The sequence below is a fragment of the Arthrobacter sp. 05T444 genome (assembly GCF_056395905.1).
In genome coordinates this window covers 1-57,343 of sequence record NZ_JBFTKK010000023.1, presented here as the reverse complement: position 1 = coordinate 57,343, position 57,343 = coordinate 1, and the positions used below count along the sequence as shown (strand labels likewise).

General features: G+C 65.7%; 48 protein-coding genes, 3 tRNA genes and 2 pseudogenes (1 of these 53 cut by a window edge). 29 read left to right on the top strand and 24 right to left on the bottom strand.

Annotated elements, in window-relative coordinates:
• Positions 1-2,022, top strand: the 3' portion of a protein-coding gene (locus tag AC1DD3_RS18530; RefSeq protein ID WP_230119955.1) for a RecQ family ATP-dependent DNA helicase. The gene continues 180 nt to the left of window position 1, outside the view; 2,022 of the gene's 2,202 nt are visible here — the last part of the coding sequence; its start codon lies beyond the left edge, outside the window; the stop codon is at positions 2,020-2,022.
• Here the strand turns inward: AC1DD3_RS18530 and AC1DD3_RS18525 are convergent.
• From AC1DD3_RS18525 to AC1DD3_RS18510, 4 genes are all read right to left on the bottom strand, one after another.
• A complete protein-coding gene (locus AC1DD3_RS18525; RefSeq protein WP_476882234.1) occupies positions 1,967-3,526 on the bottom strand; it encodes an MFS transporter in 1,560 nt (519 codons plus the stop codon). The two genes, AC1DD3_RS18530 and AC1DD3_RS18525, sit on opposite strands and share 56 nt — an antisense overlap.
• Complete coding sequence (locus AC1DD3_RS18520; protein ID WP_476882233.1) at positions 3,523-5,151, bottom strand: phytoene desaturase family protein; 1,629 nt, start codon at positions 5,149-5,151, stop codon at positions 3,523-3,525. The genes AC1DD3_RS18525 and AC1DD3_RS18520 overlap by 4 nt, the downstream gene beginning before the upstream one ends.
• A 137-nt stretch (positions 5,152-5,288) precedes the next feature.
• Positions 5,289-5,376, bottom strand: a tRNA-Ser gene (locus AC1DD3_RS18515).
• Between the two features lie 104 nt (positions 5,377-5,480).
• Positions 5,481-7,763 carry a prolyl oligopeptidase family serine peptidase gene (locus AC1DD3_RS18510; RefSeq protein WP_476882232.1) on the bottom strand — a complete coding sequence of 761 codons (2,283 nt, stop codon included), beginning with the start codon at positions 7,761-7,763 and terminating at the stop codon, positions 5,481-5,483.
• A 61-nt stretch (positions 7,764-7,824) separates the two neighbouring features.
• Between AC1DD3_RS18510 and AC1DD3_RS18505 the strand changes: the two genes are divergently transcribed.
• On the top strand, positions 7,825-9,804 hold the full coding sequence (locus AC1DD3_RS18505) for an FAD/NAD(P)-binding protein (RefSeq protein WP_230119951.1): 1,980 nt from the start codon (positions 7,825-7,827) through the stop codon (positions 9,802-9,804).
• Position 9,805: 1 nt separating this feature from the next.
• On the opposite strand, the pseudogene AC1DD3_RS18500 reads toward AC1DD3_RS18505, so the two are convergent.
• The 4 genes and pseudogenes from AC1DD3_RS18500 to AC1DD3_RS18485 form a co-directional block, all read right to left on the bottom strand.
• Positions 9,806-11,755 (bottom strand): annotated as a pseudogene (locus AC1DD3_RS18500) (bifunctional metallophosphatase/5'-nucleotidase); the annotation flags it as partial.
• Positions 11,756-11,838: 83 nt separating this feature from the next.
• Entirely contained in the window at positions 11,839-12,660 is an 822-nt protein-coding gene (locus AC1DD3_RS18495; RefSeq protein ID WP_230119950.1) for a VOC family protein, read from the bottom strand.
• A gap of 105 nt (positions 12,661-12,765) precedes the next feature.
• Positions 12,766-12,966, bottom strand: coding sequence for a hypothetical protein (locus tag AC1DD3_RS18490; RefSeq protein WP_230119949.1), 201 nt, complete (start codon positions 12,964-12,966; stop codon positions 12,766-12,768).
• A gap of 197 nt (positions 12,967-13,163) precedes the next feature.
• A tRNA-Ser gene (locus AC1DD3_RS18485) sits at positions 13,164-13,251 on the bottom strand.
• A gap of 114 nt (positions 13,252-13,365) precedes the next feature.
• Here AC1DD3_RS18485 and AC1DD3_RS18480 point away from each other — a divergent pair.
• From AC1DD3_RS18480 to AC1DD3_RS18445, 8 genes and pseudogenes are all read left to right on the top strand, one after another.
• Positions 13,366-14,349 (top strand): NAD(P)H-quinone oxidoreductase, encoded by a 984-nt coding sequence (locus AC1DD3_RS18480; RefSeq protein WP_230119948.1) that lies wholly within the window; start codon positions 13,366-13,368, stop codon positions 14,347-14,349.
• Between the two features lie 150 nt (positions 14,350-14,499).
• Positions 14,500-15,114 (top strand): PadR family transcriptional regulator, encoded by a 615-nt coding sequence (locus tag AC1DD3_RS18475; protein ID WP_230119947.1) that lies wholly within the window; start codon positions 14,500-14,502, stop codon positions 15,112-15,114.
• Positions 15,111-15,335: pseudogene (locus AC1DD3_RS18470) on the top strand (ATP-binding cassette domain-containing protein); the annotation flags it as partial. The gene AC1DD3_RS18475 and the pseudogene AC1DD3_RS18470, both read left to right, overlap by 4 nt.
• Before the next feature lie 187 nt (positions 15,336-15,522).
• On the top strand, positions 15,523-17,823 hold the full coding sequence (locus AC1DD3_RS18465; RefSeq protein WP_230119946.1) for a carbon starvation CstA family protein: 2,301 nt from the start codon (positions 15,523-15,525) through the stop codon (positions 17,821-17,823).
• Complete coding sequence (locus AC1DD3_RS18460) at positions 17,823-18,074, top strand: YbdD/YjiX family protein (RefSeq protein WP_230119945.1); 252 nt, start codon at positions 17,823-17,825, stop codon at positions 18,072-18,074. Before AC1DD3_RS18465 ends, AC1DD3_RS18460 begins: the two co-directional genes overlap by 1 nt.
• A 146-nt stretch (positions 18,075-18,220) precedes the next feature.
• Positions 18,221-18,898, top strand: coding sequence for a bacterial proteasome activator family protein (locus AC1DD3_RS18455; protein ID WP_230119944.1), 678 nt, complete (start codon positions 18,221-18,223; stop codon positions 18,896-18,898).
• A 7-nt stretch (positions 18,899-18,905) separates the two neighbouring features.
• Positions 18,906-19,349: a hypothetical protein gene (locus AC1DD3_RS18450; RefSeq protein ID WP_230119943.1), complete on the top strand. Its 444-nt coding sequence runs from the start codon at positions 18,906-18,908 to the stop codon at positions 19,347-19,349.
• A gap of 139 nt (positions 19,350-19,488) precedes the next feature.
• A complete protein-coding gene (locus AC1DD3_RS18445; protein WP_476882231.1) occupies positions 19,489-20,334 on the top strand; it encodes an aldo/keto reductase in 846 nt (281 codons plus the stop codon).
• Between the two features lie 105 nt (positions 20,335-20,439).
• On the opposite strand, the gene AC1DD3_RS18440 is transcribed toward AC1DD3_RS18445, so the two are convergent.
• From AC1DD3_RS18440 to AC1DD3_RS18410, 7 genes are all read right to left on the bottom strand, one after another.
• Entirely contained in the window at positions 20,440-20,619 is a 180-nt protein-coding gene (locus AC1DD3_RS18440; RefSeq protein ID WP_476882230.1) for a hypothetical protein, read from the bottom strand.
• Between the two features lie 39 nt (positions 20,620-20,658).
• Positions 20,659-21,624 carry a hypothetical protein gene (locus tag AC1DD3_RS18435; RefSeq protein WP_476882229.1) on the bottom strand — a complete coding sequence of 322 codons (966 nt, stop codon included), beginning with the start codon at positions 21,622-21,624 and terminating at the stop codon, positions 20,659-20,661.
• 42 nt (positions 21,625-21,666) lie between these two features.
• Positions 21,667-22,059: an Hpt domain-containing protein gene (locus AC1DD3_RS18430; protein ID WP_230119939.1), complete on the bottom strand. Its 393-nt coding sequence runs from the start codon at positions 22,057-22,059 to the stop codon at positions 21,667-21,669.
• Positions 22,060-22,219: 160 nt separating this feature from the next.
• The gene (locus tag AC1DD3_RS18425; RefSeq protein WP_230119938.1) at positions 22,220-22,474 is read right to left on the bottom strand and encodes a hypothetical protein; all 255 of its coding nucleotides are present in this window, start codon (positions 22,472-22,474) and stop codon (positions 22,220-22,222) included.
• Between the two features lie 583 nt (positions 22,475-23,057).
• A complete protein-coding gene (locus AC1DD3_RS18420) occupies positions 23,058-23,396 on the bottom strand; it encodes a hypothetical protein (RefSeq protein WP_230119937.1) in 339 nt (112 codons plus the stop codon).
• A gap of 123 nt (positions 23,397-23,519) precedes the next feature.
• Entirely contained in the window at positions 23,520-23,693 is a 174-nt protein-coding gene (locus AC1DD3_RS18415) for a CsbD family protein (protein ID WP_230119936.1), read from the bottom strand.
• Positions 23,694-24,364: 671 nt separating this feature from the next.
• Positions 24,365-24,736 (bottom strand): hypothetical protein, encoded by a 372-nt coding sequence (locus AC1DD3_RS18410; protein ID WP_230119935.1) that lies wholly within the window; start codon positions 24,734-24,736, stop codon positions 24,365-24,367.
• A 40-nt stretch (positions 24,737-24,776) separates the two neighbouring features.
• On the opposite strand from AC1DD3_RS18410, the gene AC1DD3_RS18405 reads away from it, so the two are divergent.
• On the top strand, positions 24,777-25,055 hold the full coding sequence (locus tag AC1DD3_RS18405; RefSeq protein ID WP_230119934.1) for a hypothetical protein: 279 nt from the start codon (positions 24,777-24,779) through the stop codon (positions 25,053-25,055).
• Between the two features lie 136 nt (positions 25,056-25,191).
• Positions 25,192-26,265, top strand: coding sequence for a DNA polymerase IV (locus AC1DD3_RS18400; protein WP_476882228.1), 1,074 nt, complete (start codon positions 25,192-25,194; stop codon positions 26,263-26,265).
• A gap of 96 nt (positions 26,266-26,361) precedes the next feature.
• On the opposite strand, the gene AC1DD3_RS18395 is transcribed toward AC1DD3_RS18400, so the two are convergent.
• The 4 genes from AC1DD3_RS18395 to tmk form a co-directional block, all read right to left on the bottom strand.
• Positions 26,362-26,434 (bottom strand) — tRNA-Thr (locus AC1DD3_RS18395).
• 139 nt (positions 26,435-26,573) lie between these two features.
• Entirely contained in the window at positions 26,574-28,148 is a 1,575-nt protein-coding gene (locus tag AC1DD3_RS18390) for an alpha/beta hydrolase (protein ID WP_230119963.1), read from the bottom strand.
• 63 nt (positions 28,149-28,211) lie between these two features.
• Positions 28,212-29,354 (bottom strand): DNA polymerase III subunit delta', encoded by a 1,143-nt coding sequence (locus AC1DD3_RS18385; protein WP_230119933.1) that lies wholly within the window; start codon positions 29,352-29,354, stop codon positions 28,212-28,214.
• Positions 29,351-30,007 carry a dTMP kinase gene (tmk, locus tag AC1DD3_RS18380; RefSeq protein ID WP_230119932.1) on the bottom strand — a complete coding sequence of 219 codons (657 nt, stop codon included), beginning with the start codon at positions 30,005-30,007 and terminating at the stop codon, positions 29,351-29,353. Before tmk ends, AC1DD3_RS18385 begins: the two co-directional genes overlap by 4 nt.
• A gap of 86 nt (positions 30,008-30,093) precedes the next feature.
• Here tmk and AC1DD3_RS18375 point away from each other — a divergent pair, with 86 nt between their 5' ends.
• Together AC1DD3_RS18375 and AC1DD3_RS18370 are read left to right on the top strand one after the other, a co-directional pair.
• Complete coding sequence (locus tag AC1DD3_RS18375; protein WP_230119931.1) at positions 30,094-31,278, top strand: trans-sulfuration enzyme family protein; 1,185 nt, start codon at positions 30,094-30,096, stop codon at positions 31,276-31,278.
• Between the two features lie 9 nt (positions 31,279-31,287).
• Positions 31,288-31,644, top strand: coding sequence for a DUF2516 family protein (locus AC1DD3_RS18370; protein WP_230119930.1), 357 nt, complete (start codon positions 31,288-31,290; stop codon positions 31,642-31,644).
• Positions 31,645-31,685: 41 nt separating this feature from the next.
• On the opposite strand, the gene AC1DD3_RS18365 is transcribed toward AC1DD3_RS18370, so the two are convergent.
• Entirely contained in the window at positions 31,686-32,528 is an 843-nt protein-coding gene (locus tag AC1DD3_RS18365; RefSeq protein ID WP_476882227.1) for a class I SAM-dependent methyltransferase, read from the bottom strand.
• 78 nt (positions 32,529-32,606) lie between these two features.
• On the opposite strand from AC1DD3_RS18365, the gene AC1DD3_RS18360 reads away from it, so the two are divergent.
• Positions 32,607-33,353, top strand: a complete 747-nt coding sequence (locus AC1DD3_RS18360; protein ID WP_476882226.1) for a phosphoglyceromutase — start codon at positions 32,607-32,609, stop codon at positions 33,351-33,353.
• Between the two features lie 71 nt (positions 33,354-33,424).
• Here the strand turns inward: AC1DD3_RS18360 and phoU are convergent, their stop codons facing one another.
• Positions 33,425-34,090 carry a phosphate signaling complex protein PhoU gene (gene phoU / locus AC1DD3_RS18355; RefSeq protein WP_230120756.1) on the bottom strand — a complete coding sequence of 222 codons (666 nt, stop codon included), beginning with the start codon at positions 34,088-34,090 and terminating at the stop codon, positions 33,425-33,427.
• Between the two features lie 209 nt (positions 34,091-34,299).
• Here phoU and AC1DD3_RS18350 point away from each other — a divergent pair, with 209 nt between their 5' ends.
• Both AC1DD3_RS18350 and AC1DD3_RS18345 read left to right on the top strand, forming a co-directional pair.
• Complete coding sequence (locus tag AC1DD3_RS18350) at positions 34,300-35,481, top strand: sensor histidine kinase (protein WP_230120798.1); 1,182 nt, start codon at positions 34,300-34,302, stop codon at positions 35,479-35,481.
• Positions 35,478-36,158, top strand: coding sequence for a response regulator transcription factor (locus tag AC1DD3_RS18345; protein ID WP_230120758.1), 681 nt, complete (start codon positions 35,478-35,480; stop codon positions 36,156-36,158). Before AC1DD3_RS18350 ends, AC1DD3_RS18345 begins: the two co-directional genes overlap by 4 nt.
• Before the next feature lie 131 nt (positions 36,159-36,289).
• Here the strand turns inward: AC1DD3_RS18345 and AC1DD3_RS18340 are convergent, their stop codons facing one another.
• Positions 36,290-36,865, bottom strand: coding sequence for a hypothetical protein (locus tag AC1DD3_RS18340; RefSeq protein WP_230120799.1), 576 nt, complete (start codon positions 36,863-36,865; stop codon positions 36,290-36,292).
• A 327-nt stretch (positions 36,866-37,192) separates the two neighbouring features.
• Here AC1DD3_RS18340 and AC1DD3_RS18335 point away from each other — a divergent pair, with 327 nt between their 5' ends.
• From AC1DD3_RS18335 to rlmB, 6 genes are all read left to right on the top strand, one after another.
• A complete protein-coding gene (locus AC1DD3_RS18335) occupies positions 37,193-37,675 on the top strand; it encodes a CarD family transcriptional regulator (RefSeq protein ID WP_026266570.1) in 483 nt (160 codons plus the stop codon).
• A gap of 106 nt (positions 37,676-37,781) precedes the next feature.
• On the top strand, positions 37,782-38,564 hold the full coding sequence (gene ispD / locus AC1DD3_RS18330; RefSeq protein ID WP_230120760.1) for a 2-C-methyl-D-erythritol 4-phosphate cytidylyltransferase: 783 nt from the start codon (positions 37,782-37,784) through the stop codon (positions 38,562-38,564).
• Between the two features lie 38 nt (positions 38,565-38,602).
• The gene (gene ispF, locus AC1DD3_RS18325; RefSeq protein WP_476882239.1) at positions 38,603-39,088 is read left to right on the top strand and encodes a 2-C-methyl-D-erythritol 2,4-cyclodiphosphate synthase; all 486 of its coding nucleotides are present in this window, start codon (positions 38,603-38,605) and stop codon (positions 39,086-39,088) included.
• A gap of 99 nt (positions 39,089-39,187) precedes the next feature.
• The gene (locus AC1DD3_RS18320; RefSeq protein ID WP_476882225.1) at positions 39,188-39,514 is read left to right on the top strand and encodes a hypothetical protein; all 327 of its coding nucleotides are present in this window, start codon (positions 39,188-39,190) and stop codon (positions 39,512-39,514) included.
• A 32-nt stretch (positions 39,515-39,546) separates the two neighbouring features.
• Positions 39,547-41,001 (top strand): cysteine--tRNA ligase, encoded by a 1,455-nt coding sequence (gene cysS / locus AC1DD3_RS18315; RefSeq protein ID WP_476882224.1) that lies wholly within the window; start codon positions 39,547-39,549, stop codon positions 40,999-41,001.
• A gap of 92 nt (positions 41,002-41,093) precedes the next feature.
• Entirely contained in the window at positions 41,094-42,086 is a 993-nt protein-coding gene (gene rlmB, locus AC1DD3_RS18310) for a 23S rRNA (guanosine(2251)-2'-O)-methyltransferase RlmB (protein ID WP_230120771.1), read from the top strand.
• Between the two features lie 527 nt (positions 42,087-42,613).
• Here rlmB and AC1DD3_RS18305 read toward each other — a convergent pair.
• A complete protein-coding gene (locus tag AC1DD3_RS18305) occupies positions 42,614-43,423 on the bottom strand; it encodes a carbon-nitrogen hydrolase family protein (protein ID WP_230120773.1) in 810 nt (269 codons plus the stop codon).
• Positions 43,424-43,537: 114 nt separating this feature from the next.
• Here AC1DD3_RS18305 and glgX point away from each other — a divergent pair, with 114 nt between their 5' ends.
• Genes glgX through AC1DD3_RS18290 form a run of 3 tightly spaced genes read left to right on the top strand, consistent with a single transcriptional unit; the run spans position 43,538 to position 46,522 of the window.
• Positions 43,538-45,652 (top strand): glycogen debranching protein GlgX, encoded by a 2,115-nt coding sequence (gene glgX / locus AC1DD3_RS18300; protein WP_230120775.1) that lies wholly within the window; start codon positions 43,538-43,540, stop codon positions 45,650-45,652.
• Positions 45,653-45,678: 26 nt separating this feature from the next.
• Positions 45,679-46,161: a guanyl-specific ribonuclease gene (locus AC1DD3_RS18295; protein WP_230120777.1), complete on the top strand. Its 483-nt coding sequence runs from the start codon at positions 45,679-45,681 to the stop codon at positions 46,159-46,161.
• Between the two features lie 4 nt (positions 46,162-46,165).
• Positions 46,166-46,522: a barstar family protein gene (locus AC1DD3_RS18290; protein WP_230120779.1), complete on the top strand. Its 357-nt coding sequence runs from the start codon at positions 46,166-46,168 to the stop codon at positions 46,520-46,522.
• Between the two features lie 10 nt (positions 46,523-46,532).
• Here AC1DD3_RS18290 and glgP read toward each other — a convergent pair whose 3' ends face one another.
• The gene (gene glgP / locus AC1DD3_RS18285; protein WP_230120780.1) at positions 46,533-49,151 is read right to left on the bottom strand and encodes an alpha-glucan family phosphorylase; all 2,619 of its coding nucleotides are present in this window, start codon (positions 49,149-49,151) and stop codon (positions 46,533-46,535) included.
• 188 nt (positions 49,152-49,339) lie between these two features.
• Here glgP and AC1DD3_RS18280 point away from each other — a divergent pair, with 188 nt between their 5' ends.
• The 3 genes from AC1DD3_RS18280 to AC1DD3_RS18270 are packed head-to-tail and all read left to right on the top strand — an operon-like array spanning position 49,340 to position 56,921.
• A complete protein-coding gene (locus AC1DD3_RS18280; protein WP_230120782.1) occupies positions 49,340-51,355 on the top strand; it encodes an alpha-1,4-glucan--maltose-1-phosphate maltosyltransferase in 2,016 nt (671 codons plus the stop codon).
• Between the two features lie 6 nt (positions 51,356-51,361).
• Positions 51,362-53,158 (top strand): maltose alpha-D-glucosyltransferase, encoded by a 1,797-nt coding sequence (gene treS / locus AC1DD3_RS18275; protein WP_230120795.1) that lies wholly within the window; start codon positions 51,362-51,364, stop codon positions 53,156-53,158.
• A 1-nt stretch (position 53,159) separates the two neighbouring features.
• Entirely contained in the window at positions 53,160-56,921 is a 3,762-nt protein-coding gene (locus AC1DD3_RS18270) for a 1,4-alpha-glucan branching enzyme (RefSeq protein WP_230120797.1), read from the top strand.
• The last annotated feature ends 422 nt before the right edge of the window (positions 56,922-57,343 follow it).

The window sequence follows — 57,343 nt, the reverse complement described above, 5'->3', positions numbered from 1 at the left end:
GGCCGGCGGGCGCTGGTGGTGCAGAGGACGGGCTGGGGAAAATCGGCGGTTTACTTCGTGGCCTCATTGCTGCTCAGGCGGCGCGGGGCAGGGCCCACTCTCATCGTTTCGCCACTTCTGGCGCTGATGAGGGACCAGGTGGCTGCCGCCGCCCGTGCCGGTGTCCGTGCCGTGGCCATCAATTCCGCCAACCAGCTGGAGTGGGACACTGTGCGCGAGCAGCTCGCGGCGGACCAGGTGGACGTCCTGCTGGTTTCGCCTGAGCGGCTCACCAATCCCTCGTTCCGTGAAAACCAGCTGCCCGAGCTGATCCGCCGCACCGGACTCCTGGTCATCGACGAAGCCCACTGCATTTCCGACTGGGGACACGATTTCCGCCCGGACTACCGGCGGATCGCTGACCTCATCACGCAACTGCCGGACACGGTTCCGGTCCTGGCCACGACCGCCACGGCCAACTCCCGCGTGGTCCACGACATCGAAGAGCAGCTGGGCGACGCAGTGCTCACCATCCGCGGCGCCCTGGGAAGGGAATCGCTGCGGCTCGGCGTGCTCACGCTGCCCGACTCCCGTGAACGGCTCGGCTGGCTGCTGACGCACCTGGCGGATCTGCCGGGCAGCGGAATCATCTACACCCTGACGGTGTCGGCGGCGGAGGACACGGCCCGTCTTCTGGCTGAGGCGGGCCACGAGGTGCTGGCATACACGGGCCGCACCGACCCCGCGGACCGCGAACGGGCTGAGCAGCTGCTCAAGGACAATGAAGTCAAGGCGCTCGTGGCCACCTCCGCGCTGGGCATGGGCTTCGACAAGCCGGACCTCGGCTTTGTGGTGCACCTCGGTGCGCCGTCCTCACCGGTGGCGTACTACCAGCAGGTGGGCCGTGCCGGCCGCGGGGCCGCCAACGCCGACGTCCTGCTGCTCCCCGGGGCGGAGGACCGGGACATCTGGCAGTACTTTGCCACGGCCTCCATGCCGTCGGAGGAGAAGGCCGCCGCCGTGCTCACGGCCCTTGCCGAGGCAGGGACGGCGGTGTCCACGGTGGCATTGGAGGCGCGCGTGGACCTGCGGCGGACCCCCTTGGAACTGTTGCTCAAGGTCCTGGCCGTCGACGGCGCAGTGGAGCGTGTGGGTGGCGGCTGGCGGTCAACCGGACTGACCTGGACCTATGACGCCGAACGCTACCGCCGCATCGCGGAAGCCCGGGTGGACGAGCAGGATTCCATGGTCATATACCAGGATACGGCCGGGTGCCGGATGGAATACATCACTTCGGTGCTGGATGATGAGACCGCCCACGCCTGCGGCCGGTGCGACAATTGCGCCGGCCAGTGGTTCCGGGCAGACATCGCAGCCTCGGCCACGGCGGCGGCCGGGCAGACGCTGAGCCGTGCAGGCATGGTGCTGGAGCCGCGGCTGCAATGGCCCAGCGGAATGGACCGGCTGGGCGTGCCGGTCAAAGGAAAGATCAAGCCGGACGAAAGTCTGGCCAACGGCCGCGTGCTTGCCCGTCTGACGGACCTGGGCTGGGGCGGGGCGCTGCGGGAACTCTTCGCCGCCGGTGCCCCGGACCGCGCCGTGGATCCCGGCATGCTGCAGGCCTGCGTCCAGGTGCTGCGCGAATGGGGCGCCGGCGACTCCCGCGTTCCGGGCTGGAGTGGCGCGGGGCGGCCGGCGGCCATCGTCAGCATGCCGTCGCGCGGCAAGCCGGCCCTCGTGGAATCCCTGGCCCGGGGCATCTCCGACATCGGCCGCATCCCGTATCTGGGCCAGCTGGAGATGGAACACGGCGGGCCCACGGGCGGCCGCGGCGGCAACAGCGCCTACCGTCTCGCCGGAGTGTGGGACCGGCTGGTGGTAGGGCCAGAACTGGGAACTGCCGTGGCCGGTCTTGGCGGCCAAAGCGTGATGCTCATTGATGACCTTGTTGACAGCCGCTGGACCGTTACCGTTGCCGGCCGTGCCCTCAGGCGGGCCGGCGCCGGGGCGGTTCTGCCGCTGGCGCTGGCCCAGGCCGGCTGACCTCGGCCCCGGCATGCCGGTGCAGCATCAGGCTGTCGGCCGTGCTGAGGAGCATCAGCAGGGCAATGGACAGGAAGGCCCCGCGGTAGGCGGCCAGGCCGCCGTCGCCCTGCCCCGCACCAAGCACGCCGCCTAATCCGGAGGCCAAAACCGGAGCGGCGTCGAAGACGCGGAGGAGGAGTGCGCCCACGGCGATGCCCGCTCCGGTGGCGAGCTGGACCAGCGTGGCAGATACGGCGTTGGCCGAGGTCAGCTGGCCCGGCACGATGTCTGCGTACTGGACGGAGGCGTAGGCCGAGAACCCGATCGACCGGAACGCCCCGCTGCAAACGAGGAGCACAAATATCAGGGGCTCCGGCGTTCCCGGATTGAGCAGGGCGCAGAGGGCGAAGGTCGACGCCGACGCGAGGGAGGCAAAGACGAGGACGGACTTGAACCCGAAGCGTCTGATCAGCGGTGTGGTGGCGGGTTTGATGCCGATGTTCCCGATGAACACCGCCGCCACCATGATGCCCGCGTGCAGGGGGCTCCAACCGAATCCTTCCTGGAACATCAGCGGAAGGAGGAAGGGCACGGCGCTGATGGTCAGCCGGTAGATGAAGCCGCCGGTGTTAGTTGCCCGGAACGTCCGCGTCGAAAATACGGTCAGGTCGAACAGCGGATTGGCAGCCCGGCGCATCCACAGCGCCGCCGCTGCCAGGGCAACAGCTCCGGCTCCTACACTCAGCAGCGTCCATGGCCCCTCTGGATGGGCGCTGGCGAGCTCCAGGCCAACCACCAGCGCCCCCACTCCGGCTGTGGTGAGGACCAGTCCCAGCCAGTCGAGCCTCCGTGTCCGGTCGCCGGTCACGGGTGGCACGAGGCGGAGGGCGGCCAGGAAAGCCGCGGCGCCCAGGGGGAGGTTGACCAGGAAAATCCAGTGCCAGGACAGGTAAGTCGTCAGCGCGCCGCCCACCAGCGGCGCCAGCACCGGGGCCAGAAGCCCGGGCCACACGAGGTAGGCCGTGGCACGCAGCAGCTCGGCCTTGGGCGTGCCGCGGAGCACCACGAGAGTGCCTACCGGAACCATCATGGCCCCGCCGGCCCCTTGCAGAATGCGGCTGAGGGTCAGCATGGTCAGGTCCTGGCTCGCGGCACAGAGCAGGGAAGCCACGGTGAAGAGAGCAATGGCCAGGCAGAAGATGCGGCGTGCTCCGAGCCGTTCCGCGAGCCAGCCGCTGAGCGGTATCCCCATGGCCACCGTCATCAGGTAGGCGGTCATGGTGATGTTCACGCCCGCGGCCGCCACATTGAAGTCGTCGGCGATGCTGGGAATTGCTGTGGTCAGCACCGTCCCGTCCAGGAACTCCATGAAGAAGGTGGCCGCCACGAGCAGCGCCAGCCGCGGGTTCCACGGATGGGCCGCCGTTGCCTGACCGCCGGCCGGGGCGCCGCCCAGGGCATTCTCTTTCGGCGCCCCGCCTTCCGGCATATCGCGTCCCGGGCCGTTGACCTCGCCGCTCATGAGTCCCGGGCCAGTGCTGAGTTTCGGGCCAGTTCCAGGACAGCCATGGCGGCGTTGTGCCCGCCGATGGCGCTCACGGCCCCGCCGCGGCGCGCACCGGAGCCGCACAGGAGTATGCGTTCGTCGCTGGTGGCCACGCCCCAGCGGCGGGCCGGACTGTCCAGCGGCGTACCGTCCTCGACGAACGGCCAGTCGAGGCCGCCGTGGAAGATGTTGCCGCGCGGCATGCCCACGGCCCGCTGGATGTCCAGAGTGGTCTTGGTTTCGATGCAGCCAGTGCCGTCCGGTGCGTGCATGATGAGGGGTTCAATGGGTTCGCCGAGCACCGAGTTCAGGGACCTGAGTACGGCCGCCTGCAGTTGCGCGCGCCGGGCCCCGTTGTTCTCCCGGGTGATGAGGCGGTCAGGGACGTGGAGGCCGAAAACCGTGAGGGTCTGCGCCCCGGCGGCCTGCAGCTCCGGTGACAGGATGCTGGGGTCCGTCAGCGTGTGGCAGTAGATCTCGCAGGGCAGCGGTTCGGGGATGGCGCCGGACTCCGCTGTCCGGTACGCCTGGTCCAGCTGGTCCCACGTCTCGTTGATGTGGAAGGTTCCGCCGAAGGCGGCCTCCGGGGTGACCCCTTCGTCCAGGAGGCGGGGCAGCCTCCTCAGCAGCAGGTTCACTTTGACCTGGGAGCCTTCGCGGGCGTGGTTCGGGTTCGAAACTCCGGTGCCGGAACCCGCGGGTGGTGTCCGCAGCCGGTCCAGCACGGCCGGGGCAACATTGGCCAGCACCCAGCGGGCCGTCGCCGCACGGTCTTCGGCGGCGCGGCGGTAGCTCACGCATCCGCCGGGGTCGATCGCCGTCACTTCCGCGCCGGTGAGCACGGTGGCCCCTGCCTCGCGGGCGGCACGTTCCAGCTCCGAGGACACCGAGCCCATGCCCCCGATCGGAACATCCCAATCGCCAGTGCCCCCGCCGATCAAGTGGTAGAGGAAGCAAATGTTCTGCTGCAGGTCTTTCCCGCCGGCCTCCGCGAACGTGCCGATCAGGGCATCGGTCAACACGACGCCGCGCACCAGGCCGTGCTGGAGCTGGCCGGCGATGGCCTCGCCGATGGGCCGCTCCATCACGGCATCCCAGGCCTGCGAGGCCCCGGCAGCCGTCGCGACCCGGCGTGCCTCGGACCTCGTCCGCAGCGGGGACATCAGGGTGGGCCACAGCGCTTCGGTGAGCTTGCGGCAGCTGGCGTAGAACCTGGTGAAGGCTTCGGCTTCACCGTCGGGGGCGCCGATGGCTGCGAACGACGCTGCAGTGCACGCGGCGTCGCCGCTGTCGATCAGGAGGCCCCGGCCCGGGTGCGACGGGTCCGGCGTGTAGGACGAATAACGACGGCGGGCCAGCCGGACCCGAAGTCCAAGGTCGTCGATGATCCGCTGCGGCAGGAGGCTGACCAGGTATGAGTAGCGCGAGAGGCGCGCGTCGACGCCGTCGAAGGCTTGGGCCGAGACGGCGGCGCCGCCAGCGTGGTCGAGTTTTTCCAGCACGAGCACGCGGAGCCCGGCCTTGGCCAGGTAGGCGGCCGCCGCCAGTCCGTTGTGTCCGCCGCCCACGACGATGGAGTCATATGCCTCGTTGCCAGTCATGCGATTATCCTGCCACCGGAGCGAGGAGCACCGCGCCACGCGTCCGCGACCCGGACGAAACAACGGCCATGCAAAACCCCGGCCATGCAAAACCCCGGGAACGCAAAAGACCCCGGTCCAGGGACCGGGGCCAAACGCGGAGACGGGGGGATTTGAACCCCCGGTGGAGTTGTGCCCCACACTTCATTAGCAGTGAAGCCCATTCGGCCGCTCTGGCACGTCTCCAATTGCTATTCCTAGCCCACCAAGGATACGCAGAACGGGCCACCCAGTGCAAAACGGCGTCAGAACGCGGCCTAGGAGAGCCGGCGGCGACGTTCCGCCCCGTGTCAGGCGGTCCCGCCCGCGAGGGACCTCCAGAGAAAATGCTGGCTGCGGCTCTGGAGCGCGGCGGCCTGCCTGTTGTCCGAGGCTCCGGCATGCCCGCCTTCAAGCGCCTCGTGGAACCAGACGTTGGGAATGCCCATGGCCTCCATGCGGGCGGCCATCTTGCGGGCCTGCACCGGGCCCACCCGGTCGTCCGATGTCGCGGTCCAGATGAAGGTCTCCGGGTAGTCCACCCCGTCCCTGAGCAGGTGGTACGGCGAGAACGTCCTGATGAATTCCCACTGTTCCGGGACGTCCGGATCACCGTACTCGGCAATCCACGAGTGACCCGCGGAGAGCCTGGTGTACCGGCGCATATCCAGTAGGGGCACGCCGCAGGACACGGCGCCGAACAGTTCCGGGTAGCGCGTCAGCATGTTGCCCACGAGGAGCCCGCCGTTGGAGCCGCCCACACAGCCAAGGCGCTCCCGGCTCGTGACACCCCGCGAGATAAGGTCCTTTGCGACGGCGGCGAAGTCCTCGAACGCGCGGTGCCGGTTCTCCTGCAGCGCAGCCCGGTGCCAGGAAGGACCGTATTCTCCGCCGCCGCGGATGTTGGCCACCACATAGACGCCGCCGCGGCTGTGGGGCGCTGCACCGTCGGCGCCGGCCGATTCCGCGGTCCGCCGCTCCAGCCAGGCCCGGCCCACCGCGCCGCTGTAGGCGGGCGTGCGCGAGACCTCGAAGCCGCCGTACCCGGAGAGCTGGGTGGGGTTCTGCCCGTCGAGCACCAGGTTGCGCGCCGCAATCTGGAAGTACGGCACCCGGGTGCCGTCCTCGGACACGGCAAAGTGCTGCTGCACTTCGTAGCCGGCATCGTTGAAGAACGACGGCGATGCCTTGACCACTGCATGGCTGCTCACCACGCCTGCGTCCTGGGCGTGGTTTTCCCTTGACAGGGTTCCGCGGGTCAGCGTGGTGGGGGTGGTGAAGCCGGTGGCGACGAGCCAGAAATCGTCGCCTGCCCCTCGCGGTCCGCCGGGGGAGCGGTGCCCGCCGTCGGAGCCGCCTTCTGCGTCGTCCTCGTCGTCCACGGCGAAGGCGTTGACGTCGTGCAGGGGAGGGCACGCATCCAGCAGGGAGGAGGCCCAGGCGCCGGCCCGATGGTCAGCATCAGATTCAGCCACTGCCCCCGAAGCAGGCTGCGACGGGTCCAGCACCCGGATTTCCGAGGAGACGTCACGCAGGAGGTTCAGCAGCAGGAAGTTCCGCGTCCAGCTCCAGGACTGCAGCGACGTGCGGGCATCCGGGGTGAAGAGGACCGTCAGCCTGCGCTCGCCGGCAACGTAGCGGTCAAAATCCGCCGCGAGCAGCGAACCCGCCGGATAGCTCGTTCCGTCCACTGTCCACTCGCGCTGCGGCCGGAAGAGCAGCCATTCCCGGTGCGCGCTGAGGTTCACGTCCGTGGGCGCATCGACTGCCGTCCAGGACCCGTCCCGCAGCACAGAGGTTGTCCGGTTGAAGAAGTCGATCCAGTCAACGGCGAAGGTCCGTTCAAACCCCGGCGTGGAGTCGTGGGCCACGATCGCCATCATATGGTCCTCGGGGATCTCGAAGATCCTGGCCGCATCGGCCAGGGACTGGCCGCGGTGCAGTTTCACGCCGGTGCGTGCGTAGGATGAGGCGGTCCGCGGCAGGGCGTCCGCCGTGCTGGCTACCAGCAGCGTATCCGCGTCAAGCCACGAAACGTTGCCCTTCGCCGTCGGAAGGTCAAAGCCGCCGGCGACGGGGTCAACGAAACTGCGGGTCTCGACGTCGAACTCGCGGTAGCGGTTGGCGTCGCCTCCGTCAGGGGAGAGGGCCAGCAGCGCCAGCCGGTAGGGCAGGCCGGGTTCCGGCCGGAGGAAGTTTGCCCCGTGGAAGACCCATTCCTCACCTTCGGCGGCGGCGAGCGCATCCACATCGAGCAGCACGTCCCATTCGGGGGCGTCGGTGCAGTAGCTCTCCCAGGTGGTCCGGCGCCACAGGCCCTTCGGGTTCTGCCGGTCCTTCCAGAAGTTGTAGTACCAGTCGCCACGCTTGCTCACCATGGCGATCTTGTCCGTGGAGTCCAGCACTTCGAGGATCTCGCCCTCGAGGCGGGCATAGTCCGCGTCCTCCAGAAGGTCCTCCGTCCTGGCATTCTGCTCCCGGACCCAGGCCAGCTGTTCCTCGCCGTAGATGTCCTCGAGCCAGATGTTTTCATCGGTGGGCTCGGGCGCGGTTTCGGGGGGAACGGCGGCGGAATCAGCTGCAGTGGTGGTCATGGCCCCAACCAAACAACATCCCGGCTCAGCTAGCAAGTCACATGCCGATACTCTGGATGCCGTGGTCACATCGCAAAGCATCCGGACGGTACTGATAGGCGCCGGGCCGAGGGGTACCAGCGTGCTGGAGCGGCTGCTCGCTAACTGGGCCCCGGCGGCCCCGTCCGGATCTGTTTCATCCGGTTCGTCGTCCGAATCGGCGCCGGTACAGGCGAAAGCCGGCCTGCACATCGACGTGGTCGATCCCTACCCGGCCGGCGCGGGGCATGTGTGGCAGCCCGGACAGTCGCGGCTTTACCTGATGAACACGCAGTCGTTCTACCCCACGCTCATCCCGGAGGACCCGCAGCTTGCCGCCCCGGTTGCCGGCACAACGTTTGACCGCTGGCGGGTCCGGCAGCAGCAGGATCCCCTTCCCGGGCTGACCGAAGAGGAACTCGCGGAACTGGCCGTGCTCGGCTCCGATGACTTCCCCAGCCGTGCCCTGTACGGCCGCTACCTCCGCTCCACGCTTGAGGAACTCCTCGCGCTGGTGCCCGACGGCGTCACGGTGGACTTCCACGAAACGTCGGCCACCGCCGTGCGCCCCTCGCCGGACGGAACGTTCGACGTCGAACTGGCCGGCGGCGGGACGCTTGCCGCCGATTCCGTGGTGTTGGCACTGGGCCACCTGGACTCCAGGCTTAGCCCAGAGCAGCGCCAACTGCAGGCAGCTGCCGCCCAATTCGGACTGCGCTACTTTCCGCCCGCTGTTCCTGCCGACGTCGACTGGTCGACTATTCCAGCCCGCGAACCGGTGCTGGTCCGCGGGATGGGGCTGAACTTCTTTGACGTCATGGGCCAGCTCACCGAGGGCCGGGGCGGGAAGTTCGTGGACGCCGGAGACGCCCTTGAGTACCTGCCCTCAGGCCAGGAACCGCTGATCATCGCCGCGTCCCGGCGCGGCACGCCGTACCGTTCCAAGGCCACCCTTGAGAGCTACTACCCGGCGTCGGTGACCCTGCGGTACTGCACCGGGGCCGCCTTGCGGAGGTTCGCCGCAGCCGGCATCGTTCCGGCCTTCGACCACGACCTCTGGCCGCTCCTGCACCGCGATGCCCTGTGGGCGTACTACTCCACGCTGGTGCGTTCCGAGCCTGCAGCCGTGCAGGATCCGGCCAGGTTCCTGAAGGAACTGGACGAGGCGCTGCACCCACATGCCCACACGACGGCAAAATGGGAAGAGATTGTCAGGGCGGTCATCGAAGGACATGTCCGCCCCGACAGCAGGCTGGATCTGCTGAGCCTCGCGGCGCCGCTGGCGGGACAGCCGTTCGGTTCCCGCGCGGAGCTGGACGCCGCCGTCGTCGACTATCTGCTCGACGACGCCCGCCGCTCTGCCCTCGGCGAGGACGACCCCCTGAAGATGACCATCGGTGCGCTGCACCACGGCCGTGCCGTGCTGAAGTCAGTGGTGGCCGACGGCGGCATCACCGACGAGTCGTGGGTCGCCGGGCTGCGGGGCTGGTTTGAGTCGTTTGTGGAAGGCCTCGCCAGCGGGCCCCCGGCGCTCCGTGCCGAGCAGCTCGCCGCATTGGCCCGCGCAGGCGTGGTCAGTTTCGTGGGACCCGACCCCAAATTCGGGCTGGACCGGAAGGCGGGGTTCTTTACCGCCGCGTCACCGTGGGTGAAGGACGCCGCCGCGAAGGCCCGCACCATGGTTGAGGCCCTGGCACCGGCCAACCGGGTGTCCGTCAACGAGTCTCCGCTGCTGGAACAGCTCCTCGCCGACGGGCTGGTGCGGCCGCGGACGATGATGACGGTTGAAGGAACACCGGTGCAGGCCTCGGGACTGGATGTCAGCCCGCATCCTTACCGGCCGGTGGCAGCCAACGGAGAAGTTGCCAAGCGGGTCTTCGTGCTGGGCCTCCAGCTCTCGGCAACCCAGTGGGGAACGGCGATCGCCGCCGAAGCCGTGCAGCAGGCCGGCCCGGTCTACGCCAGCGGCCAGCGCACCCTGCGCGACGCCGACGAAATCGCCCGCGCCATCCTCAAGCCCTGACGGGGCCGACGGCAGAGACCACGACGGTGACCTTCACCACGGTTCCCGACTCAATGGCGGTGAGGGTCAGCGTTCCGACGCCGGCTGCAGCCTTTGCTGGCACCGCGAGGTTCACTGTGGCTGCCCCGGAGGCCGCGGGAACCGTGCCCAGCGGGGTGGACGTGCCGGCCGCGTCCGTGAAAACCGCAGTCAATGACTTGTTGGCCGGGCTGCCCAGCGAGGCCAGGTCCAGCTTGGAGACTTCGAGCGTCATGGCGTCGCCGCCCTTGACCGCCGCCGCCGTCGTGTTGACGACGGACACGGTGCGCCGGGCAAAGTCAGGGGACGCGGGGTTGTGCTCCTGCAGGTACCTGATCCATGCGTCGCGGTCCACGAGGCCGGAGTCTTTGGTGCCCGTGCCTTCCTTGAAGACCCGGAAGTTGTCGCCGCCCGTTGCCAGGAAGCTGAACATCCCGATCCGGCAGGGCTTGGCCGGATCAAGCGGTTTCCCGTTCACCCGGATCGCGGTAATGTGGTCTCCCGCTGCGCGGGCGGCATCGTAGGTGTAGTTGACGTTCTCGGACAGGCCCAGCTGCTGGTAGGCGCGGCTCGGGACGCTGCCGTCGGGGTTGGTCTGCCACTGCTGTTCCAGGAGCGTCTTGAACTGTGCCCCGCTGAGGGACGTGGTCCACAGGTTGTTCACGAATGGCAGGACGGAATTGGCCTCGGCGTACGTGATAGTTCCGTCGGGTGCGAAGTACAGCTCGTTGCGCAGCCCGCCGGGATTCACGACGCCGATTTCGGCTCCGCCCAGTTCCGGCGCCTTGAGCGCATCCACGAGAGAGTCGGCCACGAGGTTGCCCAGGGTGGACTCGCCCGCGCGGTCGTCCCGCTTCGCCGGAGTGGTGTCCGTGACGGGAGTGAACGCCGTGGTGATATCAGCGGTCACCCTGCCCACCGGCTGGTTTCCGATTTCCGCAGCCTCGGCGATGGCCTTCCTGACGATCACGCCGACGGCGGCGACCCTCGGGTAGACGGCCACAAGGTCCGCGGCGGCATCAGTGGTGCGCTTGACGTTTCCTGCCTTGTAGCCGGTGACAGCCTTCGTCCTGGTGTCCACGGTCAGCTGGATCTGTCCAATGTTCTCGCCGTAGTTGCCGGTCTGCACAATGGGCCGGGTCTTGCCCTCCACCCCGGGAACGGGAGCATCCCACGCGTACTCCTTGTGGGTGTGGCCGTTGAAGATCGCATCCACGTCGGCGGATGTTTCGGAGACCAGCTTGGCGAAGGGGCCGCCGGCGGCCACCTCCTGCTCCAAAGTGGCGCCTTCCGGTGTTCCGGACCCTGCGCCGTCGTGGTTTTCCACGACGATCACGTCTGCCAGGTCCTCCGCCTTGATCCTGGCCGCAACGCGGTTGATGGCGTCGACGGGATCGCCGAACTCAAGCCCAGTGATCCCGGCAGGAGTGACGAGGGAGGGCACTTCCTGGGTCACGGTGCCGATGACGGCCACCTTGATGCCGCTCATCTCGAGGACCGTGAACTCCGGCAGCACGGGCTCCGAGGTGCCCTTCCTGTAGACGTTGGCGCCGAGGTAGGGAAACTTGGCGTTGCTGCCGCCGGCGACGCGGTCGCGCAAATCCGCCCAGCCGCCGTCGAACTCGTGGTTGCCCACCGCGGAGGCCCTCAGCTCCAGTGTGTTGAGGACATCGAGGGTGGGCTGGTCCCTTGCAGCAGAGGACGCGAACAGCGATGCCCCGATGTTGTCCCCCGCGGAGAGGAAAGCACTGGGGCCCGGTGCAGCGGCGCGCAACATCTCCACGGTGCCGGCGAACAGCACCGTGTTGGTGTCGATGCGGCCGTGGAAATCGTTGATGCCCAGGAAGTTCAGGTCAACGGTGGCCGGAGTGGCAGGGCCGGCCGGCAGGTCAAGGCCAGCGAGCACGGGGTCGTGGTCGCTGGCCCTGTACTGGCCGATACCGGCCAGTCGCTTCGCTGGAAGGTCCTGGCCGGTATTTTTCACAGGAATTTACTTGCGGTGGACGGTTTTAGCGATCAGGCCTCCACAGCCTCCGCCTCCGCGGTCTGGGTCTGGGCGCCCTGCCCAGTGTCCTGCACGATCCTGAACCTGGCGCCGGTGGGATCCGCCAAGGTGGCCAGCCGCCCGAAGGGTGTGTCGTCGGGTCCGTCGACGACGGTGGCGCCCAGGCTGACGGCCTTCTCGATGGATGTATCGGCGTCCCCCACGGCGAAATAGACGACCCAGTTCGACGGGACCTCGGCTGGCAGGTCCGCCGCTGCATCGTAGATCCCGGCCTTCGCGTCTCTGCCCGCGCCCAGAGTTGTGTAGCGGAACTCCGGGGTATCGCTCATGACGTCCGTGTTCCAGCCAAAGACGTCCTGGTAGAACTTCACAGCGGTGGCGTAATCCTTGGTGTGAAGCTCGTGCCACGCAGGGGTGCCGGGTTCGGCAACCACTTCATACCCGCGCATTTCGCGGGGCTGCCATACGCCGATGGCAGCGCCGGACGGATCGCCGAAGAACGCCATGTGGCCCTGTTCCGGGACGTCCATGGGCTCCATGTACACCTGGCCGCCGTTGGCCGTGACTGCGGTGGCCGTGGCGGCGGCGTCGTCAGTGCGCAGGTACGTGGACCACATGTCCGGCATGGCCGCCTGGTCCTCCTGCTTCTGCATGATTCCCGCGACCAGTTTGCCGTTCTTGTTGGCGGTGATGTAGCCGCCGTATTTTTCCTGGTCCCCGGTCTGGAAGTCCCAGCCGAACAGTTCGCCATAGAACTGTCGGGAAGTGTCGGTGTTGGAGGTCATCAGGTCAATCCAGCAGGGTGCTCCGGGCGTGATGTCTGGGGTGGGCATTGTCAGCTCCTGTAGTGGGCCGCGAAACAAGTCCGCAGGTCAAAGGGATATGGAGACAGGATCGACACTATGCCCGCGGTATGACAGTTTCAATGGCTCCGGCAGTCAGAGCCGGTCGGAATACGAGGTGGCGGGTTCGTTGTCGTCGTCGGCTTCGACCCACTCGATGAAGTCCTTGAGCGACATGCACCAGTAGTAGTCCGAGTACCTCAGTCTCTGCTTTTCGGCCTTGCTCACGACGGCTACATCTCCCCAATAGCAGCAGGTGCGGAACGGTGCCCTTTCGCGGAATCTGAAGTTGAGCACCGCTGATTCCTTCCAGTGAACGCCAACAGGGCTGTCTTCGCATGAGTGGTGCGTACTCGATTTTTCGGCGGGCAGGTACTCGCCGGTACTTGGTTTAGGGCGCCGAATGCGGGGTCTACCTGCCCATGAAAAAGGCCGGCCGAACCAACCTTGCGATTGGCTCAACCGGCCCCTGACTGTGCGCAGATTGCGCTACGCGGAAGGTAAGAGATTCGAACTCTTGGTACGGGGTTACCGCACACTGGTTTTCAAGACCAGCTCCTTCGGCCGCTCGGACAACCTTCCGTGACTAGTAGTGTTTCATAGGCAGTTGGCTGCAACAAAAACCGAAAGGTGGCCGTTGCTGTCAGTGCACACTATTTTTGGGGCAGGAATGAGCAAGAAAATCGGGAGTTCTCCATGAAAGCCGTCTACATCTCGGAGCCGGGCGGGCCGGAAATGCTGGAAATCCGCGACGTTCCGCCTCCCGTTCCGGGCCAGGGCGAGGTCCTGATCGACGTCGTGGCCGCGGGCCTGAACCGTGCAGACGTGCAGCAGCGGAGGGGCTTCTACCCGCCGCCTCCGGGTGCATCGGAAATTCCGGGGCTCGAGGTTTCCGGCCGCATCGCCGGATTCGGGCCGGGGGTCACCAAGGCGTTTTCCATCGGGGACAAGGTGGTGGCCTTGCTGGCCGGCGGCGGCTACGCCCAGCAGGTCGCGGTCCGCTCGGAGCAGGTTCTGAGGATTCCCGACGGCGTTGACCTGGTCACCGCTGCCGCCCTCCCGGAGGTTGCGGCCACCGTGTACTCGAACCTCATCATGACTGCGCAGCTCCAGCCGGGAGAGACGGTCCTGATCCACGGCGCCACCGGCGGCATCGGCACCATGGCCATTCAGTTCGCCAAGGCATTCGGTGCGACTGTTGCCACCACGGCCGGCACTGACGAGAAAGTCAGCACGGCCAAAGCCTTCCTCGGTGCCGATATTGCGATCAACTATGCCGAGGAGAACTTCCCGGAGAGCCTCCGGGCCCAGAACGGCGGCAAGGGCGCGGACGTGATCCTCGACGTCGTGGGCGCCAAGTACCTGCAGCAGAACATTGACGCCCTGGCCGACTACGGCCGGCTCATCGTCATCGGACTGCAGGGCGGTGCCAAGGGCGAACTGGATCTCGGGCAGCTGCTGCGGAAACGCGCGGCGGTCGTCGCCACGGCGCTCCGGCCCCGTCCGGTCGAAGAGAAGGGCGTGATCATGACCTCCGTCAGGGATGCCGTCTGGCCACTTATCGCCGACGGCCGGATCCACCCCCTCGTGGCCAAGACCTTTCCGCTGGACCAGGTCAGGGCGGCCCATAAATACTTCGACTCGGGCGAGCACGTGGGCAAGATCCTCCTGGTCATGTAGGCCCGCGCAGGCCGCCGGTGCCAGCGGTAGGGACTCCATGCATACCCGGTATTGCCATGTCCGGGCAATGCCGCTAGGCTCGCCATATACGCGGTATGCACTGGTCTTGGGGGCCGGTGCATGCCGCGGCCTTCCCAGCCAAGGAGCACCATGTCCATCCGCCACAGCCTCCTCGCCCTGCTACAGGACCAGCCGCGCTACGGCTACCAGCTCAGGGTCGAATTCGAAGACCGCACCGGGTCCACCTGGCCCCTGAATATCGGGCAGGTCTACACCACACTGGACCGCCTCGAACGCGACGGCCTGGTCAGGAACGATGGCGGCGACGGCGAAGGCCACGTGGTCTACAGCATCACCGCTGCCGGCACTGCCGAGGTCCAGGGCTGGTTCGCCACCCCGGTGGAGCGCAGCAATCCGCCGCGGAATGAGCTCGCCATCAAACTGGCCCTCGCCGTCACGCTACCCGGCGTGGACGTGGCCTCCATCATTCAGGCCCAACGCGTGGCGTCCATGCGGGCACTTCAGGACTACACGAAGTCCCGGCGGGACACGGCCGCCAGCCAGCGCCCGGGTGACACTGCCTGGCTGCTGGTGATCGACTCGCTGATTTTCCAGACCGAAGCGGAGGTCCGCTGGCTGGATCTCTGCGAAGCCCGCATGGTCCAGCTCTCACAGACGGCCGGCACTCACAGCGCAGCACGCAAAACATCCAACGGGGTCACTGTGGAAGAGGCCGCCCCGCTCAACGCGGAGACGCGCCGGTGAGCGTCCTGGGGCCGCGGCAGGTCCTGGAGCTCGCCAAGGTCAGCAGGACTTTCGGCCGGGGCGCGACGGCGGTTGCCGCCCTGCGCGACGTCGACCTCACCGTCAGCGCGGGCGAGTTCGTTGCGGTGATGGGGCCGTCGGGATCCGGCAAATCATCGCTGCTGGCGCTGGCCGGCGGACTGGACCGGCTGACGTCGGGCGGTGTCCTTGTGGAGTCCACAACTAGCCCCGCCGGATTCCCGGCCTGCCGCAGTGACCGAACGGCCGGAGAAACCCGTTCACCGCCTCTGCTGCACCGCTCGGCGCTTCGCCGGGCGGCACCTGGCCGTTGTCGGCTCGATTCTTGGCGCCCGTTGGTAGGGTGCGCCGGAGAGGATTGTCACATTATTTAGATCTCAAGGAGGAGACATGGGCACTATGCCTCATGGCAGCGGCCGGACAGCGGACGGGAATCTGGACTTTGTTCCGGACCCGTCGCTTCCGGCCACGTCCCTGGATGATTCCGTCCGGGAAGCGGAAGACCGCAAATGGACTCCGGCCAAGATTGCCGTCTGGGTTGCCATCGCGCTCCTGGGTGGAGTGGCCTGGTTCATGTTGGCCGTTGTCCGCGGCGAAACGGTCAACGCCATCTGGTTCGTCTTTGCCTCGGTGTGTACGTACCTGATCGGCTACCGCTTCTACTCCAAGTTCATCGAGAAGCATCTGCTCAGGCCCAACGACCGCAGGGCCACGCCGGCCGAGTACAAGGCCGACGGCAAGGATTACGTGCGCACGGACCGGAACGTCCTGTTCGGCCACCACTTCGCCGCCATCGCCGGTGCCGGCCCGCTGGTCGGACCGGTCATTGCGGCCCAGATGGGGTATCTGCCCGGCACCATCTGGATCATCATCGGCGTCGTCCTCGCAGGAGCCGTCCAGGACTATCTGGTCATGTTCTTCTCCATGCGTCGCGGCGGCCGGTCGCTGGGCCAAATGGCCCGCGAGGAACTAGGCGTCATCGGCGGCACCGCCGCCCTCGTGGCCACCCTCCTGATTATGGTGATCATCGTCGCCATCCTGGCGCTCGTCGTCGTGAATGCCCTCGGCGAAAGCCCCTGGGGCGTCTTCTCGGTGGCCATGACCATCCCCATTGCACTGTTCATGGGCGTGTACCTGCGGTTCATCCGGCCCGGCAAGGTCATGGAAGTCTCGATCATCGGCTTCGTGCTGCTCATGGGCGCCATCATTGGGGGCGGGGCAGTTGCCGGCACCGAATGGGGTGCCGCCGTCTTCCACCTGGACAAGGTGACCATCGCATGGGGCCTTATCGTGTACGGCTTCATCGCCGCGATCCTGCCCGTGTGGCTGCTGCTGGCTCCGCGCGACTACCTTTCCACCTTCATGAAGATCGGCGTGATCGTGATGCTGGCCCTGGCCATCATCGTGGTGCGCCCGGAAATCACTGTCCCGGCCTTCAGCGAGTTCGCCGGCCGGGACAACGGACCGGTGTTCCCTGGCGCGCTGTTCCCGTTCCTGTTTGTGACCATTGCCTGTGGAGCCCTGTCCGGCTTCCATGCGCTGATCTCGTCCGGCACCACGCCCAAGCTCATTGAGAAGGAGCGGCAGACGCGCTTCATCGGCTACGGCGGCATGCTCATGGAATCCTTCGTCGCCATCATGGCGCTGGTGGCCGCAATCTCGATCGACCGCGGCATTTACTTCGCCATGAACGCGCCTGCGGCGCTGACCGGCGGCACCGTGGAAACTGCGGCGCAGTGGGTCAACGGCCTCGGCCTGGCCGGCGTCAACATCACTCCCGATCTCCTGGCGCAGACCGCTTCCAATGTGGGGGAGGAGAGCATCATCTCGCGTTCGGGCGGCGCGCCCACCCTGGCAGTAGGCCTCGCCCACATCATGCAGCAGTTCATCGGCGGCACAGCCATGATGGCTTTCTGGTACCACTTCGCCATCATGTTTGAAGCGCTCTTCATCCTGACCGCCGTTGACGCCGGAACCCGCGTTGCGCGGTTCATGCTGCAGGATTCCATCGGCAACTTCGTGCCGAAGTTCAAAGAAGCCTCCTGGCGGCCAGGAGCATGGCTCTGCACGGCGGTCATGGTCGGCGCGTGGGGTGCTGTGCTCCTGATGGGCGTCACGGATCCGCTGGGCGGCATCAACACGCTGTTCCCGCTGTTCGGCATCGCCAACCAGCTGCTGGCGGCCATCGCGCTCGCGGTCTGCATGGCCATCGCGGCCAAACGCGGTGCGTTCAAGTACCTGTGGATCGTCGCGTTGCCGCTGGCGTTTACTGCCGTCGTCACCATCACGGCGAGTTTCCAGAAGATCTTCTCTGACGTGCCGGCCGTGGGTTACTTCGCCAACAACGCCGCCTTCTCGAAGGCCCTCGCTGACGGCAAGACGTCCTTCGGCACGGCGAAGACCGTGACGGCCATGGAAGCCGTGGTCCGCAACACCATGATCCAGGGCTGGCTATCGGTGATTTTCGTGGTGCTGAGCATCGTCGTCATCGTTACCGCGCTGGTGGCCACGGTGAAGGCGTTCCGCAACAGCGCCGCCGGCGTTCCGAATGCCGACCACGAGGACACGCCGCAGCCGTCCCGCGTCTACGCTCCGGCCGGATTGATCCCCACTCCCGCCGAGCGCGAGCTTATGGCCGAGTGGACCAGGCTTCCGGCGGACCAGCGCTTCGAGAGGGCGGGCCATCACTGATGGGCACCGGGCAGGGAACTGCGGCGCCGGGGTCCGCAGGGCACGGCTCCGCCGGACCGCAGAACGCCGTTGCCGCGGGCTTACGCGGCTTCGCCCGGTACTTTCAGGGCGTCATGGGCGCGGACGCGTATGCGAAGTACCTGGAGCATCACTCGGCCGCCGGCCAAGGCACTCCGCCCATGGGCGAGCGGGAATTCTGGCGCGACCGGACCGACCGCCAGGACAGCAACCCGCAGGGGCGGTGCTGTTGAGCAGGCGGGGGCGACCCCGTGGCTGGCCGGCACCCGCCAGGCGTACTGGCGCCGAAAACGGGGTTTCGCTACGGACGAAACGAAATCCAGGTCAAGGAGCTTCATTGACTGGACTCGGCGTTCCGGGCTCGTGAGAGTATGAACGCATGAGCGATCCGAACGACACTCAAACCGCCCGGGCGGCCGCCACCGATGCCGGTTCACAGGCCGGGTCCCGTCCCGGTGAGGACGTCCCCGTGGAGGGCACCACACTTGACCCTGACGCGGTCCCGGCAGGTGGCAACTACGCTTCGGAGCCGTCGAAGCCCAAGGGCAGCAGCCTTCAGGACCTGGTGGATGAGCCCGCCAAGGTGATGCGGATCGGCACGATGATCCGGCAGTTGCTGGACGAGGTGAAGTCGGCGCCCTTGGACGACGCCGCCCGCGGCAGGCTGGCGGAGATTCATGAGCGCTCCATCAAGGAACTCGAGGACGGGCTGGCCCCGGAACTCGTTGCCGAGCTGGAACGCATCAGCCTTCCGTTCCCGGACAATGCCACGCCGTCCGACGCTGAGCTGCGGATTGCCCAGGCCCAGCTGGTCGGCTGGCTGGAAGGCCTGTTCCACGGCATCCAAACCGCCGTTGCTGCCCAGCACGCGGCCCGGGATCATGCCATGGCCCAAGTGCAGCTGCGCCAGCTTCCGCCGGGCACTGTCATCGCTCCCGGCGTGGTTATGGGAGAGAACGGGGAGCCCCAGCGGGCCAAGGCTCCGCAGCCGGGATCCGATCCGCTCAAGCCTGGGCGGCAGGAAGACCCTGACCACGGTCCGGGTCAGTACCTGTAGGTTCGGCTTGGGGTTTTTTACCGCTGCCCGGCAAGGGCGGAAAGACGACGCCGAACTCGGTAAAGGGCTGTGGCGGCGAGCCCACGACCGCTTCCACCGGGGTCTGGACCGCTACCACCAGGTTCTTGAAGGCGTGGAGGACGAGCAGCTCTATGGCGAACTCGTCGAGATCGCGAACCAGCTGGCGGAGCTGTCCGGCCGCGTCCGGCAGGTCTGCGTTGAGGCGCAGCGGCGCTCTCCCAGCGACGGGCTGGACATCCCGCACGCGCTGTCCGGCGTCCACCGCGCGCTGTCGAAGGCGGGAAACTCGCTGGCGGCCACGGCCGAAGCCGCGGCAATGCTCCGCCTCGCCGTTGGTCCCGTTCCCGTGGGCGCGGCATCGGTGTGGCGGCGGGCCGAGACGGTCTTCGAGCAGGTGGCCGACGCGGAGCGGCAGCTCGCCGAAGCCTGACCTGGCCCAAGACCGGGACAGCTGTCGCCCGGTCGCCCGGCGGGCATGCAAAAAATTCCCGGATTCCGGGTGTTAAGCGCCTAGCTTAGCTTCCGGCCATTGCGTGCACCGAAGCGGGAATTGTTGGCAGGATGGACAGATGACTTCTTCACCGACACTGACATTCAATGACGGCAATACCATTCCCCAGCTCGGCTACGGCGTGTGGCAGGTCGAGGACGATGTAGCTGAAAAGGTCGTCTTCCAGGCGTTCCAGGCGGGGTTCCGCCACATCGACACGGCCAAGATCTACGGCAACGAGTCCGGCGTGGGCCGCGCCATCGCGAGCTCCGGGCTGTCGCCCGAGGAAATCTTCATCACCACCAAGCTGTGGAACGCGGACCAGGGCTACGAGTCCACGCTGGCGGCGTTCGAGGAATCCCTGGAGCGCCTGGGCCTCGAATGCCTTGACCTGTACCTGATCCACTGGCTCCAGCCGAAGCAGGACAAATACGTGGACACCTGGAAGGCGCTGATCGAGCTGCAGAAACGCGGCCGGGTCAAGTCCATCGGTGTTTCCAACTTCACCGTTGAGGGCCTGCAGCGCGTCATCGATGAGACCGGAGTGGTGCCGGCCATCAACCAGGTGGAACTGCATCCCTTCTTTAACCAGGCCGAGCTCCGGGAATTCAATGCCTCCAAGGGCATTCTGACCCAGGCGTGGTCCCCGCTGGGCCAAGGCGGTGAGCTCCTTGAGGACGCCACCATCACGGCAATCGCGGACAAGCACGGCGCCACTCCCGCGCAGGTTGTCATCGCCTGGCACCTGGCCATCGGCAACGTGGTCATCCCCAAGTCGGTGACCGAGTCACGCATCCGCGAGAACTACGATGCGCTGAACGTGACGCTTGACGCGTCCGACGTCGAAGCCATCAACGGCCTGGACCGCACGGCGGCGGGAACGGGACGCATCGGGCCGGACCCGGCCGTGTCCGACTTCGCCTGACCTTTAGCCGCGCAGGCCCCGCCCGCTGAGCTGATCCACCGGATCTGCTGCAGTGCAGCTGACCTCAGCCGGGCGGGGCCTTTGCTGTCCAGATGGCAGCGGCGGTTAAGCCGCTGCTTTGGCCTGCTGGGCAGCCACGGCATCAACGACGGCCCAGTCGTGCTCGCCGGAGAGGCAGCGGCTGGCGAACCGTTCGGCGTCGGCTGCGGTATCGAAGACCTCGGTCCGGACCCGCCCGCAGTCGGCTTCAAAGTACGTTACGTGGAATTCCTGGTTCATTTCCATGACTCAATGGTGCAACCGGGGTCTGACATTATTTGTCCTTCAGTCCGGTGTGTTGCGCAACCGGAGCACCCGTTCCTTCGCCAGCATGGCCGTTCGCTTGCTCTTCTCGGCGGCCCTGGCTGACTGCTTCGCCTCGGCAGCTGCCGTTTCAAGGTCCTTCCGGACGGCTTCCAGGGAGTCTTCCGCCTTCCTGAGCCGCTGTCTTGTCTCGCGCACCTCGGCCGTGAGGCGGGTGAACTCCGCTGCCGCGTCCTGCAGGGTTTCGTCACGGGACTCGGCCTCCGTGGCGGCTGCCTGAGCCGCGGCTTCAGCCTCGGCGAGTGCCGCCAAGGCTTTGTCCAGGACCGACGGCGATGAGGGGCGGGGCGTCCGTCGCACCGCCTGCATCCGCGGTTTCTCAGGCCCCTCCGGCGGCTGCCGGCGGCTGACCTTTGGAGGCGGCCCCGCATGCCCGCCGGTGACCCGCGGGGGCTGCTGCAGCGGCCCCAGGGCGGCAGGAACCGCAACTGCGCCGCTGAGATCAACCTGGTCCACGCCGTCGGCCGTGAGAACCCGCAGCAGCAGCCCGCTCTGTACGGCAGCCGCGGCAGCCGTGTCGGCCGTGGCGGCCCGCAGGGTCTCTTCCACCTCCGAGGCCACCGCCCCGCTAATGGAACGGCCCTGCTCCTCTGCTGCGCGCCGGGCGGTATTCACGGCCGCTGCAAGAAGCTTGCGCCGCTCCCGGGACAGCTCCCGCAGGGCGGCGGCGTCGAGCGCGGCCTGGGCCCCCTGCATCGTCTGCCCGAGGTCGCGGAGCTCCCGCACCGCGTCTGGCCGGTGATGCGCCAGCATATTGACAGTCCAGGCTGCGATGGAGGGCTTGGGGAGTGCCTTGATGGCCTGGGCCAGCGGTCCGTTGGACTCTGCTGCCGCAGCCTTCCCGGCAGCAGTGCGGGCAGCCACGAATTCGTCGAAGGGCAGCGCATACAGGCGTCCCGCAACGTCCGCCAGTTCCTGCTCCTCCATGCCAGCCATCTTAGGACGGCATGACAGGAAAAGCCGGGCACCCTAGCCGGCTTCCGGACCTTTAGGCCGCGGTCCGGGGAGGTGGCCTTGGCGGTTAGCTTCGCGGACGAGCAGCCGGATGTTCGCGAACAGCACCGCCTTAGCAGCTTTCGGATCGGGCCAGTGTCCACGGTTCAGTGCGCGTTCAAGGTCCCGACAGTATGCTTCGAGACGAAGTGCTCCTGCCATGGCGGATGTTGCTCTCAGGCTCACCAGTGCCTCGGCGGCTGAGTCCGCGTCGTGGCCCGCTAGACCGCGAAGGATTTTTGCGGCGCGGACGGGCAGCATCTGCAGGTACTCGTCCATGAACGTATGCGCTGCGGCGGGGCCGGCTTCGTCCGCAAGAGACTGCAGGGCGCCGCTGTCCAGCACTGGCACGTCGTTCTCGTCTGTCACAGCAGCCCCCTAAATCCCTAGAAGAGCCGCGACGCTGCTGCACGGCTCTTTGAATAGTCCAGGGAGGACCTCAAGACCGTGGAAGAGTTCCCACAGGATCCGATCAAGAGTGGAAATATCGGCGGCCAGAAGAACTAAGCGCGGATGGGTACGGCAACCGTCAGTGCGGGACAGGCGTTCCGCCCCGGCGCCTGCGGGGTCTGCGGAGCCGGTCGGTCAGTGTCGCTAACGGCCGGATGAGGGTCCTGTGCAGGCCGGAGGCCACGGCATTCAGGAGAAGGAGCGCCAACTGTACAGCCCCGGCCAGAAGCAGGAGGAGGGACAGAATGATGAAGGCGGGCAGAAACATGATGAAGACGGCGATCATGGTCGCGAAGTAGCCAAGACCGTAGCCGACGAGCGTCGCCTGGTCCACCGGGATTCCATTCCAGCTGAGGGAGTTTCCGTGCTGCCGATTCCATCTTGCAGCGTTGGTGATGTGGCCCCCGGCCGCTTCCGCAACCGGGGACCACGTTGCGGGAGGGACAATCCGTGCGCTGTCTGCTGCAGGTGCGCGACAATGCGCCTTGGCGTACTTTAGAAGCCCACCGCCCAAAAAACAGCCTTAGCGTGTTCCGGCATCCCATCCCGGTCCATGAGGCGATCTGATGTAGCTGACCTTCGCATAATCTCCTTTGAAACCTCCCGATAAGGCTGTTCTAGCACCGCTGGGACGGCCTGACAATAAGATTTTTTGGGCTACGGAACCGCCCGCTGGCGGGTCACCCTGCGAAGCCCAGCGTGCAGAACTACGGGAGGCACCTGTGCGTTTCCGGTGCGTGCGCCACAGTTCCGGACCAGGCCGGCCCGCGCGCTCGGGCGCATTAAAAGGGCCGACGGCGGCTGGGGGGACCGCCCTGGTCTCAGACAGGCGGCTCCGCCGCCGGCCCAGCCCCGGTGATCCACTTCTTATTATCGTCCCTGCCTGCAATTCCGGCGAGGGGCACTTCCAAACGTGGCTACGATCGGGTGGTTCGCACGGCTCCTCGAAGCGCGATCCCTGACGCGGCCACCACCGGGACCAGGCTCAGCAGAACAGCGATGGTGTTGGGCCGGAACACGAGGTGGCCGCCGCTGGCGCGGCTGTAAGCTCCAAGCGGGAAGACGAAGCCGCCTCCGCCGCCACCGGATGCACCGCCACGGCCGCCGCCTTCTGCGTTGGTGCCGCCGCCGAACCCGAAGGACACCAGGGCAACGGGGAGCAGCTCTGCGCCGCCGACCTGGACCGGAGGGCCGTACGCCCGGGACACGCCCACGTTCTTGAACGCTTCCAGCAGAGAAGAAAAAGTATCAGCCATGTCATCACTCTAGGCACCGGCGCCGGCCAACTCCATGGTGGCAATCCGAGGCTGATGACCTCTTGATGCACCAGAAGGGTGCAGCCCGCGCTCGAGCTGCACCCTTCTGAATTCTGCAGAGGACTATTCCTTGAAGGCGTCCTTGACCTTTTCGCCGGCCTGCTTCACGTCCGACTTTGCCTGGTCGCCCTGGCCTTCGGCTTTGAGGCTGTCATCGCCCGTGGCCTCGCCGGCAGCTTCCTTGCCCTTGCCGCCAAGCTTTTCGGCAGCGTTTCCGATCTTGTCATCCAAACCCATGGTGTTTCTCCCTACGGTTGGCTCCGCGGCGGGTCCGCCGGCGGCTTACCTTTTTACCCTAGCCCAGATCCTCGTCTAATACTAAGCATGCTGACTGCTCCGGCCGCCACCGGCCCATCCTGCGGCGGCCGCTGCACCTCTGGACTCGGGTGATAAGTAGGCTTACGATTAAATCGCGTAACGGAGCCTTTGGGCTCCGGGGGGCAGCCCAATTTGGGGGAGGCCTCGAACGCCGTCGGCGGCGTGTCTCACCGGCTAGCCCCAGTGCGAACCGCCGCCGACACCACAGCTGCTAGGCCGACTCTCAGTCCTTGCGTCGGGGGAGCACCAAGAGGGCATCCCCGACGGCGCGCTGTCCGGCTGCGCCGGAGGGGGTTGACGACCTTCCCGTCCACGACCATGGTGGTGGGGGAAGTTGCCTACGTAAACCTTGGAGCCGCCCCCTCAATTCTGGGCGGCACTGATGCAACCCTCGGTGCCAGATCCCGCGGTTATCCCATGATGTGCAGGCAAGACTGGTCCTGTCCTGGAATTGAGGGTGCCGCGACCTGACAACCAGAACGGCCGGGTCCGGACGCGCTCCCCCAGCAGCACCGGACCCGGCAACTCCAAGCCAGGCGTGCCAAAGCGACTCCTCTCGTAGGAGGATTCAGGCATGGCAGCTGAGACGCTCAAGCCGGCGCGACGGCAAAGATGACCCAGAGCAAAGCTGCGACGACGGCCGAGGAGATCATCGACCTCCGCGTGACGGGATGGGACGGCAGCTCGATGCCCTCGTCCCGCAGCTGGCGTGTCTCCAGGACGGCGGCCCGCATCAGTGGAACGAAGACGGCAGCCAACACGGCCACCACGAGCAGCTCGCGCCAGGGCTGCACGATGCCCGTTGCCTCCAAGGCGGATCCCAGCAGCGAGCCGAGCAGTAAGAACCAGAAGATCGCCCAACCTGCCAGTCGCCTCCGTTTCGGCGGCATGCCCTCGAGCGAATCCGGCGGCCAGTCCTGCCACTCGTACTTGTTGTCGTCCCTGCCTGTTCCCGCGGCCATGGCCATAGAGTAGCGGTGTTCCGACTGCTACAGTCTGGCCATGGTCAGCTGGTTCAGAAGCAAGGCCCTCAGCCAGGGGGAGCTCAGCTACGCCAGGGCCTCGATGATCGTCCTTGCCATCCTCAACCTCCTCAACGCGGCCCTGACCATCTCGGAGCATGAGGCCGAGAGCCGCGTTCCGCTTAGCGCCTGGGGATCCATCGGGATTTCGGTCTTCTGTGTCATGGCCGCGACCTACTACCAGAAGCGCCTGGATCAGGCACGAGCTATGGCCGGGATCATGCGCGACCCGGATCGGGCTAAGGGACAACTGGGCTGACCTCGGGAAAGCGTCAAACGCCCGGCCTGCGCAGTCGGGTGGCGGCCAGTGGCCGAAGGTCGAGGCCCGTCTGCATTCCTCGGCCGCATCATCGAGAGCCGATGCTTGCCAGGGATGTTTAGGGCAGACTGGTGGCGTGAGCGGAATCCGGTGGGTGTTACACGTCGATCTTGACCAGTTCATCGCGGCGGTCGAAGTGCTCCGGCGGCCGGAGCTTGCGGGCAAGCCGATCATTGTCGGCGGTCGGGGCGACCCCACGGAACGAGCCGTGGTGTCGACCGCATCCTACGAAGCCAGGGCGTTCGGCGTGGGTTCCGGAATGCCCTTACGCATTGCGGCCCGGAAAGTGCCCGACGCTGTGATCCTGCCCGTCGATCAGGAGGCTTACCTCGCGGCGTCTGAAACGGTGATGGCCACCCTGCGCGCGCAGCCCGGGGCCACCGTGCAGGTGCTTGGTTGGGATGAAGCCTTTATAGGCACTGAGACAGAGAATCCAGAATCCTACGCCCGGCAGGTGCAGGCCGCCGTCCTGGAGCGAACACAGCTGCATTGCAGCGTTGGCATCGGCGACACCCTGGTCCGAGCCAAAGTCGCCACCGGTTTCGGCAAACCGGCTGGCGTCTTCCGTCTCACTTCCGGGAACTGGCTCGACGTCATGGGCAGTCGGCCCACCAAGGACCTGTGGGGCGTCGGAACCAAGGTGTCGGGCCGGCTGGCCAAACTCGGCATCAACACAGTCGCGGAGCTCGCCGCGTCCGACCCCCAAGACCTGGTTCCGGAGTTTGGCCCCAGGATGGGTCCTTGGTACGCGGAGCTCGGACGCGGGGACGGCGCCAGCGTTGTGGACGACACCCCGTGGGTTGCCCGCGGGCATAGCCGGGAGACCACCTTCCAGCGGGACCTGACCGAGCCCGCCCAGGTGGACGACGCCGTGAGGGAGCTGACAGCGCATGTCCTTGAGGATGTTGTGGCGGAAGGACGGCCCGTGGTTGGGCTGACCCTCAAGGTTCGGTACGCGCCGTTCTTCACCAAAACCCACGCAAGAAAGATTCCCGAGACATTCGACCGGAACGAAATCCTCGCGCGAGCCTTGGACCTCGCAGCCGGAATCGAAGCGGGCCGTCCGATCCGACTCCTGGGCCTGCGGGCCGAAATGGCAATGCCCGACGATGCCCGAAAGGGACATACGCCCACGCGCGGCGGTTGGTGAAAGTGGGTATGCCCTGTGCCTGCCCAGGCAATTCCCCACAATCAGCAGAAAACCCCGCATCCCCGCTGTATCAGCGGAAATACGGGGTTCTTCTCGAGCTTCCTATCAGAATCGAACTGATGACCTTTTCATTACGAGTGAAACGCTCTACCGACTGAGCTAAGGAAGCACCGCACTAAACAACCAGGAAAACCCGGCCGGTTCATGCAAGAGTCAACTGTAATCGAGTCCCCGCGCCCGGGTCAAAATGACGTGCCGCGAAGGCCGAAATCGGACTGCGCACGGGCCTGCCCGGCTGAACGGCCAAGTCAGCAGACGGTGTTGTCCGCCGGCTTCTTGCCGTCAACGAGGTAGTTGTCCACGGCGTTGCTGATGCAGCTGTTAGACCGGCCGTACGCCGTGTGGCCCTCGCCCTTCCAAGTCAGCAGTGAGGCGTTGCCCAGCTGTTTCCGGAGGGCGCTGGCCCACTCCACGGGCGTGGCGGGGTCACCCGTGGTGCCGACCACCACGATCGGGGAAGAGCCGCTGTACTCGACCGGTGCCGGCGTCCGCAGGTTCTTGTAGGGCCAGCTGGCACAGTTGGCGCCACCATACGCGAAGAAGTACCCCAGGGTGGGGGACACCTGGCGGAGCTGCTGCTCTTCGGCCCGCATGGCCGCCGGATTGCTGTTCGTCGGGTAATCCAGGCAGTTGATCGCGCCGAAGGCCAAGGCTGTGTTGGACGTGTATTTGCCGTTCGGTGCACGGTCCGCGCCCAGATCCGCCAGGCGCAGCATCAGGCTGACGTCGCCCTTCATGGCCGCGTCCAGGGCCTGGGTCAGGGCAGGCCAGCTTTCATTGCCGTACATCGGCACGATCAGACCGCTGACGAACGTGTTGCCGCCTACGGTACGGCCGTCCTTGGCGGTGCGGGGTGTCGCGATTACGGACCGGATGATGTCGTGGATCTGCCGGATACCGTCGTCCACGGTGCCGCTCAGGGGGCAGCCTTCCTCGTTCAGGCAGTGCGCAACGTAGGCGTGCAGCGCTTTGTCGAAGGCCTTTGCCTGGCCTGCAGTCAGCTCTTCAGCGCTGAGCGACGGGTCGAGGGCGCCATCGAGGACCATCCGGCCCACGTTGTCGGGGAACAGCGAAGCGTAGGTTGAACCGAGGAAAGTTCCGTAGGAGAACCCCATGTAGTGGAGCTTGGAGTCATTGACCACGGCACGGAGGACATCGAGGTCCTTGGCCGCGCTGACGGTGTCGATGTGCCCCAGTACGGGGCCGGTCTGCTGGGCACATTTCGCCGCGATGGCCTTGTTGTCGGCGAGGAGAGCGGCCAGGCCGGCGTCAGTTTCAGGAGAGTAGATCTTGGCCCGGGACTCGTCCCGTTCGTTGTCCGTCAGGCAGCTGACGGGCGCCGAACGCTTGACGCCGCGGGGGTCGAAACCGATGAGGTCGTAGTTGGCCCGCACCTTGTCGGAGAAGTGGCTGTTTCCGGCGTCCCTCACGAAGTCGTAGCCGGAGGCACCGGGCCCGCCCGGGTTGACCAGCAGACTGCCCTGCTTGTTGGCTCCGGTGCTGGCGATCTTTAGGGCCGCGATTTCAATCGTTTCGCCGTCCGGCTTCGCATAATCCAGCGGCACCTTGACCTTGGCGCACTGCATCTTGTCCTCGCACGGCCCCCACACCACCTTTTGGGAGTAAAAAGCCTGCAGCCCTTTCGGAGCTGCCGCCGCAATGGAGGGGTCCGCCTGCCCTGTGGAATTCCCCTGCGAGGCACCGTCCTTGGACAGCCCCAAGAAGCTGCACGACGTCAGGAGCACGACCACCGCCATGGCTCCGGCAGCCCGCAGCGCCGTAGCGAAGGAGCGCGATCGCGCGGTCAGGGGAAGTGTGGACATCATGCGGTACTCCTTGGGCAGAGGCGTTAGGCGTCGTCGGGCAGGTGGTCTGTGGACCGGAACCTAAATCAGGCCCGCGGCCATCGCCTCTATGGTCAAAAGCGGTGCAACGTTCGTGGTGGTGATGCGTTTACGCGCCTTGTTGATGGCATCCATCCTGGCGAGGGTGACCTCCGGGCCCGAGCCGGCTGCGAAATCTTCCAGCTCGCTCCTCAACTCAACGTTGACGAGTTCCACGGAGTTTCCCATCTGGATGATCAGCACATCCCGGTAAAAGGACAGGAGATCGGTCAGCGTCCGGTCCAGGGAATCAGTCACGGAGCGCTTCGCACGACGCTTCTGGTCATCTTCCAGCTGTTTCACCTGGCTGCGCATGGCGGGCGGCAGCGTTCCGGACTCGGGGGCACCCAATGTGGCCAGCAGGGAGGCCTTCTCGGCGGCGTCCCGCTCCTCATTGGAGCTGTTGGCCTCCTCGGTGGCGATCTTGACCAGTTTATCAGCCATCATCACAGCGGCCGTAATGCCCCGGAGGCCCAGCGGGAAGCGGACTGTTTCCAACCGCCGTTCCCTGGCCTCGGCGTCGCGGGCCAGGCGCCGGGCAATTCCCACGTGACTCTGCGCCGCGCGGGCCGCGCGTTCGGCCACCGCCGGATCCACGCCGTCGCGCTTTACCAGCAGCGCCGCGACGTCGGCGGCCGGCGGCAGCCGCAGTGCCACTGCCCGGCACCGGGACCGGATGGTCACCAGGACATCCGCGGGGGAGGGGGCGCAGAGCATCCAGACGGTCCGCGGGGTGGGTTCTTCGATGGCCTTCAGCAGCACGTTCGTGGTGCGTTCGGCCATGCGGTCGGCATCCTCCACCACGATGATCCGCCACCGCCCAGACGAGGGCCTGTTGCCGGCCGTGGAAACGAGGTCCCGGGCCTCCTCGATGGTGATGGTCACCTTTTCGGTGCGGACGAAGGCGACGTCGGCGTGGGTTTCGCCGAGGATGGTCCTGCAGGCGTGGCACTCGCCGCAGCCACGCAGGGAGACGTCGTCCTGGTCACAGTTCAGCGCCGCGGCAAAGGCCTTGGCAGCGTTTGAGCGTCCCGAGCCGGGAGGGCCGGTGAACAGCCACGCGTGCGTCAGTCCTTCGCCCGTGGCTGCCTGCTGCAGCTGGGCGACGACGGCGGACTGGCCCTGAAGGTCATCCCAAACTGTCATCGCGGGGCCCTGCCGGGAGCGGCCAGAAGCCGGTTCACACGGTCAAGGATGGAGGCGGCAAGCTCATCCACGGACAACTGCGCCTCAAGCACCAGGTAACTGTCCGGCCGCGCTGCGGCGAGGTCCAGGAATGCCTGGCGGATCCGGGCGTGGAATTCGTCGGCTTCCGATTCCAGCCGGTCCTCCTGGGCGTCACCGGCCGTGCGGCGGCTCCGGCCGTCGGCCGGATGGACATCCAGCAGGACGGTAAGGTCCGGCTGCAGCCCCGACGTGGCCCACTCGTTGATGCTCCGGACGGCGTCTGTGCCAAGATCCCGGCCGGCCCCCTGATAAGCCACGGAGGAATCGATGTAGCGGTCAGTGAGGACCACTTCGCCGCGCTCCAGGGCAGGCCGGATGACCTGGCTGGCGTGCGCGGCACGGGAGGCCGCGAAGATCAGCGCCTCCGTAAGCGCGTCGATGTGGCCGTGGCCGTGATCCAGGACCAGAGAGCGCAGTTTTTCGCCAATCGGCGTGCCGCCAGGTTCCCTGGTCCGCAGCACGGTCAGGCCGCGTGATTCAAGCGTCCCGGCCAGCCGGGCGGTCTGCGTGGACTTGCCGGCGCCGTCACCGCCTTCGAAGGCGATGAAAAGTCCGGGATTCTGATTATTCACTGGTCCAGCCTACCGACAATCACTGACAGGAAGCCGCGCCAGTAGCCGCTTTTCCGCCCGGCAGGTGCCCAACGTACGCTTTGTTCATGAGCCTTTCCCAACAGCACGCCGCGTCCCTTTCGGCCGAGACCGTAGTCGTGGCCGCCGGCCGTCCTGCCCGCGAACACGACGAGCCTGTCAACCCGCCCATCGTGCTGTCCTCCACATATTTCGGCACCGGTGCGCTGGATGACGGCGACCGCGGCTACGGCCGCTACGCCAACCCCACCTGGGATCCGTTCGAAGAAGCCCTGGGACAGCTTGAAGGCGCCACGCTGCCGGGCCTCCTCTATGCTTCGGGACTGGCTGCCGTCAGCTCCGCGCTGTCCCTCATTCCCGCGGGCGGTGTGCTGGTCATGCCGTCCCACAGCTATTCGGGCTCACTGCTCATGGCGGCCGAGCTGGCAGAAAAGGGCTTCATCGAGCTCCGCACGGTTGACATCGCGGATACGGATGCTGTCATCGAGCTGCTCGCCCCGGCGGGAGGAAAGCCCGCGGACATGCTCTGGCTCGAGAGCCCGACGAACCCCATGCTCGGCATCGCGGACATCCGGGCACTGACCCAGGCGGCGCACGACGCCGGAGCAATCGTTGTCACGGACAACACCTTCTCCACGCCGCTGGTGCAGCAGCCACTCAGCCTGGGGTCCGACGTCGTCCTTCACTCGGTGACCAAATACCTGGCGGGACATTCCGACGTGGTGCTGGGCGCCCTCGTCACCTCGAACGCGGAACTGCGGGAAACCCTGCTCCATCACCGCATCATCCACGGCGGAATAGCGGGCCCCTTCGAGGCATGGTTGGCGCTGCGGGGGCTGCGGACGCTTGCGTTGCGGATCGAGCGCTCGCAGGCTTCGGCCGCGGTGCTCGCCGAAAGGCTCAGCACCCACCCGCAGATCGAAAGCGTCCGGTACCCCGGCCTGGCGTCGGATCCGGGACATGACCGGGCCAAGTCCCAGATGTCCGGCTTCGGCTCCGTCCTCTGCGTCCAGGTTGCGCCCGCCGGAGACCTCAACGGCGCCGATGCCGCAGACAAGCTGGTCCGCTCGCTCCAGCTCTGGCTGCCGGCCACCTCGCTCGGCGGCGTGGAATCACTGATTGAACGACGACGGCGGCACGCGGCCGAGCCGGTCAGCGTTCCGGAGAATCTGGTCAGGTTGAGCGTCGGCATCGAAAACGTCGAGGACCTTTGGTCCGATTTGCAGCAGGCATTGGACGCTTTGGACAGTTAGGCTGGTCGGGTGGACGGAACAGTACTGATCAATGTCGTTGAGAGCACGGTCTACTACATCCTGGGACTGGTGGCGCTGGTGCTTGAGGTGTGGGCCTTCTTCGACTGTGTCCGCCACAAGGCCAACGCTTTTGAGGCTGTGGGCAAAAGGACCAAGGCCTTCTGGCTGGCATTGACCGGCGGCGGCGTGGCCGTCGGCGCGCTGTCGGTGCTGGCCGGCGGAGGAGGCGGACTCATCGGGCCGCTCGGCCTCTTCGGCCTGGCCGCGGTGGTGGCTGCATCCGTCTACCTGGCGGACGTCCGCCCGGCGGTGAAGGACGCCGGCCGGGGCGGCAGCCGCAACATGGGCCCGTACGGCCCCTGGTAACCGGAGTCCGCTCGCTGGTGGGGCGCCCGTCGAAATCCGGATCAGTCCGCTGATCCCAGCGGCGCCACTGCTTCCCAGCTGACGGTAAGTTCCCCCAGCCGCCAGCGTGACGGTCCGTCCTTGACCGGCCACCCGCCGTCGAGCAGTGCCTTGCACATGGCCGTCCACCGCTGCCGGTTCCCGAACGACGCAAGGGGCGCCGACTCCAGCCACGCTTTGTCCATGGCCTGCAGCAGCCCGTGGATGCGCTCACCCGGAACGTTCCGGTGGATGAGCGCCTTGGGCAGGCGTTCGGCTACCTCCGAGGGCAGGTCGAAACTGCCGAAGCGCACGGACATGCTCAGCGTAAGCGGGCGTTCGGAATCCAGCGCAATCCAGGTGACGCGGCGGCCGATCTCGTCGCACGTTCCGTCAATGAACAGCCCGTCCGGCGCGAGCCTGTCCTGCACCAGACGCCAGATACCTGGAACGTCGGCCTCCTCGTATTGCCGGAGCACGTTGAACGCCCGCACCAGGACAGGCTTTCCCGGCACCGGGAGTTCGAACCCGCCCACGACGAAGCTTAGGCCGGGACGCTCGAGCGATTTGGCCGCCCGCACCCGCTCAGGCTCGATTTCGATGCCGCAAACCCGTACATCGGGCCGGACGGCGGCGAGCCTTTCGAAAAGCTCGACGGCGGTGGCGGGGGACGCGCCGTACCCCAGGTCGACCACCAGTGGGTCGTCCGCTGACCGGAGCCGCCAGGCCTGCGGCCCGGCCAGCCAGCGGTCCAGCCTGCGCATCCGGTTGGGATTGGTGGTGCCCCGCGTTACGTTGCCCACCGGCCGGCCGCGGTGTCCGCGGTTGCCAGGGTTTGTCGCCACCCGCTCTGCTTTCTGCACCACCGCCCCAGACTATCCAACGGCGCAGCACGGAATGTAACGCTCGGCGTCGGCGGCCTCTGCTCGGCTAGGATGAAAATCATGACTTACAAGCTGATTCTGCTGCGCCACGGCCACAGCGACTGGAACGCCAAGAACCTGTTCACCGGCTGGGTGGATGTTGACCTCAACGACCAGGGACGTCAGGAGGCACTCCGCGGGGGAGAGCTCCTGGTTGAGCACGACGTGCTCCCGGACATCCTGTACACGTCGCTCCTGAAGCGGGCCATCAACACCGCCAACATCGCCCTGGACAAGGCCGACCGCGGCTGGATTCCTGTCAAGCGCGACTGGCGACTCAACGAGCGTCACTACGGTGCCCTGCAGGGCAAGGACAAGGCCCAGACTCTCGCCGAATTCGGCGAAGAGCAGTTCATGCTTTGGCGCCGCTCTTACGACACCCCGCCGCCGGTCCTGGACGATAGCTCTGAATTCTCCCAGGTGGGCGACCCCCGCTACGCCGACCTCGGTGACACCATTCCGCGCACGGAGTGCCTGAAGGACGTTCTGATCCGTCTCATGCCGTACTGGGAATCGGACATCAAGGAAGACCTCAAGACCGGAAAGACCGTCTTGGTCACCGCCCACGGAAACTCCCTGCGTGCGCTGGTCAAGCATCTTGACGGCATCAGCGACGAAGCGATCGCCGGCCTGAACATCCCCACCGGCATCCCCCTCGTCTACGACCTGGACGAGGACTTCCAGCCCATCAAGACGGGCGGAACCTACCTCGACCCCGAGGCTGCCGCCGAAGCCATCCAGGCTGTGGCCAACCAGGGCAAAAAGTAAAGTAAAGCGGACGACGGCGGCTGGTCACCTCAGGTGACCAGCCGCCGTCGTTTGCTGTTAGGCCGGGAACCTCAGCCGTGCTCGATGCTGCTGTTCGGGTGCCAGGCGCCGGTCACGAGATACGTGACTTTCTGGGCCACGGACACGCCGTGGTCGGCAAATCGCTCGAAGTAGCGGCTGGCCAGGGCCACGTCCACGGTGGTGGCAGGGGATTCCTGCCAGTCGCTGCGGGCGATCGCCTTGAATACGCTCAGGTGCAGGTCGTTCACCGCAGTGTTGGCTTTGAGGATGTCGCGGGCAACTTCAAGATCCCGGGTCTCCAGCAGCTCGGTGAGCTTGGTGGCGATCTGGATGTCCTGTTCAGCGAAGCTCTTGAAGGTCTCCGTGAGCGACGCCGGAATCACCGTGGAGGGGAAGCGGAGACGCGCCAGCTGGGCAATGTGGCGGGCGAGGTCACCCATGCGTTCCAGGGAGGCGCTCATCCGCAGCGATCCGACGATCATGCGCAGGTCGCTGGCGACGGGACCCTGAAGGGCAAGGATGTCAATGGCGCGCTCGTCGAGGCTGTTCTGCAGGAAGTCGATCCGGGCATCCGCAGCGATGACGTCCTGGGCAAGGTCGACGTCGGCGACCTCAAATGACGTCGTTGCCTTGACGATCGCCTCGCTGACCAGCTTTGAAATCTCGATGAGGTCTTCGCCCACCTGGGCGAGCTCTTCCTGAAAAACCTTACGCACGTAGGCGTCCTTTCCTTAGAGATTCCGCCCCGCCGCCGCAGCGGCGGTCAGAATCTCGTGTCACCGTTCCGGCAGTCCAACTCGCCACTCTTCCAGCACCGGGTGAACTGTTACGCACCTCTAGATGAACGTTAGCTGAATCCGGCCCGTTCTGGTCGTGAAGCGGCTGTTGGCGCTTTTTGAAAGCATAAGCTGGAGCCGTGGATCCAATGCTCATCGGTGTCATCGCCGGCCTGCTCGGCCTGTCGTTCGGCGTCTTTGGCGTGCTCGCGTTCAGGGTCAGTGAGCAGCAAAGGAAACTCGTGGACGTCGAATACGACGAGCCCGCACTGCCGCCGGGATCCGCCGAGGTGCTCGCCGTCGTCGGCAAGGCCTTCGTGGTGGTGGACGCCATCGATGGCGTGGTCCGGGCAAGTCCCGCCGCCTACGCGTACGGTCTGGTGCGCGGCCATACCGTGGTGCACCGCGAGCTCCTTGACATGACGGCGAATGTCCGCCGGGACGGCGTCATTCTGGAGAAGCGCCTCGAGCTGCCGCGCGGGCCTCTGGGGCAGGGGACCATCATCGTGCAGGTCCGGGCAGCCATGCTTGGGGAGGAATATATCCTCCTGCTGGCCGACGACCGGACCGAGATCACCCGCACCGAGGAGATCCGCAACGACTTCGTGGCCAACGTGTCCCATGAACTGAAAACGCCCGTGGGCGCCATTTCCCTCCTCGCGGAGGCGCTTGAATCGTCCGCGGACGACGAAGAAGCCGTTCGGCGGTTCGCCACGCGCATGCACAAGGAGTCAGCACGGCTCGCCGCCCTGGTGCAGGACATCATCGAATTGTCACGCCTGCAGGGCGCGGACGTGGCGCAGCAGGGCCACGCCGTGGACATCAATGACGTGATCTCCGAGTCCGTGGACCGTTCACAGCTGCCGGCCGAGAGCAAGAACATCCAGATCGTCATCGGCGGCCGCGTTGATGCAAAGGTCTACGGCGACCAGGACCTTCTCGTCACAGCCCTGCGCAACCTTATCGACAACGCCATCCGCTATTCACCGGAGAACACCCGCGTGGGGATCGGAGTGCGTGCGAAGGAAGGCCTGATTGCGATCTCCGTGACCGACCAGGGCGAAGGCCTGTCGGCCGAAGACCAGGAACGAATTTTTGAACGTTTCTATCGTGTGGATGCAGCACGTTCGCGGCACACCGGCGGCACCGGACTGGGTCTGAGCATCGTCAAGCATGTCATTTCCAACCATGGCGGAGAGGTCACCGTGTGGTCGCAGCCGGGGCAGGGGTCCACGTTCACCCTCCGCCTGCCTGAAATGGAAGGGCAATCGCCGAATGACAAAGAACCGAACGACGCCGCCGGCGTCCATAAACGAGGAGCTACCGCTTGAGCAGGATTCTTATAGTTGAGGACGAGGAGTCGTTCAGCGACCCCCTGTCCTATCTGCTGGGCAAGGAAGGGTTCGAGGTGGAGGTCGTCGACAACGGGCTGGACGCGATTACCGAATTTGACCGCAACGGGGCCGACCTCGTGCTGCTGGACCTGCAGCTGCCGGGCCTGTCAGGTACGGAAGTGTGCCGCCAGCTGCGCCAGCGATCCAGCGTGCCGGTGATTATGCTGACCGCCAAGGACTCAGAAATAGATAAAGTCGTGGGTCTTGAACTTGGTGCCGACGACTACGTCACCAAGCCGTACTCGTCACGCGAGCTGGTGGCCCGGGTCCGGGCCGTGCTCCGGCGCCAGGGGGAGCCGGAGGAACTTGTTTCCTCCACAGTGCAGGCGGGCCCGGTACGGATGGACATCGAACGCCACGTTGTCAGCGTCGGTGGCGAGCAGGTTTCACTCCCGCTGAAGGAATTTGAGCTCCTCGAGATGCTGCTGCGGAATTCAGGCAGGGTGCTGACCCGCGGCCAGCTGATTGACCGGGTCTGGGGTTCCGATTACGTGGGTGACACGAAGACCCTTGACGTCCACGTCAAACGACTGCGCAGCAAGATCGAACCCGACCCGTCCCTCCCGAGGTACCTGGTGACCGTCCGCGGACTGGGTTACAAGTTCGAACCCTAGAGCCGGCTCCAGCCGTGGCCAGCAGGTGTGACATGCAAAGTCTGACCTGGCAAAGAAGGAGGGGCTCCCGGGTGGGAGCCCCTCCTTCTTCAATACGTCAGGTGTGCGGTGGTCCGCTGACCGGCGAGGCGTCAGTGGCTTTCGCTGGGCGTCGGCGTGCTGCTTTCGCTCGGGGTTGCGGACTCACTCGGAGTTGCCGAGTCGCTCGGCGATGCCGTCCCGCTGGGGCTAGCGCCAGGAACGTACTGTGCGTACTCCTTGAGCGTGCCGTCAACGACGGGGATCTTGACGGTCTTGTTGACGTTGGTTCCGTCTTCGGTGGCCTTGACGTCCACGACGGCGCCGGGCTTGGCGCCGGCGGTGCTCAGGATGGCCTCGTCCGCGGAATTGTTGAGCAGCGTGTAGGAGTTCTTCTTCACCGACACCTCAGTCTGCGAGCCCTCGGCTCCGTTGAGGGTGAGCTTGACGTCCTTGGAAGAGGAGTTGTAGACAGCGCCGATCAGACGGCCGGGCTGATTTTCGCCGGAAGCAACGATCAGCATGTTCCGCAGCTGCAGCGGGCCAACGTCGGAGCGGGTTCCGTCGGAGGCGGCGTACTGCTCGGAGGTCTGCTGGGCGTTGATGTAGCTGCAGCCCGTCAGTGCCAGCAGTCCGACGCTCAGGGCGGCAGCCGCCATTGCCAACTTGCCGTGCTGGCCCCGGTTCATCGCAGTGAAACGCACGTCACGCACTCCTAGAAAGTCTTGAAACAGTTTTCAGCCATAGCCTATCGGCAAACGGGGCCAAACGAGGATTCGGCCAGTACACATAAGCGCCCGCTTCGGAACCTCCTGCGGAGCGAACCAGGCTCGCTGGCTACCCGTGCGTAACGCTTGTCGGCGGGTGGCGGATGCACTATTATCCGCTTTCGTCAAGGGGTCTGAGCGGCTGATTCGGGCCATTTTCCGCGGATTCTCGCGGTTCCGGACCCCGATCCGTGCCAGTCATATGCCTTAATCGTGATAAACTGGTCTGCGGGAAAGGGGAAAGTCCACATGGTTTTTGAGGTCGGCGAGACAGTAGTTTACCCTCACCACGGTGCAGCAAAAATTGAAGAAATCAAGATGCGCACTGTCAAGGGCGAAGAGAAGATGTATCTCAAGCTCAAGGTGGCTCAGGGTGATCTGACCATTGAAGTTCCAGCAGAGAACGTTGACCTCGTTGGGGTACGCGACGTAGTGGGCAAGGAAGGTTTGGAGCACGTATTCGATGTGCTCCGGGCCGAGTTCACTGAAGAGCCCACCAACTGGTCGCGTCGTTACAAGGCAAATCTGGAGAAGCTTGCTTCCGGTGACGTTATCAAGGTTGCAGAGGTCGTCCGCGACCTGTGGCGCCGGGATCACGATCGGGGCCTTTCCGCAGGCGAGAAGCGAATGCTGGCCAAGGCACGGCAGATTCTGATTTCAGAGTTGGCTTTGGCTGAAAAGACCGACGAAGAGAAGGCTGCAAGCGTTCTCGACGAGGTTCTGGCTTCCTGAGAATTGAACCCCGGTGGCAGAAATGCCGCCGGGGTTTCTTTTTGCCCAAAAACACCAACTGCGCGTAATGGGCTGGGGCGGCCGGCCGGGACGTAGGCTAGACCGCATGAGCGATGCACCCACGCGCCCCGTCACCGCCGTCATCCTGGTCGCCGCAGGATCCGGGCAGCGGCTTGGCTACGGCATGCCGAAGGCCGCCGTGCCGCTCGGCGGCGACCCCATCCTCCTGCACGCCCTCCGCGGGATCGTCGCCGCCGGCGTAGCAGGCCAGGTCTGCGTGGCGCTGCCCCCGGGAGATGACGGGCTGCGGCAGATGCTGGACGACTTCCGGCTGGAGCTGGCGGACGGCGGCCCGCTCCTGACGACGGTCGACGGCGGGGCCACCAGGGCGGATTCCGTCCGGTCGGCGCTGGCCGCCCTGGAGGACGGGACCGAGGCGGTGCTCGTCCACGACGCGGCCCGTGCGCTGGCCCCCGAGTCGGTATTCCATCGGGTGGCTCAGGCGCTGGCCGCCGGAGCCTTGGCTGTCATCCCGGTCATCCCGGTGGTGGACACCGTCAAGACCGTTGCGGCCACCACCGGCGAAGACTCGGACATTGCCCCCGAGCTCGTGACGGGAACTGCCCCCCGGGACGAACTGCGGGCGGTCCAGACCCCGCAGGGTTTCAGCTTTGCAACCTTGAAAGCGGCCCATGAGGCCGCCCTGCAGTTTGACGAAAGCCGCGCGGCCGCGGTGACTGACGACGCCATGCTGGTGGAGCTTCTCGGCGTGCCGGTCCACGCCGTGCGCGGAGCCAGCCAGTCCCTGAAAATCACCACCCCTTTGGATCTCATCATTGCTGAAGGCCTCCTGGAGGGTCCCCTGGGTGCCCGCTGGGTGGAGGGCTGAAGAGCGTGAGCGTAGAAGAGCCGACTGAGGCAGCGAGGATGATCCTGCCCCGCACCGGCATCGGCATTGACGTGCATGCCTTCGCCCCGGAAAGTGAACCGCGGGCGCTGTGGCTGGGCGGGTTGTTGTGGGAGGGAGAGCAGGGGCTGGCCGGCCATTCCGACGGCGATGCGGTGGCCCATGCCGCCGCCGACGCCCTGTTCTCCGCGAGCGGGATCGGCGATCTTGGTACGCATTTCGGCACGGACCGGCCGGAGTTGGCAGGCGCCTCCGGCGTCACCCTGTTGGCTGAAGCGGCCAGGATCGTCCGGGCTGCGGGCTTTGAGATCGGCAATGTCGCCGTCCAGTTCGTGGGGAACAGGCCCAAGTTCGGTCCCCGCCGCGAAGAGTCGCAGCGCGTCCTGACTGAGGCCGCTGGTGCTCCGGTGAGCGTCACGGCCACCACCAGCGACGGGCTCGGCTTCACAGGCCGCGGGGAAGGTATCTCCGCCGTGGCCACTGCACTCGTTTACCCGGCTCTCTAGCTGTCACTCCACACGGCCGCATCGCCTAGGCTGGAATACAGCACCGGCCGCACCCAGTGAGCCGAGAACAGCCCGTACCGCCACATCAGGAGACCTGCCGTGAAAAAGCTGCTTCCCGCCGTCGTGATTGCCTGCCTGCTCCTTGCGGGCTGTGCCGGAACGCCCCGGATGAGCGTCGGCGAGAGCTGCACCTTCCTCCAGGGCGACACGTTCAAGCCGACCGGAAACCAGCAGCAGCAGGCGGACCAGATCGCCAAGCACTACCAGGAGGTTGCCGACAAGGTGGCCCAGGAACTCGCCGATCCGATCCAGAAGATGGCCGACGTCATGAAGCAGGTGGCCGGTACGTCGCTGGGGGACAAGAGCGCAGAGCAGCTGGACGAGCTCAAAAAGCAGAACAACAGGGTCGGCGAGGTCTGCAAGTAAGCGCCACCAATGGCATCGGCTAATCTGGAGCGGTGACCCTGCGCTTTTACGACACTGCATCCGCCGAAGTCCGGAACTTCGTTCCCCTGGTACCCGGCAAAGCGAGCCTGTACTACTGCGGTGCCACGGTGCAGGGAATGCCGCATGTGGGACATATTCGCTCTGCCATTGCGTTCGACCAGCTAACCCGCTGGCTGCAGTACCGCGGCCTGCGCGTCACCGTGGTCCGGAACGTCACGGACATCGACGACAAGATCCTGGCCAAGTCTGCGGCATCCTTTGAGCGCGACATCGAGCAGGAACCGGATACCGTCCGGGAAGAGGAATGGTGGGCACTGGCCTACCGGTATGAGCAGGAGTTCCTCAAGGCCTACGACACTCTTGGCGTCTCGCGCCCCACCTACGAACCGCGCGCCACCGGCCACATCCCGGAGATGCACGCGCTGATCCAGCAGCTGATCGACCGCGGCCACGCCTACCCCGCCCTGGACGGCTCGGGTGATGTCTACTTCGACGTGCGCTCCTGGAACAAGTACGGCTCGCTGACGCGCCAGAAGCTCGACGACATGCAGGGGGCAACTGACGCTGACCCTCGCGGCAAGAAGGACCCGCGCGACTTCGCGCTCTGGAAAGGCCACAAAGAAGGGGAGCCGACGACGGCGAGCTGGGTTTCGCCGTGGGGCGCCGGCCGCCCGGGCTGGCACCTTGAATGCTCTGCCATGGTCACCAAATACCTCGGCACGGAGTTCGACATCCACGGCGGCGGCCTCGACCTGCGCTTCCCACACCACGAGAACGAGATGGCCCAGTCCCAGGCTGCAGGCCACGGCTTCGCGAACTTCTGGATGCACAACGGCATGGTCACGTACCAGGGCGAGAAGATGTCCAAATCCGTGGGCAACACCGTGAGCCCCGCCGAGATGCTTGACCTAGCTTCGCCGCGCGTCGTCCGTTATTACCTTGGGCAGGCGCAGTACCGCTCGGTGCTGGACTACCAGCCGACCTCACTGCAGGAGGCCACCGCCGCCGTCGAACGCATTGACGGCTTCATTGCGCGTGCGGTCCGGACGCTTTCAGCTGACGGCGCGCTGCTCTTCGGCAGCTACGGCACGGTGCCGGACGCGTTCGCCGCAGCCATGGACGACGACCTGAACGTCCCACAGGCCCTTGCGGTGCTGCACGATACGGTCCGGGCAGGAAACTCCGCCCTCGTCGCCGGCGATCTCGAGGCCGCACGGCGGGCGCTGGCCAGTGTCACCGACATGCTCCGGGTCTTGGGAATCAGTGACGCGGCGCAGCCAGCCGTCGACGATCAAGCCGCCGCAGCGCTCGGTGTGCTTGTGGAGGCGCAGCTGGCCGCCAGGGCCGACGCCCGGTCAAAGAAGGATTGGACGGCCTCGGACGCCATCCGCGACACCCTCACGGCCGCCGGCGTCGTGGTGGAAGACGGCGCCGACGGAGCCACCTGGAGCCTCCAGCGCGGTTGAGCCGGCCGTCCCCGCTCCGCCCGGGTCAACGATTTAACTTGAGTCAGTAGACTGGAGTTCAGACTTACTCAATACAACCAAGGGTGGAACTCATGGCCAACAACGGTCGCCCGGGCGCAATCCGCAAGCTCAAGAAGGGCCCCACCACCGGAACCGGTGGCCACGGCCGTAAGGCCCTCGAAGGCAAGGGGCCCACCCCCAAGGCCGAGGATCGTCCCTATCACAAGGCGTACAAGAGCAAGCAGCTCTCGGAGCGCTCCGAGGCCAAGCGGTCCGGCGGCGGCCGCAACGCCGGCGCACGCTCCGGCCCGAAGGGCCGTGCCACGGAAGAAGTGGTCACCGGCCGCAACTCCGTCGTCGAGGCCCTCCGCGCCGGTATTCCTGCGAAGGCCCTGCACGTGGCGATCCGGATCGAAATGGACGACCGTGTGAAGGAGTCCCTCAAGCTTGCGGCCGAACGCGGCATCCCGCTGCTGGAAACCGGCAAGCCCGAGCTGGACCGCATGACCGACGACGCCGTGCACCAGGGCCTCGTGCTGCAGATCCCGCCGTACGAGTACCAGGACGCCTACGACCTCGCCGAGCAGACAGTCGACCGGTGGAAGAAGGGGCATGTGTCCAACGCGCCCCTGTTCGTCGCGCTCGATGGCATCACTGATCCCCGCAACCTTGGCGCCATCATCCGCTCGGTCTCGGCCTTCAGCGGCCACGGCGTGATCGTCCCGGAACGCCGTTCCGTGGGTGTCACGGCCTCCGCCTGGAAGACTAGCGCCGGCGCTGCCGTCCGCGTGCCCGTCGCCCGCGCCTCCAACCTGAACAACGCGCTCAAGCAGTTCAAGAACATGGGCATCTTCGTCCTGGGGCTCGACGGCGACGGCGACGTCTCGCTGCCGGACCTCACCCTGGCCACCGAGCCGGTCTGCATCGTGGTGGGTTCCGAGGGCAAGGGCCTCAGCCGTCTCGTCCGGGAAAACTGCGACCAGATCGTCTCGATCCCCATTGACTCCGCCATGGAATCACTCAACGCCTCCATGGCCGTCGGTATCTCCCTCTACGAAGTCAGCCGCCAGCGCGCCGTCAAGTAAGTCCAGTTGCGGCCAGTCCGCCGTCAACGCAGTTTTGCCGTCTGGCCCCCAAGGGTCCACCGCAGCAGCCGCTTTGCCGTCGCTTAGCGGGATGCCCCTTCCCAAACTTCGCAAGCTCAGTTCGGGGCCCTCAGGGCATCCCTTCCTCCCGCCGCCTCATCCGGCCGCGGGCGGCCTTCTTCAGCTCTGGTCGGCGATGCGCTCCTTAGCAAAACGGCTGCTGCGGTTCGGCGGTTGTCTCACCAACAGCTACTGTCCAGAATCCCTCTCTCACCTTTCGCGCATAAATTGGAAACGCTGTCGCACTTCTCGTCGGAAAACGGGAAACGCTCTCGCACATGACGTGCGGGAGCTTTTCCTCTCTTGGAGAGAGAGCGTAAGACGACGGCCGCCGCAAAACCAGCGGTCGGCGATGAAGGGCCGAACACTAAGCGACGGCAAGGCGTCGGCGCCCGCGGAAGCGAACATCGGCAGTCGGCCGGCGGCAGCCCGCATAGAGACGGTCGGGCCGCCTAAGGCGTAGGCGTTTAGAACTCGCGGCGGTTGGCCAGGACCGGCAGCTTGGTTTGGGCTTCCTTGACGGCGGCGGGATCCAGGTCGGCGAACAGGAGGCCGGGGGCGGCGTCGAGCTCTTCCAGGACTTCGCCGAACGGCGAGACGACAGCGGAGTGCCCCACGCCTGTGGGCGCCGCGCCGCGCGGCTCAATCCCTTGCGTGGCCGGGTCGCCCTGGCCGCAGGCGAGCACGTAGGTGGTCGTATCCACAGCTCGGGCGCGGGCCAGGAGCTGCCACTGTTCCACCTTGCCTGGCCCTGAGCCCCAGGAGGCGCAGATGATGTTGGCAACTGCTCCGCGGTCGGCGTTGGCCGTAAAGAGGGCGGGGAAACGGATGTCGTAGCAGGTGGCCAGGCCGAAGGTGACGCCGCCGGCGTCGAAAGTCACGGGCCCTGTTCCCGCGTCCACGGTGTCAGATTCGAGGAAGCCGAAAGCGTCGAAGAGATGCACCTTGTCGTAGCTCGCTTCCACGCCCGGGCCAGTGACCAGCAGCGTGTTCCGGACCTTGAGGGGGCCTTCGCCGGATGATGCCCCCGGAGTGAACATGCCGGCCACGATCACGATGCCCATGTCGGCGGCAATGGCCCGGACCCGGGTGGCCCACGGACCGTTGAGGGGTTCGGCGATGTCAATTAGGGAATTCCCGAACGCCCGCATGGTGGCCTCCGGAAACACCACGAGCCCGGCTCCGCCATCCTTGGCTCGGCGGGCATGCTCCTCGACCAGTGCGAGATTGGCTTCGACATCGCGGCCGGTGATGATCTGGGCCAGTGCAATCTTCACAAATACCTCCACTCGGTGCGTCTTCCAGTATGCAGCGGAGCCGCGATCGGGGCCGCCGCACGTCACATGCCGGAATACATCGGCTTTTTGAACGTGACAGTTAAGCTTTAATCGATGGTAATGCCCTTAGTAGACACAGCCTCGACCGTGGACGCCTCGCACGCGTTCCCCCTCGGCGTAAGTTCAGTGCGCCCGGGGTCCTCCGACGGCTCGAAAAGCGGGCGCGCCAACGTAGCGGTCTATGCTCCCGGCATCCTTACCCTGGAAATCGGATACCTCGCTCCCGGCGGCGACTGGCGGATCCAGACCCTGCCGAACGTCACCAATGGCGTTCATCACGGCATCCTCGAGGGATTCCCGATCGGCTCGCGCTACGGCTTCCGCGCCGCCCCCGATGGGGAGGTTCTACCGCTTTCAGTTCCCACCGTGAATTTTGACGACTACGACGGCGACCGGCAGCCGCTGCTGCTCGATCCCTACGGACGCGCTGTAGACCAGCGGGACGGTTTTCTGACGAGTGTCCGGATGTCCAGCGATTTCGACTGGGGCGCCGATGATCGCCTGCATACGCCGTGGCGCAACACCATAATCTACGAGGCACATGTCCGCGGGCAAAGCATGCTGCACCCGGACATTCCAGAGCCGCTGCGCGGCACTTACGCCGGCATGGCACACCCCGCGATGATTGAGCACCTGACAGGACTCGGAATTACCGCAGTGCAGCTGCTGCCGGTACATTTCCACCTCGACGAACCGCATCTTCAAAACCTGGGCCTGACCAATTACTGGGGCTACAACACGGCGGCCTTCTTTGCCCCGCACCCCGGGTACGCTACGCGGTCCGCGCAGGAGTCCGGCCCGCAGGCGGTCCAGGATGAGTTCAAGGGCATGGTCAAGCTCTTGCACGCCGCAGGTATCGAAGTGATCCTGGACGTGGTCTATAACCACACCGCCGAAGGCGGACACGACGGGCACACAGTTTCGTTCCGCGGCCTGGGGGAAAAGAAGTACTACCGCTCCGACGACAGCGGGAAATACATCGACACCACAGGCTGTGGGAATTCGCTCAACTTCGGCGAGCCCCGTGTGATCCAGCTCGTTCTGGACTCGCTCCGCTACTGGGTGGACGAATTCCACATCGACGGTTTCCGTTTCGACCTGGCCGTGACGCTCTGCCGGAATGCCGCCAACGATTTTGATCCGAACCACCCGTTCCTGGTGGCCGTCGCCGGCGATCCGGTGCTCTCCAGAGTCAAGCTGATCGCCGAACCCTGGGACGTCGGCTATGGGGGCTGGCAGACAGGCCGGTTCCCGGGTGGCTGGGTGGACTGGAACGACCACTACCGCGACGCCCTGCGCTCGTTCTGGCTTGCTGACCGCGCGGCGATCGACGCCGGTGGCCAGGGCGGATCCGTGGCCCGGCTGGCAGATGCCATGTCCGGTTCTGCGAGCCTGTTCCAGCCCTCAGGCCGTTCACGGCTCGCGTCGCTGAACTTCATCACGTCCCACGACGGTTTCACCCTGGCCGACTTGGTGTCCTATGACCGCAAGCACAACGAGGCCAACGGGGAGCAGAACCGCGACGGGCACGGCGACAACCGCAGCTACAACCACGGGTTTGAAGGCCGCACCGAGGATGAAACTATCCTTGCACGGAGGGCGCAGACCCGGCGGAATCTGATGGCTTCGCTCATGATCTCTCTCGGCGTCCCCATGATCACGGCGGGCGATGAACTGGGCCGCACGCAGCAAGGCAACAACAACGCCTATTGCCAGGACAACCCCCTCGCCTGGGTCGACTGGACCAGCACCCCGGAATCCCACGCCATGCTCCGGAGCACCAAGCGGGTCATTCGGCTCCGACGGGAATTCCTTGCAGGCCAGCCGCACGATTACCCGGTGCGGGACGCGCAGTCGTACCTGTACTGGTATGACCAGGATGGCGAGCCGATGACCATGGAGCGGTGGAATGATCCGCGGCACCGCGTGGTGCAGCTGCTGCTGGGCTCCGATGACGGGCAGGTGGCCGGGCTGGTTGTGGTCAACGGCGGCCGCGATGACGTCAGGGTCACCCTTCCCCAGGTCACCAATGACGACGGCGTCGGCAAAAGGATGTTCGAACTGCGCCTCACCACCTCCGATCTTCATGACCGCCGCCAAGGCTTCCGCGTGGCGTCGGGGGAGCGGGACCTCGTACAGGCCAACACGATCAACATCTACCGCACCTAGTATCAGCAGACAGGGAAAGCATAGATATGCGCCGTTTACTGGCTGCGGTGGTGCTGATTGCGCTGCTCGGATTGGCACTTGTCGTGTCCAACGGGCTGCAGCCACAGGCCGGCAGTCCCGCACAGGCACCGTCCGGAACCGTTGCACCGTCCCGCACCCCCGCCCCCGCGTCCTCTCGCGCACCCTCGGCTGCTGGCCAGACCACAGGCATCCCCAACCCCTCCGGCCTCGCCACGATCAGGGAGTCCCAGCTCCCCGCCGAAGGCCGCCGGATTCTCACGCTCATACGCCAGGGCGGTCCGTTCCCTTATGAGCGCGATGGAGTGACCTTCGGAAACCTTGAACGCATCCTGCCGCGCAAGTCGGGCGGCTACTACAGGGAGTACACCGTTCCCACTCCCGGGGAATCCGACCGGGGCGCCCGAAGGATCGTGGCAGGCAAGTCCGGCGAAAAGTACTACACCCCGGACCACTACGAGTCGTTCAAGTTCATAGCAGAGGGTAAGTAGCACCATGAAAATCTATTCCGTGGACACCTGGACAGTCGACGAGCTGCGTGACCAGCTTGCGGACGCCGGCCGCCGCAGCCTCCTGATCCCGGCAGCGGGCTCCAAGAAAGAGGTGCTGACCCGTTTCGGGGAAGCCCTGGATTTCCCGGAGCACTACGGAGTGAACCTGGACGCCCTCAACGACTCGCTGCACGACTTCGCCGACGCCATTTCCGACGACGGCCAGGAACCAGTGACGGTCATCTGGCAGGTGCCAGCGGCCTTCCGCAGCGACAGGTCCTTCGGAGTCATCTGCGAGGTCCTGCAGGACGCCGAAAGCTACGCCGGCAAGGACCTGTCAGTCATCGCCGTGTTCCTCTAGCAACCTCTGCCTACGCGTTCACGATCAGGCCCAGCTCGGCCTTGGACGCCAGTGCCTCGTGCTTGGGCAACACCCGCACTGTGTAGCCGAAGGATCCGGAGCGGTCGATCACGATTGAGCCTGTGAACAGGTACCGGCCGCTGCCGAGCTCATCCTTCGGCTCCAGTTCCACAAGGGTCACGTTGGCGAGTTCGTCGCTTTCCTCGGCCTGGCCGTACGCAACTTCCACAGACACGTCGTCGGGCGTCAGGTCGTGCAGCCCCACGTACGCGTTGACCTGCAGAGTATCGCCGATCTGCGGTTCCTCGGACACTCCCAGGGAGTCCACGTGTTCCACATGCAGCTGGGGCCAGGCCTCGCGGACCCTGGACGTCCAGGCTGCGAGTTCCCTGGCCTGGGCGAAGGAATCCGCAACGGCGTGCCGGCCCGAAATGGCAGCAGGCCTGTACAGGATGTTGACGTAGTCCTGCAGCATCCGTTCGGCGGACACCGCCGGTCCCAGGTGGGCGAGCGTGTGCTTGATCATGGACACCCAGTGGGTGGGGATCTTCTCCCGCCCTGAAGACGACGGCCCGGCAGCGCCGGCCGCCTCGGACACAGTACTGCCGTAGAAGCGCGGTGCCACCTGCGTCTCAAGCAGTTCGTACAGCGCCGCGGCCTCGATATCGTCGCGTTCCTCCGATGAGGCTCCGTTGTTGGCGGTCGGAATCGCCCAGCCGTTCTCGCCGTCGTACATCTCATCCCACCAGCCGTCGAGCACCGAAAGGTTGAGGGATCCGTTGATGGCGGCCTTCATGCCGGACGTGCCGCAGGCTTCCAGCGGGCGCAGCGGGTTGTTGAGCCAGACGTCGCAGCCCGGGAAGAGCGTGCGGGCCATGGCGATGTCGTAGTTCGGCAGGAAGACGATACGGTGCCGGACCTTCGGGTCATCCGTAAAGCGCACCAGGTCCTGGATCATCTTCTTGCCGGCATCGTCTGCGGGGTGCGACTTGCCGGCAATGACCAGCTGGATGGGGTGCTCCTTGTGCAGCAGCAGAGCCTTGAGCCGTTCCGGTTCGCGCAGCATCAGCGTCAGCCGCTTGTAGGTGGGCACGCGCCGGGCGAAGCCGATGGTCAGGACATCCGGGTCAAGCACCGAGTCCGTCCAGCCGAGTTCGGCGTCGGCGGCGCCTCGTTTCTTCCACGCCGCACGCAGCCGGCGCCGGACGTCCTCGACGAGCGAGACGCGCATTTCGCGCCGGAGCGCCCAGACTTCGGCGTCGCTGACGTTGTAGGCGAGGTCCCACCGGCCCATTACTTCAGCTTCCACGCCGAATCTTTCACGGGCGAGCTTGGAAATCCTCGAGTCGACCCACGTGGGTACGTGCACGCCGTTGGTCACGGACGTGATGGGCACCTCGGAATGGTCGAATCCCGGCCAGAGCGCCGCGAACATGCCGCGGGATACTTCACCGTGTAGTTTGGCCACGCCGTTGGCCCGCTGCGCGAGGCGGAGCCCCATGACGGCCATGTTGAACACGAAGGGGTTGCCGTCCGCGAAGTCTTCGCGTCCCAGATCCAGGATCCGGGACGTGGGGACGTCCGGGGCAAGGCCCGCCTCGAAGAAATGCTGGATCTGCGCGACTTCGAAGCGGTCGATGCCGGCCGGAACAGGGGTGTGCGTGGTGAACACAGTCGATGCGCGCCCCGCGGCAAGGGCCTCATTGAACGTGAGTGACTGCTCCCCGGCCATCAGTTCCTGGATCCGTTCGATCCCGAGGAAACCGGCGTGGCCTTCGTTGGTGTGGAACACCTCCGGCGCTGTGGTGCCCGTGAGCCGCTGGTAGACGCGCAGCGCCTTCACCCCGCCCATGCCCAGCAGCAGTTCCTGCTGCAGACGGTGGTCGCCTCCGCCGCCGTACAGGCGGTCTGTGATGCCGCGGGCGGCGTCGTCATTGCCGGGAACGTTGGAGTCCAACAGCAGGAGGGGGACACGTCCGACGTCGGCACGCCAGATGTGCGCCAAAAGGCGCCGCCCGCTGGGCAGCGGCAGCGCGATCTGGATGGGCTTGCCGTTTCCGTCCGCCGACGGCTCCCGGAGCAGCGTCAGGGGCAGGCCATCCGGATCAATCACCGGATAGGTTTCCTGCTGCCAGGCGTCGCGGGACAGGGACTGCTTGAAGTAGCCGGCCTGGTACAGCAAACCCACACCGATCAATGGAACGCCGAGGTCCGAGGCAGCCTTCAAGTGGTCGCCGGCGAGGATGCCGAGGCCGCCGGAGTACTGCGGGAGAACCTCCGTGATGCCGAATTCTGGTGAGAAGTACGCGATGGAGGCGGGGGCGTCGTCCCCCAGGCTCTGGTACCAGCGCGGCTCTTGAAGGTACCGGTCCAGGTCCTCGGCCGCGGAGTGCACACGCGCCACGACATCCTGGTCGGTCGCCAGCCGGTGCATTTCCTCCCGGCCGACAAGACCGAGGAAGTTGACCGGATCGTTGCCGCTTTCAGCCCAAACTTTGGGGTTGAGTCCCTCGAAGAGTTCCCTGGTGGGCCGGTGCCAGGACCAGCGCAGGTTGGTGGCCAAGCGGGCAAGCGGCCGGATCGGTTCAGGAAGAACGGTTCGGACGGTAAATCTGCGGATTGCCTTCACCTGCGTCACACTAACGGACAAGATGAACGGCCGGAACCGGATTGGATTACTTTCCGGTAAATGACGAATCAGTTCGCTAATTAAGATCGCAGGCTTAGCATTTCCCTCCTTTTCTCGCTAACGTCGAGCCTGTGACGACTAACACGCGAACCAGTGCCCCCTCCAAGCAAACGCCGAAAGTTTCGATCATGGATGGCCTTCGATTCGGCCGTTTCCCGATCACCAACGTTCAGCCGGTTGTGGAAGGGGGGAAGTACCCCGCCAAGGCGCTCCCCGGCGAAGGGATCGTGGTCAGCGCACAGTCGTTCCGCGAAGGCCACGACATGTTGGGGGTCAGCGCCGTCCTCCTGGATCCCAAGGGCAAAGAGCGCCAGCGCGTGCGCCTTCAGCCGCCGGCCGGTGACCGTGGCAAGGGTACAGACCTTTGGGAGGGTATGCTGACTCCCACTTCCACCGGCAACTGGTCCTTCGTGATCGAAGCATGGCATGACCGCTATGGCACGTGGCACCACAACGCCGAGGTCAAGGTCGAGGCGGGCATCGACGTAGAGCTGATGCTCGATGAAGGCGCCGCCCTGTTGTCGCAGGCGGCAGAGGAGCCGTTCCGCAACTCCACCGACAGGCGGACGCTTCGTACCGCCGTCGTCGGTCTCTCCGACACCTCCAGGTCCGCCGAAGAGCGTCTGGCTGCCGGCTTCGGCGCGGACGTTGCCGAGATTGTGGGCCGCGAGCCGATCCGCGAGCTTGTTACAGTCTCCGAACCGTTTCCCCTGCTGGTTGAGCGGGATCTCGCCGGCCGCGGATCCTGGTATGAGTTCTTCCCCCGTTCCGAGGGCGCCGTCCGCAACCACGAGACCGGCGCCTGGACGTCCGGCACCTTCAGGACTGCGGCCAACAGGCTGCCGGCCGTCGCGGACATGGGTTTCGACGTCATCTACATGCCCCCGATCCACCCCATTGGCATCCAGCACCGCAAAGGCCCCAACAACACGCTGATCGCGGGCCCGAACGACCCCGGATCCCCGTGGGCCATCGGGGCCAAAGAGGGCGGCCACGACGCCATCCACCCGGAACTCGGCACGTTCGAGGACTTCGACGCGTTCGTGGCCCGCGCCAACGAGCTGGGCCTCGAAGTCGCGCTGGATCTGGCCCTCCAGGCCGCGCCTGACCACCCGTGGGTCACGTCCAACCCGGAATGGTTCACCACCCGCGTGGATGGCAGCATCGCATACGCTGAAAATCCTCCGAAAAAGTACCAGGACATCTATCCCCTCAACTTCGACAACGATCCCGAGGGCCTGTCCAGGGAAATCCTGCGCATCGTCCAGCTCTGGGTCAGCCACGGGGTGAAGATCTTCCGCGTGGACAACCCGCACACCAAACCTGTCTGGTTCTGGGAGTGGCTCATCGGCAAGGTCAACAAGAAAAACCCGGAAGTCGTCTTCCTGGCGGAGGCCTTCACCCGGCCCGCCATGATGCACGCGCTCGGCAGGGCCGGCTTCCAGCAGTCCTACACGTACTTCACGTGGCGGAACACCAAGAAGGAACTGGAGGAGTACTTCCAGGAGGTCAGCCACGACTCGCCGGCGTACTTCCGGCCGAATTTCTTCGTCAATACTCCGGATATCCTCACCGAGTACCTCCAGTACGGTGGTCCCGCGGCGTTCAAGATCCGTGCTGCACTTGCGGCGACGGCCAGCCCGTTGTGGGGCGTGTACGCCGGCTTCGAACTGTACGAACATGTGGCCAGGCCCGGGGCGGAAGAGTACATCGACAACGAGAAGTTCGAGTACAAGGCCAGGGACTGGGAGGCCGCTGCCGCGTCGGGGCGGACGCTGGCCCCTTACCTGACCAGGCTCAACGAGATCCGCAAGACCCACCCGGCGCTGGGGGACCTGCAGAACCTGACTGTGCACCGCAGCACGGATGACGCCACAGTGGTCTATTCCAAGCACAAGACACTCCCGGATGGCACCAAGGACACCCTCATCGTGGTGGTCAACGTGGATCCGCACAGCACGCGGGAAAGCACGGTATCGCTTGATCTCGCCGCGCTGCAGCTCGACCCGGCAGACCTCACGCCGAACGGCGGCTTCAGGGTGGATGATTTGATCTCGGGCGAGACGTGGGAATGGGGCGAATACAACTACGTCAGACTCGATGCCCATGTAGAACCTGCACACATCCTGAACATCCGGAGGTAGCCTCAATTGAGTTTCAGCCCGCAGAACCCGAGTCACCACTTCACACCGAAGAGCACGTTCGAGCTCAATGCGCCGGGATTGCAACACGATCCTCTGTGGTACCGGAAGGCGGTGTTCTATGAAGTGCTTGTCCGGGGCTTCGCGGATGCGAACGGCGACGGTTCAGGCGACTTCCACGGACTGATCGAGAAACTCGACTACCTGCAGTGGCTGGGCGTGGACTGCCTTTGGCTTCCGCCTTTCTTCCAGTCGCCGCTCCGGGACGGCGGCTATGACATCTCCGACTACAACTCGGTGCTGGACGAGTTTGGAACCATCAGTGACTTCAAGCGGCTCGTGGCCGAGGCCCATGCCCGCGGCGTTCGGGTCATCATCGACCTCCCGCTGAACCACACCTCGGACCAACACCCGTGGTTCCAGGAGTCGCGGAAGGATCCGGACGGTCCTTTCGGCGACTTCTACGTGTGGAGCGACACCGACGAAAAGTACCAGGATGCCCGCATCATCTTCGTGGACACGGAGGAGTCCAACTGGACCTTCGACCCCATCCGGCGCCAGTTCTTCTGGCACCGTTTTTTCAGCCACCAGCCCGACCTCAATTTCGAGAACCCCAAGGTCATCGACGCTCTGTTCGACGTCGTGCGGTTCTGGCTGGACCAGGGAATCGACGGCTTCCGCGCCGACGCGATCCCGTACCTCTTCGAGGAGGAAGGCACCAACTGCGAGAACCTGCCTGCCACCCACGAGTTCCTCCGCAAGCTGCGGAAGATGGTGGATGAGAGCTATCCCGGCAGGGTGATCATCGCGGAGGCCAACCAGCCGCCCAACGAAGTGGTGGAGTATTTCGGCACCGAGGAGGAACCGGAGTGCCACATGGCTTTCCACTTCCCGATCATGCCTCGGCTGTACTACGCGCTGCGCGACCAAAAGGCAGCCCCGATCATCGAGACCATGCATGACACGCCGGAGATCCCCGAGGGTGCGCAGTGGGGAACCTTCCTTCGAAACCACGATGAGCTGACGCTGGAAATGGTCACCGCCGACGAACGGGCGGCGATGCTTGGCTGGTATGCCCCGGATCCGCGCATGCGGGCCAACATCGGCATCCGGCGCCGGCTGGCGCCGCTGCTGGATAACTCCAGGGCGGAAATCGAACTCATCAACGCGATGCTGCTGTCCTTGCCGGGGAGCCCCTTTCTTTACTACGGGGACGAAATCGGCATGGGCGACAACATCTGGCTGGAAGACCGCGACGCCGTCCGCACACCCATGCAGTGGAACCCGGACCGGAACGCCGGGTTCTCCAACGCGGATCCCGGCAAGCTCTACCTTCCGGTGATCCAGTCGCTGGTCTACAACTACAACATGGCCAATGTTGAGGCCGAGGCCGCGCACTCAGGGTCGCTGCTTCGCTGGACACGGCAGATCCTGAGTGTCCGGCGCAACCACGCGGCGTTCGGGCTGGGCGGCTTCAAGCACGTGGAAGCCGACCACGAAGTGGTGCTGGCCTACGTGCGCGAATTGCCGGAAGGTAACTCCGCCGGCGAACCGCCCGAAACCATCCTGTGCGCCTTCAACCTCTCGCAGCACCCCGTGGCGACCACGCTGAGGCTTCCGCAGTTTGCGGGACGCGGGCTCCGGGACGTGTTCGGCGGCCAGCCCTTTCCCGGCGTCGGAGACGACGGGAACCTGACCCTTACCCTTGGCAGCCACGACTTCTTCTGGCTCCGGGTACGTTCGGCTGCGTCCAACCCGGCGTCACCTTTCACCCAGGCGATGCCCATCCTGTCCATTGAGGGGTGACATGAGCCAATCTACGCTGACACCAACGCTCGAAGAGCTGCTTCGCCAATGGCTGCCGCGCCAGCGGTGGTTCCCGGTGAAGTCCGCCGAATTCTCGCTTGCTCCCGTGGGCGGACTCATCCTCAACGAGTCGTCGGGTGAGGTGGGCCTTGAGGTCTTCCTCGCCGCCGTGGTCTCCGAAACTGCCGACGGCGGCCCCCGCACCGATGTGGTGCAGGTGCCGCTCAGCTACCGGCGCGAACCGCTGCCCGGGGCCGAGAGCGCGCTCATCGGCGAAAGTGACCACGCGGATTTGGGGCACCGTTGGGTCTACGACGCCGTCCATGATCCGGTGTTCATTGCCGAATGGCTGGAGCTTATGCGGACGGAGGGAACCGCGGCGGCCGGCACGGCCAGCGGGCACCTCTCCGGCGCCGGCCAGCCCCTTCCGCGTGCCACCGGCACGGTCCGGGTCCTGTCGGGCGAACAGTCCAACAGTTCGGTGATCGTCGACGACGGCGCCTCCGCGGCTATCGTGAAATTCTTCCGTGTGCTTTCGGCCGGCCGCAATCCGGAGGTGGAAGTGGGGGCAGCCCTGTCCGCCGCGAGGACCTCTGAAGTCCCGGCCACCCTCGGCTGGGTCACAGGCGAGTGGTTTCCGCAGCGGGCGCGGACATCGTCCGCAGGGTCCGGCCCGGAGACCGCTGCGGCAGGCACGGCCCAGGGCGAATTGGCGGTAGCCCACGAGTTCCTGGCCGGAGGCCGGGATGCCTGGCGGCTGGCGGTTGATGCGGCCAGCGCAGGAGCGGACTTCACCGAGCAGGCGCACTCGCTGGGCCATGCCACGGCCACCGTCCACCGTCGGCTCGCCGAGACGCTGGGGGTTTCCTCAGAAGCCGTCCCGGGCGGGGTCATAGCGCCTGGAGTAGCCCAGCGGGTGCGGCAGGCCTGGAGCGAGGCCGGCCCCGCCGTCGGGCCCCACGAAAGCGAGCTGGAAAGCCTCCTTAAGCAACTCGAGGGTGTCCCGGCGGGTGCGCTCCAGCGCATCCACGGTGACCTCCACCTTGGCCAGATCCTCCAAGTTCCGGGCCGTGAAGGCGACTCGGACCGGTGGGCCATTCTTGACTTCGAGGGTGAGCCGCTGCGGCCCATCTCTGAACGGAACTTCCCCGACGTCCCGCTAAGGGACGTGGTGGGCATGCTGCGCTCATTTGACTATGCCGCGGGAGCCGCGGAGCGCGAGGGGAGCGGTGCCCGGGTGCCCGAGTCGTGGGTGGACGACTGCGCCGAGGCCTTCCTGGCCGGCTACTTGGAAGTCACCCCCGGCACCATAGACCGGAACTCCCCGCTCTTTGTGGCATTGTGGCTGGATAAGGCGTTATACGAAGTCGTGTATGAATTGCGCAACAGGCCCGACTGGCTGGCTATTCCGGTGAATGCATCCAGGCGGCTCCTCAGCAAGAAAGGCCCCGGCGAACCGGCCGCGGCCGCAGCGGAAGGTAATAAGATGACAGGCTCTGCACCTACAGATCGGCCCCAGGTCCCTCTCCATGTGGATGCGCATACGCTTTCGCGCGTGGCGGCCGGAGAGCACCACGCCCCACACTCTGTGCTTGGTGCCCATCTGGATGACTACGGCCACGTAACCATCCGCACCGTCAAGCACCTGGCCGAAGCCGTCACTGTGGTGACCGCGGCCGGTTCGATGCCGATGACCCACGAATCAGAGGGCGTGTGGGTTGCCGTGCTGGAGCCCCTGCAGGCCGGTCACGTGCCGGACTATCGGCTTGAGGTGACATACGAGGGTGCGGAACCTGTGACGGTGGACGAACCGTACCGCTACCTTCCGACGGTGGGCGAAGTGGATCTGCACCTGATCGGAGAGGGCCGCCACGAGACGCTCTGGACGGTGCTCGGCGCCCACGTCCAGCACTATAAGTCCTCGCTGGGGGACGTCGACGGCGTGTCCTTCGCGGTGTGGGCCCCCAACGCCGAGGCCGTGCGCGTTAAGGGTGACTTCAATGCCTGGGACGGGCGCGAAAACTCATTGCGCTCCCTTGGCTCCTCCGGCGTCTGGGAATTGTTCGTCCCGGGCGTTGTAGCAGGCGCGTGCTACAAATACGAGATCAAGACCAAGGCCGGCCACTGGGTTGAGAAGGCCGACCCCCTGGCATTCGGCACCGAGGTCCCGCCGCTGACCGCCTCGAGGGTGGTTGACTCCCACTACCGGTTCGAGGACGCGGACTGGATGAAGGCCCGGGCCGAGCGGGACCCGCACAACTCGCCCATGAGCGTCTACGAGGTCCACCTCGGATCGTGGCGCCTCGGCCTGAGCTACCGCGAACTGGCCAAGGAACTCGTTGACTATGTGCAGTGGCTTGGCTTCAGCCACGTTGAGTTCATGCCGGTGGCCGAACACCCCTTCGGCGGCTCCTGGGGCTATCAGGTCACCTCCTACTTTGCCCCGACGTCACGCTTCGGCCACCCTGACGAGTTCCGGTACCTGGTGGATGCGCTCCACCAGGCTGGTATCGGGGTCCTCCTTGACTGGGTCCCGGCGCACTTCCCCAAGGACAACTGGGCCCTGGCCCAGTTCGACGGCCAGCCGCTGTACGAACATGCCGATCCCAACCTGGGGGAACACCCGGACTGGGGAACCCTGATCTTCGACTTCGGCCGCACCGAGGTCCGCAACTTCCTCGTGGCCAACGCGCTCTACTGGCTCGATGAATTCCACATCGACGGACTGCGCGTGGACGCGGTCGCGTCCATGCTCTATCTGGATTACTCCCGTGAAGAGGGTCAGTGGCAGCCGAACAGGTTCGGCGGCCGCGAAAACCTGGAGGCTATCTCCTTCCTCCAAGAGACCAACGCCACGGTCTACAAGACGCATCCCGGCGCGGTCATGATCGCTGAAGAATCCACCGCATTCCCTGGCGTGACGGGTCCCACCAGCCACGGCGGGCTGGGCTTCGGGCTCAAGTGGAACATGGGCTGGATGCACGATTCGCTCAAGTACGCGTCGGAAGATCCAGTCAACCGGAAGTGGCACCACGGGACGGTCACGTTCTCGCTGGTCTATGCCTTCACTGAGAACTTCCTGCTCCCCATCAGCCATGACGAGGTTGTCCACGGCAAGGGCTCGATGCTCCGCAAGATGCCCGGCGACCGCTGGCAGCAACTGGCGAACCTGCGGGCCTTCCTCGGTTACCAGTGGGCGCACCCGGGCAAGCAACTGATCTTCATGGGGACCGAGTTCGGCCAGGAAGCCGAATGGTCCGAGCAGCACGGCCTGGACTGGTGGCTGGCCGACATTCCGGCCCACCGCGGGATTCAGCTCCTCACGAAGGATCTGAACGAGCTGTACAAGTCCACTCCTGCGTTGTATTCACGCGACAACGAGCCCGGCGGATTCCAGTGGATCAACGGGGCTGACGCGGACCGCAATGTGCTGACCTTTGTCCGTTGGGACACTGAGGGCAACCCGCTGGTCGTAGCGGTTAACTTCTCGGGTGGGCCGCACAAGGAGTACGCCCTTGGGGTGCCGTCCGCCGGTGCCTGGACTGAAGTACTCAACACCGATGCGCCGGCATACGGTGGTTCCGGCGTTCTCAACGCGGGGAACCTGACGGCGGAGGACGAAGGTCTCGATGGCCAGCCCGCCACCCTGACTGTGACGCTGCCGCCGCTGGGTGCTGCATACTTCAAGCCGGCAGGCACGGGCGCTCCGAAACTGCAGAGCCGGTCAGCTGCAGCAGAAGCGCCGGACACCACGGTGAGTTGAGGCCGTAGGGTCAGCCGACCGTAAGTGTCGGCAGAACACCTTTTCAAGGCCGGCTGATGAGGCCCGGAATCCGCGTGATTCCGGGCCTCATCCGTCCCTTCTGCGCCTGGGTTGGCCTCTGGCAAAAGTAGTGGTAGAGTTTATTTCCGCGCCGCTCCCCGGAGTTGGTCGGTAAAGCGAGTAGGATGCCTCAGGGCGTCACGAAGCCGCGGACGCCGATTTGACCAGGGTGAAGCGAGCGGGTAAGCTTGAAAAGTTGCTCCGGAGCGATCCGCGACTGGTTGTTTGGTTGTGGTGGTGCCGGGTGTGTCTGTTGTTTGAGAACTCAATAGTGTGCCAAGTTTGTTGATACCGGTTTATTTTATATGAATTGGTTGAATTGACCAGGTTGCGCCGCCCCTGTGGTGTGGTCTGGTTTTTAC

Excerpts from the sequence above, each read along its gene's own strand:
- AC1DD3_RS18525 (WP_476882234.1), bottom strand. The coding sequence starts at position 3,526 with ATGAGCGGCGAGGTCAACGGCCCGGGACGCGATATGCCGGAAGGCGGG.
- AC1DD3_RS18520 (WP_476882233.1), bottom strand. The coding sequence starts at position 5,151 with ATGACTGGCAACGAGGCATATGACTCCATCGTCGTGGGCGGCGGACAC.
- AC1DD3_RS18510 (WP_476882232.1), bottom strand. The coding sequence starts at position 7,763 with ATGACCACCACTGCAGCTGATTCCGCCGCCGTTCCCCCCGAAACCGCG.
- AC1DD3_RS18495 (WP_230119950.1), bottom strand. The coding sequence starts at position 12,660 with ATGCCCACCCCAGACATCACGCCCGGAGCACCCTGCTGGATTGACCTG.
- AC1DD3_RS18480 (WP_230119948.1), top strand. The coding sequence starts at position 13,366 with ATGAAAGCCGTCTACATCTCGGAGCCGGGCGGGCCGGAAATGCTGGAA.
- AC1DD3_RS18475 (WP_230119947.1), top strand. The coding sequence starts at position 14,500 with ATGTCCATCCGCCACAGCCTCCTCGCCCTGCTACAGGACCAGCCGCGC.
- AC1DD3_RS18465 (WP_230119946.1), top strand. The coding sequence starts at position 15,523 with ATGGGCACTATGCCTCATGGCAGCGGCCGGACAGCGGACGGGAATCTG.
- AC1DD3_RS18460 (WP_230119945.1), top strand. The coding sequence starts at position 17,823 with ATGGGCACCGGGCAGGGAACTGCGGCGCCGGGGTCCGCAGGGCACGGC.
- AC1DD3_RS18455 (WP_230119944.1), top strand. The coding sequence starts at position 18,221 with ATGAGCGATCCGAACGACACTCAAACCGCCCGGGCGGCCGCCACCGAT.
- AC1DD3_RS18445 (WP_476882231.1), top strand. The coding sequence starts at position 19,489 with ATGACTTCTTCACCGACACTGACATTCAATGACGGCAATACCATTCCC.
- AC1DD3_RS18440 (WP_476882230.1), bottom strand. The coding sequence starts at position 20,619 with ATGGAAATGAACCAGGAATTCCACGTAACGTACTTTGAAGCCGACTGC.
- AC1DD3_RS18435 (WP_476882229.1), bottom strand. The coding sequence starts at position 21,624 with ATGGAGGAGCAGGAACTGGCGGACGTTGCGGGACGCCTGTATGCGCTG.
- AC1DD3_RS18420 (WP_230119937.1), bottom strand. The coding sequence starts at position 23,396 with ATGGCTGATACTTTTTCTTCTCTGCTGGAAGCGTTCAAGAACGTGGGC.
- AC1DD3_RS18415 (WP_230119936.1), bottom strand. The coding sequence starts at position 23,693 with ATGGGTTTGGATGACAAGATCGGAAACGCTGCCGAAAAGCTTGGCGGC.
- AC1DD3_RS18410 (WP_230119935.1), bottom strand. The coding sequence starts at position 24,736 with ATGGCCGCGGGAACAGGCAGGGACGACAACAAGTACGAGTGGCAGGAC.
- AC1DD3_RS18405 (WP_230119934.1), top strand. The coding sequence starts at position 24,777 with ATGGTCAGCTGGTTCAGAAGCAAGGCCCTCAGCCAGGGGGAGCTCAGC.
- AC1DD3_RS18390 (WP_230119963.1), bottom strand. The coding sequence starts at position 28,148 with ATGTCCACACTTCCCCTGACCGCGCGATCGCGCTCCTTCGCTACGGCG.
- AC1DD3_RS18385 (WP_230119933.1), bottom strand. The coding sequence starts at position 29,354 with ATGACAGTTTGGGATGACCTTCAGGGCCAGTCCGCCGTCGTCGCCCAG.
- AC1DD3_RS18375 (WP_230119931.1), top strand. The coding sequence starts at position 30,094 with ATGAGCCTTTCCCAACAGCACGCCGCGTCCCTTTCGGCCGAGACCGTA.
- AC1DD3_RS18360 (WP_476882226.1), top strand. The coding sequence starts at position 32,607 with ATGACTTACAAGCTGATTCTGCTGCGCCACGGCCACAGCGACTGGAAC.
- AC1DD3_RS18350 (WP_230120798.1), top strand. The coding sequence starts at position 34,300 with ATGCTCATCGGTGTCATCGCCGGCCTGCTCGGCCTGTCGTTCGGCGTC.
- AC1DD3_RS18340 (WP_230120799.1), bottom strand. The coding sequence starts at position 36,865 with ATGAACCGGGGCCAGCACGGCAAGTTGGCAATGGCGGCTGCCGCCCTG.
- AC1DD3_RS18335 (WP_026266570.1), top strand. The coding sequence starts at position 37,193 with ATGGTTTTTGAGGTCGGCGAGACAGTAGTTTACCCTCACCACGGTGCA.
- ispD (WP_230120760.1), top strand. The coding sequence starts at position 37,782 with ATGAGCGATGCACCCACGCGCCCCGTCACCGCCGTCATCCTGGTCGCC.
- ispF (WP_476882239.1), top strand. The coding sequence starts at position 38,603 with ATGATCCTGCCCCGCACCGGCATCGGCATTGACGTGCATGCCTTCGCC.
- rlmB (WP_230120771.1), top strand. The coding sequence starts at position 41,094 with ATGGCCAACAACGGTCGCCCGGGCGCAATCCGCAAGCTCAAGAAGGGC.
- glgX (WP_230120775.1), top strand. The coding sequence starts at position 43,538 with ATGGTAATGCCCTTAGTAGACACAGCCTCGACCGTGGACGCCTCGCAC.
- AC1DD3_RS18295 (WP_230120777.1), top strand. The coding sequence starts at position 45,679 with ATGCGCCGTTTACTGGCTGCGGTGGTGCTGATTGCGCTGCTCGGATTG.
- AC1DD3_RS18290 (WP_230120779.1), top strand. The coding sequence starts at position 46,166 with ATGAAAATCTATTCCGTGGACACCTGGACAGTCGACGAGCTGCGTGAC.
- AC1DD3_RS18280 (WP_230120782.1), top strand. The coding sequence starts at position 49,340 with ATGGATGGCCTTCGATTCGGCCGTTTCCCGATCACCAACGTTCAGCCG.
- AC1DD3_RS18270 (WP_230120797.1), top strand. The coding sequence starts at position 53,160 with ATGAGCCAATCTACGCTGACACCAACGCTCGAAGAGCTGCTTCGCCAA.